Origin of the sequence: Sphingobium sp. DN12, assembly GCF_051058005.1 — a bacterium.
Lineage (GTDB): Bacteria > Pseudomonadota > Alphaproteobacteria > Sphingomonadales > Sphingomonadaceae > Sphingobium > Sphingobium yanoikuyae.
The window spans coordinates 1,527,039-1,583,894 of sequence record NZ_CP173717.1 but is presented as its reverse complement, the minus strand read 5'-3'; the positions used below and the strand labels follow the sequence as shown (position 1 = coordinate 1,583,894).

Below are 56,856 nucleotides of genomic sequence, written 5' to 3'. Positions count from 1 at the left end.
GTCTGCTGATCGGCGACTATCTGCTGGTCGCCAAATGGCCCTATGGCTATTCGCGCTATTCGCTGCCCTTTTCGGTGCCGCTGATCCCCGGCCGCATCTTCGCCTCGACGCCGCAGCGCGGCGACGTGGTGGTGTTCAAGGCGCCGCCGAGCCAGAAGAACGACTATATCAAGCGGGTGATCGGCTTGCCGGGCGACATGATCTCGGTCCGCGGCGGCACCGTTTATCTGAACGGCCAGGCGATCCCGAAGCAGAAGGTCGCCGACCTCGTCATTCCGGTGACGCCCAACATGGAAGATGCCGCGCAGAAGGAAGGCAGTCCTTCCCCCTGCTATCGCCCCGAATTCGAGCAGGCCGCGCCGGGCGGTGGCAAGCAGTGCCGCTATCCCCAGTTCCGTGAGACGCTGCCGGGCGGCAAGAGCTATAATGTCCTCGACCTGGTGCCCGATGGCGCGGCCGACGACCGTGACACCGTGCTGGTGCCGCAAGGCCATCTCTTCATGATGGGCGACAACCGCGATCGCAGCGCCGACAGCCGCTTCCCGGCGGTCGAAGGCGGCGGCATCGGCCTCGTCCCCGAGGAAAATCTGGTCGGCAAGGCGCTCGTTTCGGTCTTCTCGACCGACGGCAGTGCCAACTGGCTGCTGCCCTGGACCTGGTTCACCGCCGCACGCTGGAGCCGGATCGGGGAAGGCTTTTGATGGCGGCTTCGCACAGGCCTGATACCGCAGCCTGGCTGATCGCGCTGATCGGCCGCGCGCCGATCAACCCCGCCGCCTTCGAACAGGCGCTGACCCATGGCAGCGCCAAGGCGGAAAATTACGAGCGGCTGGAATTTCTAGGCGACCGCATCCTGGGGCTGCTGATCGCCGAATGGCTCTATGCCCGCTTCCCGACCGAACCGGAAGGCAAGCTGTCGCGCCGTTTCAACGCGCTGGTCTCGGGCGAAACCTGCGCGCAGGTCGCGCGCGCCGCCGGCGTGCCCACCCATCTGGTGCTGGGCAAGCAGGCCCGCGACGATGGCGCCGCCGACAGCGACAATGTGCTGGGCGACGTGATGGAGGCGCTGATCGGCGCCCTCTATCTGGAGGCCGGGCTGGACGAGGCACGCACATTGGTCCGTCGCCTGTGGGGCGACCGGGTCGACACCCAGACCGCCGCGCCGCGTCACCCCAAGTCGGCGCTGCAGGAATGGGCCGCGTCGAACAAGCGCAAGCCGCCCGAATATGTGATGACGGACCGATCGGGGCCGCACCATGCGCTGCGCTTCACCGTCACCGTCTCGATCAAGGGCGCGGGCGAGGCGAGCGCCACCGGCGGCTCCAAGCAGGAAGCCGAAACCGCCGCCGCCAAAGCCCTGCTGGAGCAATTGGCGGGCTGAGCCTGTCCCCAACATTCATTTTGGTTTAGGAAGACGTCTCCGCGCATTGGCGTGGAGCGAACGGAGCATGTGATTGACCATCGAGTTTGAAAATCAGCGCTGTGGCGTCATCGCCATCGTCGGCGCCCCCAATGCCGGCAAGTCGACGCTGGTGAATGCGCTTGTCGGGCAGAAGGTGGCGATCACCAGCCCCAAGGCGCAGACCACGCGCACCCGTGTGATGGGCGTCGCGATCGAGGGTGACGCACAGATGGTGCTGGTCGATACGCCCGGCATTTTCGCGCCGCGACGCCGGCTCGACCGCGCGATGGTGCAGGCCGCCTGGGGCGGCGCGCAGGGCGCCGACCTGATCGTCCTGCTGGTCGATGGCAAGGTTGGCCTTGGCGCCAAGATGGAGCCGATCATCGCTGCGCTGAAAGCCCGGCCGGAACGCAAATGGCTGGTGCTCAACAAGGTCGACATCGCGGTCAAGGAAAAGCTGCTGGTCCATACCCAGCGCCTCTATGAAGAGCTGGAATTCGAGGAGACCTTCTTCGTTTCCGCCGCGACCGGCGACGGCCTGCCCGAACTCAAGGCCGCCTTTGCGAACGCCATGCCCGAAGGGCCGTGGCACTTCCCCGAGGATCAGGTGTCGGACGCGACCGACCGCATGCTCGCCGCCGAAATCACCCGCGAACAGCTTTATCACCAGCTCCACGCCGAACTCCCCTATGCCGCCGCGGTCGATACCGAGCAGTATAAGGAACGCGACGACGGTTCGGTCGAAATCCACCAGCAGATCCTGGTCGGCCGCTCCAGCCAGCGCGCGATCGTACTGGGCAAGGGTGGCCAGCGCCTCAAGGAAATCGGGTCCAAGGCGCGCGCCGAACTGGCCAACCTCCTGGGCGTCAAGGTCCATCTCTACCTCCACGTCAAGGTGAAGGAAGACTGGGAAGAAGACCGCTTCATCTATCGCGACATCGGCCTCGACTGGGTCGACTGATCCACTTCGCTGCACAAGCGAAACATAATCGCCGCCCCGGTCGTTGAGCCATCATGCTCAAGACCATCATGGTGGCCACGCGGGATCGCGCACGACTGGCCGAGATTACCAGCGTCGCGACCCGCTTCGGCCTGGACATGCTGCTCGCCCGGCTGGGGCTGGCGAAAGGCGATGACAGCGCCACCGCCGATCCGCCCGACCTGCCCCGCCGCACCCGGCAGGCAATGGAAGCGCTCGGCCCGACCTATGTGAAGCTGGGCCAGATCCTCGCCACCCGGCAGGATCTGCTGCCCGAGACGTGGATCACCGAATTCGGCAAGCTGCACAGCGACGCGCCCACCCTGCCCTTCGACCAGCTTCGCCCACGCCTCGAAGCGGTGCTTGGCGAACCGGTCGAGACCGCCTTCGCCCGCTTCGACACGGCCCCGCTCGCCGCCGCCTCCATGGCGCAGGTCCATCGCGCGACCCTGACCGACGGGCAGGAGGTGGTGGTCAAGATCCGTCGCCCCGGCATCCGCAAGGCGATGGAGGCGGACCTGCGCCTCATCACCCATCTGGCGGGCATCGTCGAAGCGAGCAGCCGCGAGGCGCGGCGTTTCCAGCCGCAGGCGCTGGTGCAGCAATTGCTCGACACCGTGCTGGAGGAACTGGATTTCACCCAGGAAGGTCGCAATGCCGACCGGCTGCGCGACGATCTGGCCGACAATCCGGCCGTGCTCATCCCGGCGATCCACTGGACCTATTGCGCGGAAACCGTGCTGGTGATGGATTATATCGACGGGGTGCCACCACGCGACGGCGACGCCTTGCGCGCCGCCGGCATCGATCCGGCCGCGATCGCCGACCTTGGCGCGGCGCTGGTGCTCGACATGGTGCTGGTCCATGGCCGTTTCCATGGCGATCCCCATCCCGGCAACCTTCTCTGCCTGCCCGGTGACCGGCTCGCCTTGCTTGACCTCGGCCTGATCGGCCATGTCAGTGCGCGGCGGCGGCAGGAATTTCTCTCCTTCATCCTCTCGCTGCGCTCCGGCGACGCCCGCACCCTGGCCGACACGCTGCTGGTCTGGTCAAAGGCCAGCGCGCCCGATCCCGGCCGGGTGCTGGACGCCGCCGAGCAACTGGTCGCCCGCCACGGCAGCGGCCCGCTGGTACTCACCCGCATGGTCGCCGACTTCTTCCCGCTGCTGCGCAAGGAGGGGCTGGTGCTACCGCCCGACCTTGCCCTCATCTTAAAGGCGCTGATCACGATGGACGGGGTGCTGGGCGCGATCCAGCCCGGCTTCGACCTGTCGCAGGCGCTGCAGAAGGCGCGCAGCCGGCTGGTGATGAACCAGGTCGCGGCGGCCCATGCCCCGGAAAAGACCGTCGCCCTGCTGCTCGAACTCTCGCGCATCGCGGACGACGCCCCGCGCCTGCTGCGCGCGCTGACCCGCCGGCTGGAGGCAGATGCAACACCTGCCACGCCACCGTCGCCCGACAACGGCGCGAAATGGATCGCCGCCGCCATCCTGGCCGCCAGCGCCCTGATCGCCGCCGCGCAATATTTCGGCTAGGCTGTCACCTGTTCCGGTCCGCGCAGCAACGAAGCAGGCGATAAACTGGTCAGCCGATCAGTTCGTCGGCGCTTCATTCTCGGCGATGATCGACAAGGCAAAGTCCCGCGACCGTTGCACCAGCGTGCGGACGGTGTCCGGCCCGTCATAGCCTTCATAGGCCGCGACCAGGATCGCCTTGCCCGCCGCCGTCGTCAGACAGCCGCCGACGCCGATCGCCACCTGCGCCTGCTGGGTCTGCATCGTCATCGATCCGCCGATGATCGCGCAGCTATCGTCCATTCCCATCGGCACCACCTTGCCGCTGGTCTGGGTCTTGGCGCCGAACAGAGTCTCCATCCCCTTGTCGATCGCCACATTGGTATCGTCCTTGTCCAGGAACGCCTTGAACGCGGGCGTGTCGAACTCCGCTTCCATGAGCTTCAGGAACTGGTCCCGCTTCAGCGTCGCCATCAGCGCCGCGACCGGCGCCTTGACAAGGATATAGCGATCCAGCTTCGTCAGCGTCGCGTCACAGGCATAGAGGGTCAGGACCGTGACATTCTGCGTGTCCATGGTCGCCATCATCTGCGCCAGCGACGCCAGATGCCCCTTGGGCGGGCAATAGCCCTCCGGCACGGTCCAGTGCAGTTCCTTGTCGCCGACCTGAAAGCGCACGACCTCCGGCTCGGCGGCCAGCGCGGAGCTGGCCGCCGACAGCAGCAGGGCGACGATGGCGCAGGCACGCGCCGCCATGGCGCCGATCATGCCTTGGCGGTCTCCGCCTTCTTCTTGGCCGGGGCCTTCTTGGCGGCGGGCTTCTTTTCGCCCGCTTCCTTCTTTGCCGCCGGCTTCTTGGCCGCCGCCTTCTTCGCCGGCGCCTTCTTGCCCTTCTTGGCCGGGGCCGCCGCTGCGCGCGCGTCGATCAGCTGGGCCGCTTCCTCCAGCGTCAGCGCGTCCTGCTCGATCGTCTTGGGCAGGGTCGCGTTGGTGGTGCCGTCGGTGACATAGGGGCCATAGCGGCCCGCCATCAGCTTGATCTCCGCCTCGGTGCGCGGATGCTTGCCCAGCACCTTCAAGGGCTCGCGCGACGAACCGCCACGGCCGCCCTTGTTCGCCGCATCGGCGAGCTTGGCGACCGCCATGTTCATGCCCACCTCGAAAATCTCGGCGGTCGAGGACAGGCGGCCATATTTGCCGTCATGCAGCAGATAGGGACCGAAGCGGCCGATATTGGCGACGATCGGCAATCCGGTTTCCGGGTGCAGGCCGACCTCGCGCGGCAGGCTCAGCAGCTTGATCGCCCAGTCGAGCGTCATCTCACCATCGGGCAGATCCTTGGGGATCGACCCGCGCTTGGCCTCCTTGCCCTCGCCCATCTCGATATAGGGGCCGAAACGGCCGGACTTCTTGACGATGTCCTGCCCGGTTTCGGGATGCTGGCCCAGTATCTCAGGGCCGGTATCAGCGCCATCGCTACCGCCGGGCTGGCCGAACTTGCGGGTATATTTGCACTCGGGATAGTTGGAGCAGGCGATGAACGCGCCAAAGCGGCCGCCACGCAGCGACAATTGGCCATCGGCGCAGAGCGGGCAGGCGCGCGGATTGCTGCCGTCCGCCTTGGGCGGGAACAGCATCGGCTCCAGGAACTTGTCCAGCTCGGCCGTGATGTCGGACGGCTTCTGCTCCATGATTTCGGCGGTCTTGGGCTTGAAGTCCTTCCAGAAGGCTTCGAGCACTTCCTGCCACTGGGCACGGCCGCCGGAAATCTCGTCCAGCTCGTCCTCGAGACCCGCGGTGAAATCATAGGAGACATAGCGTTCAAAGAAGCGCTCCAGGAAGGCCGTCACCAGCCGCCCGCTCTCCTCGGCGAAGAAGCGGTTCTTCTCGACGCGCACATAGTCGCGATCCTTCAGGACCTGCAGGGTCGAAGCATAGGTCGACGGGCGACCGATGCCCAGTTCTTCCAGCTTCTTGACCAGCGAGGCTTCGGAATAGCGCGGCGGCGGCTGGGTGAAATGCTGCTCGGCGCTCACCTTCTTCTTGGCCGGCGCGTCGCCTTCGCTCAGGCGCGGCAGCAGCTTGCTGTCGTCATCCTCGGCATCGTCGCGACCTTCTTCGTAAAGCGCCAGGAAGCCGGGGAAGATCACCACCTGGCCGGTGGCGCGCAGCGTATGGCTGCCGCTGCCGTCGACCATGTCGATGGTGGTGCGCTCCAGCCGGGCCGAGGCCATCTGGCTCGCCAGCGCGCGCTTGAAGATCAGGTCGTAGAGGCGCGCATGATCGCCGCCGCCCACCTTGTCGCGATGGAATTCGGTCGGACGAATGGCTTCGTGCGCTTCCTGCGCATTCTTGGCCTTGGTCTGATATTGGCGCGGCTTTTCGGGCAGGTAACCGCCGTCATAGCGCTCGGCGATCGCCTTGCGCGCGGCCGAGATGGCACTGCCGTCCATCTGCACGCCGTCGGTACGCATATAGGTGATCGCGCCATCCTCGTAGAGCTGCTGCGCGATCCGCATCGTGTGACTGGCCGAAAAGCCGAGCTTGCGCGCGGCTTCCTGCTGCAGGGTCGAGGTGGTGAAGGGCGGCGGAGGATTGCGGGTGAGCGGCTTGGTCTCGACCTTGTCGACGGTGAAGCGCCCGGCCTCCACGTCCGCCTTCGCGGTCATGGCATCGCCTTCCTTGCCGATGGTCAGGCGGTCGATCTTCTCGCCCTTCCAGCGGACGAGGCGCGCGGTGAAGCCCTGCCCGCCCTGCTCCATCTCGGCCGAGATCGACCAATATTCTTGGGGGCTGAAGCTTTCGATCTCGCGCTCGCGCTCCACCACCAGGCGCAGCGCGACCGACTGCACGCGGCCCGCCGACTTGGCACCGGGCAGCTTGCGCCACAGCACCGGCGACAAGGTGAAGCCCACCAGATAGTCGAGCGCGCGGCGCGCCCGGTAGGCGTCGATCAGATCCTCATCCAGCGCGCGGGGCTTCGCCATCGCGTCCAGCACCGCCGCCTTGGTGATGGCGTTGAACGTGACCCGGTCGACCGTCTGCGGCAGCGCCTTCTTGGCGCGCAGCACTTCCTGCACATGCCAGCTGATCGCTTCTCCTTCGCGATCAGGGTCAGTCGCGAGGATCAATCGCGTGGCCTTCTTCGCCTCGTCGGCGATGGCCTTGAGCTGCTTGCCCTTGTCGCCATAATTTTCCCACGACATGGCAAAACCATTGTCGGGGTCGACCGATCCGTCCTTGGGCGGCAGGTCGCGGATATGGCCGTAGCTGGCCAGGACATGGAAATCCCCGCCCAGATATTTCTCGATGGTCTTCGCCTTGGCCGGCGATTCGACAATGACAAGTTGCATGTGGGTCCAGTAGCTGCTTACGCGTGTGTGTGTAAGGTGGGGAGCAAACACGTAGCGCGTCAAGCCAATCTAACGACTGGCTCCGTCAACGAATCACCCCCATGACATTTTCGTTCCTAGCGGAGCCACAAATGATGAGGCGGAATTTTTTGGCAGCGCTCATTGCCGGAGCGGCTGCGATCCTGGGCGGAAAGGCACAGGAAGGGCACGCGACAACGGGCCAGGCTGACGGCGGGACACAGGATCGTTCGTCAACGAAACTGGCAGAGATGCGGCAGAAACTACGTGCCGCCCTTCCCTATGAATGCTTCACCGTTGCGGGGGTTGACGCGCTCTCCGAATGGAAACGCCTCCATGACCTGGGCCAAGGCTGGCCAGTCATTATCGGCGATGACGAAGCGCTGGATCGCATCGCGGAGCAATATAGCCTGGATGATCCAGCCATGCTCCCGCAATCAGCACACCCCTCTGCGTCATTGCCCAAAACAGCGGCCGAAATCATCGCTGCGGCGGACGGCGTCAATGTCCCGGGCGCGCTCAGGCAGTTCTGGCAAGATGAATATGGGGACGATGAGGAAGCGGATGCCATGCCTGCAGAAGGTTCATGGCCGAGTTCGACATCCAATGCGCAGCCTGGCTTCACCATCGCCAGCGATGTGCTGACTGGCAAGGCTTTCCCGCGCGTTCACATCCTCCTCATTCCCACCCCCCATTCCTATGAAGTCCCCGCCTATCTGCGATGGGGCAACTGGAATGCCTGCCCGTCTCCGGAAATCCATGTCGCAGCCCTGCGATACTGGCATCACCGCTATGACGCGGAGTTGATCGGGCTAAACGGCGACACCATCAATATGCGGGCATCCCGCCGACCCAGCACGAAGGCAGAGGCTCTCAGCCTTGCTCGCGATCAGTTCTACTATTGCGCAGATATCGTCTATCAGGGCACCGAAACGCTGGCACCATTGGCCGCTGGTCTAATGGATTCCGATTGGTGGTTCTTCTGGTGGGATTGATCACATCCGGGGAGTAATCGTTTACCGCAAGCTGACCCGGCCACCCGCCTGTCGCTCCAGCCCGCCCGCCAGTTCCAGTTCCAGCAGCACCGTCTGCACGATCGCGGGCGACAGGCCGGACAGGCGGATGATCTCGTCCACCGCCACCGCGACCGGCCCCAGCAAGGCGATCACCGCCGCGCGATCGGCATCGTCGACATCGCTCGACACCGGCTGGCCGATGAAGTCGAAACTGCCCTGCCGCACCATGCGGGGATCAAGCCCGCCGACCGCCTCCAAAATGTCGTCGGCATTCTGCACTAATGTCGCGCCCTCGCGGATCAGCAGGTTGCAGCCCTGGGCGCGGGGGTCGAGCGGCGATCCCGGCACCGCCATCACCTCGCGCCCCGCCTCGGTCGCCAGCCTTGCGGTAATCAGCGACCCGGACTTGGGCGCCGCCTCCACCACCACCGTGCCGAGCGCGAGGCCGGCGATGATCCGGTTGCGCGCCGGGAAATGCCGGGCGAGCGGCTGGGTGCCGGGCGGATGCTCGGTCACCAGCAGGCCACGCTGCGCCACATCTTCCTGCAAGGCGGCATTTTCGGGCGGGAAGCCGATGTCGATGCCGCTGGCGATCACGCCGATCGTGCCGCTGTCGATCGACCCGCGATGCGCTTCGGTATCGATGCCACGCGCCAGGCCGGACACGACCACAGCACCGCGATCGCCCAGTTGCTGCGCCAATATCCGGGCAAAGCGGCAGGCGGCGGCCGAGGCGTTGCGCGCGCCGACCATAGCGATGCAGGGCCGCGCGGCGATGACGGCATCGCCGCGCACGATCAGTGCCGGCGGCGCGCCCTCCATCTCTGCCAGCAAGGGCGGATAGTCGACATCGCCCATCAGCAGATAGCGGGCGCCGATCGCGCGGGTTTCGGCAATCTCCCGCTCGATCGCGGCAGCATCGGCCACCCGTGCCTCACCCCCGCCGCGCGCGGCGAGCATGGGAATGGCGCGCAGCGCTTCAGCCGCGCTGCCGAAGCGCGCGAGCAACTGGCGGTAGCTGACGGGGCCGATCCGCGGGGATCGGATCAGGCGGAGACGGTCGAACCGCTCCTGCCCGCTCACTCGGTGGCGGCTTTCTGCTTGGAACTGCCGACCTTGGGCTCCTCGCCCTTCAGCAGCCGGGCGATATTGGCGCGGTGCCGCCACAGCACGATCAGCGCCAGTGCCAGGCTGACCGGCACCAGATCGATCCGGCCAAAGGCAAACATGGCGATCGGCGCACTGACCGCGGCGGACATGCCGCCGACCGACGACCATTTGGTGCCGAACAGCGCCCCCAGCCACACGACCGCAAAGACGATGCCGGCCGGCCAGTACATGGCCGTCACCACGCCCATCATCGTCGCCACGCCCTTGCCACCGGCAAAGCGCAGCCAGACCGGGTAGCAATGGCCGATGAATGCCATGGCGCCCGCCATCGGCCCGCCACCATCCACCAGCGCCGCGCCGATCAGCACCGCCGCCGCACCCTTGAGCAGGTCGAGCAGCAATGTCGCCGCCGCCAGCCCCTTGCGCCCGGTGCGCAGCACATTGGTCGCACCGATATTGCCCGACCCGATCTGGCGCAGGTCGCCCGCGCCGGTGAAGCGCGTCAGCAGCAGGCCAAAAGGGATCGAGCCGAGCAGATAGCCCAGCACCAGGACAAAAGCGGGAAGCAGCCAGGGAGGTGTCATGAAATTCGCCAGTATGATTTGCGCGCGACCATAGCGTGACAGGCGCGGGGAGCAATGGGCAGTATCGGTTTACCGCACCCGCGCGGGATTGCCGACCACGGTTGCGCCGGCCGGCACGTCGCGCGTTACCACGCTGCCCGCACCAATCAGGGCATCGTCGCCGATCGTCACGCCGGGCAGGATGATCGCGCCGCCGCCGATCCACACATTGCGGCCGATGGTGATCGGCACGCCCCATTCGACGCCGGTGGCGCGCTCGGCCGGATCGCGCGGATGGTCGGCGGTCAATATCTGCACCCCGGTGCCGATCTGCGTGCCGTCGCCGATGGTCACCGGCACGACGTCCAGGATGACGCAGTTGAAGTTCAGGAACACCCCCGCGCCCAGAAAGATGTTGAAGCCATAGTCGCAGTGGAAGGGCGGCCGGATCGTCGATCCCACCCCCAGCGCGCCCAGCCGCTCGCGCAGCAGCGCCTCGCGCTCGGGCGGCAGGGTCGCGTTGAAACGCTGCATCCATGCTGCTGCGGCCAGCTGGTCCGCGATGATTTCCGGGTCGCTCGCATGATAGGGCTCACCCGCGATCATCTTCTGCTTCATGCTGGGCGGCGTCATCCTGTTCTCCTTCGATCGGCCCGCGAGGTGGCAGCGACCGGCCCGCTTTGCAAGCACCGGGCGTTGACACTCCCGCCCCATGCCGCGACACAGGCGCGCATGACGGTCGCACCAGACGCTCCCATCCTTTTCTTCGATTCCGGCGTGGGGGGCCTGTCCATCCTCGCCCCGGCCCGCGCCGCCTTGCCGAACGCGCCGGTCGTCTATGCCGCCGACAGCGCCGGCTTCCCCTATGGCACCAAGAGCGAGGCGGAGATCGCCGCGCGCGTGCCTGCCCTGCTCGGTCGACTGGTGGAGCGCTATCGCCCGCGGCTCGCGGTCATCGCCTGCAACACCGCCTCGACCATCGCCCTGCCGCATGTGCGCGCCGCGCTCGACATTCCAGTGGTCGGCACCGTCCCGGCGATCAAGCCGGCGGCGCTATTGTCCAAAAGCCGGGTGTTCGGCGTGCTGGGCACCAATGCCACCGTGCGCCAGCCCTATGTCGACCGGCTTGCCGCCGAACATGGCGCCGACTGCACCGTGCTGCGCCATGGCAGCGCCGCGCTGGTGCAACTGGCGGAAGCGAAGCTGCGCGGCGAAACGCTCGATCCCGCCATCGCCCGCGACGCGCTGGCGGGGCTTCTCGACCAGCCGGGTGGCGATCGGATGGACATGGTCGCCCTCGCCTGCACCCATTTTCCGCTGGTGGAACAAGAGCTTGCCGCCGCCGCGCCGCACCCGATGGGCTTCGTCCATGGCGGCGAAGGGATCGCCCGGCGCATCGCCTTCCTGACCGATGGCCAACCCTGGCCGGACACGCCCTCGCCCGGCATCGCGCTGTTTACGAGCATGGACGCCCATATAGAAGCGCTTACACCAGCACTTGCATCCTTCGGGCTGACTCGGATCGAGTTTCTGCAACAATCTCGACGCCGATAGCGCCGCCGCCAAGTTCAACGAAGCGCCGCAGGAAGGCATTGAGGAACAGTGCCACGCCGGCCATTTCCCCGGCTTCCTCCAGCAAGCTCAACAGTCCGCGTGACAGGCCGCTATCCCTGCCCGCGCCACGAAACAGCCATTCCACCTCGACAAGGTCGATGCCCCCCGCTGATCCGACGAACACAGCTGCCGCCCCAGCGATGAGCGCGCGGACCGGCACACTCTGCCCCAACCACCATGTTAAGAAGAATGGCACGGCCGCCACGGCAGCAAGGATGTAGATGACGATCCCATAGACACGGAAGCGGCTGTCAGGACTCATTTCCCTGACGATCATGTTGATCTTCTCGTGAATAGAGGCCGCTTCATCGACACCCAGGAAGAGGAAGATCACTGCGGCGATCATCCATCTGCGTCGTTCATATTCATCGATAGCGGGCTTTTGCGCCACGGCAAATCCGCAGGCGCCGACCGCCAGCAACGCCAGAGATGAAAAATAGGCCGGAATGCTCTGTTCATTGTTCATCTTGAACAAGGCAGACAATCCCAGTAGCCTTTCATGGCCAACGGATTCAGAAACGATAACAATCAATTGCGCAAAAATTAGAACAGATATAGCCGAAAAATGCCACATGAGAACTGATCTTGGCGCGAATGACTTCATGTCGCCCCCCCCTCTTCCAGACAGGGGAGCGATTATTGTCATATGATTGTCACAATCAAGTCCTCACCTGAAAACAACGCTTCCAACGATCAGCAACGATAGGGAAATCATTTTGCCACCTATTGCGTACCGCCCCCTTGGACGGATGAACTTGCCTGGGGCATGCCAGGAGATGGGGTAGGCCATTTGTCCAATGGCAAAGCATTTCGATCACACTGATAGGGAATCTGCGTATCGTTGCGAGCGGTTATCGCTGGCAATGGCAGGCGCGCGCAGGTAAATGCACTCCTCAGGCAGAGGATGGCGCGACCATAGAAGAACCGGCGCGCGAGCAACGGGAAGAACGGCGTAGTGAATTACAAGCATATCTTTTCGCAGGCGATCGACCGGCTCCACAGCGAGGGCCGCTATCGCGTGTTCATCGACATCCTGCGTAACAAGGGCGCGTTCCCCAACGCCCGCTGCTTCCACGGCCATAACGGCCCGAAGCCGATCACCGTCTGGTGCTCGAACGATTATCTCGCCATGGGCCAGCATCCCAAGGTGGTCGCCGCCATGGAGGAAGCGCTCCATGATGTCGGCGCCGGATCGGGCGGCACCCGCAATATCGGCGGCAACACCCATTATCATGTCGATCTGGAGGCGGAACTCGCCGACCTGCATGGCAAGGAAGCGGCCCTGCTCTTCACCTCGGGCTATGTCTCGAACGAAGCGACGCTCTCGACCCTCGCCAAGATCCTGCCGGGCTGCATCATCTTTTCGGACGAGCTGAACCACGCCTCGATGATCGCGGGCATCCGCAATTCGGGCTGCGAAAAGCGCGTCTTCCGTCATAATGATCTCGATCATCTGCGCGAACTGCTCGCCGCCGAAGATCCCGAGGCGCCCAAGCTCATCGCCTTTGAAAGCGTCTACTCGATGGACGGCGACGTCGCGCCGATCGCGGAAATCTGCGACCTGGCAGACGAGTTCAACGCGCTCACCTATCTCGACGAAGTCCATGCCGTAGGCATGTATGGCGCACGTGGTGGCGGCATTTCGGAGCGCGACGATGTCGCCCATCGCCTGACCATCATCGAAGGCACGCTGGGCAAGGCGTTCGGCGTGATGGGCGGCTATATCGCCGCAGATCAGATGATCGTCGACGTGATCCGCAGCTATGCGCCCGGCTTCATCTTCACCACCTCGCTCTCGCCCGTGCTGGTCGCCGGCGTGCTGGCGAGCGTGCGGCACCTGAAGGGCTCCAGCGCCGAGCGCGAAGGCCAGCAGGCCTCCGCCGCCAAGCTCAAGCAGCTGATGCGCGACGCGGGCCTGCCGGTGATGAACTCGGTCACCCATATCGTGCCGCTGATGGTGGGCGATCCGGTCAAGGCCAAGCGGATCAGCGACATCCTTCTCGCCGAATATGGCGCCTATGTGCAGCCGATCAACTATCCCACCGTGCCGCGCGGCACCGAACGTCTGCGCTTCACCCCCGGCCCGGCCCATAATGAAGAGATGATGCGCGACCTGGTGTCGGCACTGGTCGAAATCTGGGACCGGCTGGAACTCGAACTGCTGGAACGCCAGGCAGCCTGACCGAACAGGCACAGGGCGGCCGATCGCAGCGCCGCCCTGTCCTATCCGCGCAAAAGCCGCTATGACGCGCCAAGTCGGGACCATCCGCCCCGCCCCCGTCCGCAACAAGATTTCCTACATTGGATATCAAATGTCACAATGTGCGGGAAATGTGCGAAGTTAAGCGCGCCCTTTCCTACAAATCCAACATCAGACCCGGATCAGCCCGCCCCTGACCGCATAGCCGCGATAGAGCGTCCGGACATGGGGAAAGCCGCCCATATCCTGTGCTAATCGGTTGATCGCGACGTTGAGTTCGTGCCGAGGCGAGACGTGGAATTGCTCCAGCCAGCCGAACAGCGCCCGTTTCCAGAGCGCAGGCAGTTCGTCCTGCTGGCCGAAATCCACGATCTCCAGCTTGCCGCCGGGCGCCACGCAGCGCGCCGCCTGGACCAGCGCCATTTCCCATTCGGGGATCATCGATAGCGCATAGCTGATGAACACCCGCTCGAAGCTTGCCCGACCGAACAGCGCCTGCGGATCGAAGCCGCAGGCATCGCCCTGCGCCAATGTCACCCGATCCGCCATGCCCGCCCTGGCGACCGAGGCGCGCGCCGTGTCCAGCATCGCATCGCTGATATCGACGCCATAGAGCCGCGCCCTGGGCCAGGCCTTGCCCACCGCGATCAGGTTGCGGCCAGTGCCGCAGCCAATCTCCAGGACCGCGCCGCCGGCCGGCGGATCAAGATCGGCGATCAGTCCGTCGCGGCCCAGCAGATAATATTTGCGGGTCAGGTCATAAATGTGCCGCTGGTAGCGATAGACCCCGTCCATCAGCTGCCCATGACCACTCATGCGTCGGTGCCCTTCAGCACATAGAGATGCACGCCGCCATAGATGGCCGACCGGTCGCGCGCGGTATAGTCGCGCGAGGCTTCGGCGCGATAGTCCCAATGGGCCAGCACATCGTCGGCGACCCGGCCGGGCAGGATGCTCGGTTCGCCGGCGGTGCGGAACAGCACACGGGCGCCGGGCCTGGCCGTCCGCGTGATCTGCGCCCAGAGCGCGTTCAACTGTTCGTCATCCATCCAGTCCTGCGCATCGAGCAGGATATAGCGGTCGCACGATGCGGCCGGCTGGCTGGCGAGGAAGTCGGTGAAGTTGATATGCCGGACAGCGACCCGCTCTGCCCTGTCGCGCACTGCGCGATGATTGGCTGCCTGCAGATAGGGCGGCAACGGCCCTTCGCCGCCTGCATAGCCGCGACCGAACGCCTGCACGGCGAAATAATTGTCCTTGAGGTCGAAGTCGCAGGCCAGTTTCTTCAGCCGCGCTTTCAGCACATTGTCCATCCGGTCGTCGCCGGCCAGCGCCTCGAACTGCGCGGGCGGGATGCCCAGGCCGAACAGTGAGGCGGGCTGGCTGGTCAGCCAGCGGACAAAGCCCTTGTCGAAGATCGGCGCCAGTTCGCGCTCGAAGATCGCCAGTTGCTCCTCGCGGCTCTGCGCATCCAGCATCCGCTTGGGGTTCACGCCATGCAGCCGGGCGAGCAGATGCGCCGCGCCGATGAAGCGGCCGAGCAGACCATGCCTGTAGATGCCCCGCGCAAAGCCACCGATGCGCCGCCGGCCGGTCATGTCGCGCCCCTCCCAATAGCGGCGCGTCGCCTCATCCAGGCGCGGCGCTACGATCTCGCGATAGGCCGCGATATTCGCCTTGTCGTCCGCCCGCGCGAAGAAGCGATGGAAGGCGGCATGATCGGGCAGCGTCTGCGCCGCCATCAGCTTCAGCCGGTTGAGCGCGATATGGGCGGTGTTGAGGTCGACCGCTGTGATCTTCGCGGGATCGGCGGTCAGGTAGGACAGGACATTGCAGCCGCCCGACGCGATCGTCACCACATGGCTGTCGGGCGTGATCGCCAGCGCTTCCATGTCGACCGCCGGGTCTTCCCAGATCTGGGCATAGACCAGGCCACGGAAGGCGAAGGTAAAGGCGCGTTCCAGCAGCCCCTGCTTCGACAGATGGCGGTGACGATGCACCGCGTTGGTGACTTTCTTGTGGGCCGATGCGGCCATGGGCGCACTCCTCGCTGCCGGGTCGTTCGGTCGGCCGATAGGGCAGGCGCGTGTCGTGCGCATGACCGCTGGGTTACGCCATGATGACGCCCCTTGCGGAACCGGGACCGCCTTTCCCATCTTCTGCATCTGATGGCGCACTGGATCGAACCCCACCCCACCGGCATCTATGTCCGCCCCGCCGATGCGTGGATCGACCCGTCGCAGCCGCAGGAACGCGCGCTTGTCACCCACGGCCATGCCGATCATGCGCGCGGCGGCCACGGCCATGTCTGGGCCACGCGCGAAACGCTGGCTATCATGGCGCTGCGCTATGGCACGGCCAACGGCACGGCGGTCGGTTATGGCGAGGAGATCAGGCTGGGCGGCGTCACCATCCGCTATGTCCCCGCCGGCCATGTGCTGGGATCGGCGCAGATCATCCTCGATCATGCCGGCGAGCGGGTGGTGGTGACCGGCGACTACAAGCGCCGCCCCGACCCCACCTGCCTGCCGTTCGAGCCGGTGCCTTGCGACATCTTCGTGACCGAGGCGACCTTCGGCCTGCCCGTCTTCCGCCACCCCGACACCGGCAGCGAAATGGACCGGCTGCTCCATGCCCTCCATGCCAATCCCGATCGCTGCGTACTGGTCGGCGCCTATGCGCTCGGCAAGGCGCAGCGGGTGATCTGCGAGTTGCGGGCGCGCGGCCATCATGACCCCATCTATATCCATGGCGCGCTCGAACGCATGTGTGCGCTCTACCAGGATTTCGGCGTCGACATGGGGAAGTTGCGCGGCGCGACTGGCGTGCCGGCCAAGGATATGCGCGGTGCCATCGTGCTGGCGCCGCCCTCCGCGCTCAACGATCGCTGGAGCCGCCGCCTGCCCGACCCGATTGCCGCCATGGCGTCAGGCTGGATGCGGGTGCGCCAGCGCGCCCGGCAGCGTAACGTCGAACTGCCTTTGGTCATTTCCGACCATGCCGACTGGGACGAACTGACCGACACGATCCGCGAGGTCGCGCCGAGCGAGACCTGGATCACCCATGGCCGCGAGGAAGCCCTGCTCCACTGGTGCATGACCCACCAATATCGCGCCCGCGCGCTGGCGCTGGTGGGCCGCGAGGATGAGGAGGAAGGGTGATGCTATCTAACCCGTTCGCCCTGAGCCTGTCGAAGGGCCTGGCTGAGCGAAGTCGAAGCCACTTCGCTTCGCTCTGTGCTGGGCTTCGACTTCGCTCAGCCCGAACGGTCATTGGGATTGATCCATGAGGCAATTTTCCCAACTGCTCGATGGCCTCGTCTACACCCGCTCGCGCAACGGCAAACTGGCGCTGATCGCCGCCTACATGCGCGAAGCCCCCGATCCCGACCGGGGCTGGGCGTTGGCGGCGCTGACCGGCAATCTCGACCTCAAGGCGGTGAAGGCATCGGCCATCGGCGAGATGATCCGCGCCCGGACCGATCCGGGCCTGTTCGAGATGAGCCGCGACTATGTCGGCGACCTGGCCGAGACCGTTGCCCTGCTCTGGCCCCGTCCCGGCAACGAGCCGGCCGAACTGGACGACGGCTCGCTCAGCCTGTCCGCGATCATCGACCGCCTCCACAATGTCAGCCGCGCCGCCGCGCCGGACGCGCTGGCGCAGATGATGGACCATCTCGACGCATCGGGCCGCTTCGCCCTGCTGAAACTCGCCACCGGCGGCCTGCGGGTGGGTATTTCCGCCCGCCTCGCCAAGACCGGCTTCGCCCAGGCTTTCGGGCTCGACGTCGATGATGTCGAACAGGTCTGGCACGCCCTCGCCCCGCCCTACACGGCCCTGTTCGACTGGGCGGAGGGCCGCAGCGCCCGTCCCGACCCGGAGGGCACGCCCTATTTCCGCCCCTTCATGCTCGCCCATCCGCTGGAAGCCGACAGCGTCGACCTCGCCGACTATGCCGCCGAATGGAAATGGGACGGCATCCGTATCCAGATCGTCGGCACTGGCCGCGAAACCAGGCTCTACAGCCGCGCGGGCGACGACATCACGGGCAGCTTCCCCGAAATCGCGCAGGCCTTCACCGGCCATGCCGTGCTGGACGGCGAATTGCTGGTGAAGGGGGAGTTTCAGGGCGCCAAAGAACATGGAGGCGCTGCAGCGAGCTTCAACGCCCTGCAACAACGGCTCGGCCGCAAGGCGGTGAGCGCCAGGATGATGGCCGATTACCCCGCCTTCGTCCGCCTCTATGATCTGCTGATCGAAGGCGACGACGATCTGCGCGCCCTGCCCTGGACCGACCGCCGCGCGCGCCTCGAAGCCTATATGGCGCAGCTATCGCCCGACCGCTTCGACCTGTCCGCCGTCATCGACGCGCCCGATTTCGCGGCGCTGGCCGACATCCGCGCCGGCGCCCGCGACGTCGCGATCGAGGGGGTGATGCTCAAGCGCCGCGACAGCCCCTATGTCGCCGGACGCAAGGCCGCGCTCTGGTACAAATGGAAACGCGATCCGCTGACCGCCGACTGCGTCATGATGTATGCCCAGCGCGGCCATGGCAAACGCTCCTCCTTCTATTCGGATTACACATTCGGCTGCTGGACGGAGGATGGCGAGCTTCTGCCGGTCGGCAAGGCCTATAGCGGGTTCACCGACGAGGAACTCAAATGGCTCGACCGCTTTGTCCGGGGGAATACAGTGAACCGCTTCGGCCCGGTCCGAGAGGTCGAAAAGACGCTGGTGCTCGAAGTCGCCTTCGACTCCATTCATGACAGCAAGCGCCACAAGTCCGGCCTCGCCATGCGCTTCCCCCGCATCGCCCGCATCCGCAAGGACAAGCCGGCAGCGGAAGCCGATACGGTCGAGGGATTGAAGCGTCTGGTCAGTTGAAGCATAAGGATCAAAAGGAGAACGAGGATGACCTATAGTGGAAGCTGTCATTGCGGCGCCGTCACCTTCACGGTCGATGCCGATCCGCCCAGCGAGGCGATGAGCTGCAACTGCTCCCATTGCGGCCGCAAGGGCTTCGTCCTGACCTTCGTTCCCGTCGATCAGTTCCGCCTCGACAGCGGCGCCGAGCAATTGACCGACTATCTCTTCTACAAGCACGCCATCACGCATCAATTCTGCAAGACCTGCGGGACGGAAGCCTTCGCACTCGGCAAGTCGCCCCAGGGTGAAATGCGCGCGATCAACCTGCGCTGCGTGCCTGCGATCGATATTGAAGCACTGACCATCCAGAAGGTTGACGGAGCGCGCTTCTAACTCTGACTTTGCTCTGTCACGCGACGCCCCTATATGGGCGCTTTCGCGCGTCCGGCGCGACCACAGTTATGGAGCAGTTGAATTGAGCAAGGTTCTGGTCATCGGCGCAGGCGGCGTCGGGTCTGTCGCGGTCCACAAGATGGCGATGAACCCTGATATTTTCAGCCACATCACGCTGGCCAGCCGCCGCATCGTCAGCTGCGAGAAGGTCGCCGAATCGGTCAAGAAGCTGGTCGGCGTGGATATCGACGTGGCCCAGGTCGACGCCGACAATGTCGAAGAGACTATCGCCCTGATCCAGAAGGTCCAGCCCAAGCTGGTCGTGAACCTGGCGCTGCCCTATCAGGATCTGGCGATCATGGACGCGTGCCTCGCGACCAAGACCGACTATCTCGACACCGCCAATTACGAACCGCGCGACACCGCCAAGTTCGAATATAGCTGGCAGTGGGCCTATCAGGAGCGCTTCAAGGAAGCCGGCATCATGGCGCTGCTGGGTTCGGGCTTCGATCCGGGCGTCACCAGCGTGTTCGCCAGCTACATCAAGAAGCATCTGCTCGACACGATCGACACGCTCGACATTCTCGACTGCAATGGCGGCGATCATGGCCAGCATTTCGCCACCAACTTCAATCCGGAAATCAACATCCGCGAAGTGACCGCTCCGTCGCGCCACTGGCTGAACGGCGAATGGGTCGAAGGCCCGGCATTGAGCCACAAGCAGGTGTTCGACTTCGATCAGGTCGGCGAAAAGAACATGTACCTCATGTATCATGAGGAACTGGAAAGCCTCGCCACCCACTATCCCGAAATCAAGCGCATCCGCTTCTGGATGACCTTCGGCGACGCCTATCTCAAGCATCTCGAAGTGCTGCAGAATGTCGGCATGACCCGGATCGATCCGGTCATCTATAATGGCCAGGAAATCATTCCGCTGCAGTTCCTGAAGGCCGTTCTGCCCGAACCGTCGAGCCTGGGTTCGACCACCAAGGGCAAGACCAATATCGGCGACGTCGCGACCGGCCAGAAGGATGGCCAGGAAAAGACCGTCTATATCTATCAGGTCTGCGACCATGAGGACGCCTATGCCGAAACCGGCAACCAGGCGGTCAGCTACACCACCGGCGTGCCCGCGATGATCGGCGCCGGCATGATGCTGACCGGCGCGTGGAAAGGCGAAGGCGTGTTCAACATCGAGCAGTTCGATCCCGATCCCTTCATGGACATGCTCAACAAGCATGGCCTGCCCTGGCAGGTGAAGGAACTGGACGCGCCGCTGGCCTTCTGACGGTCCCGCAAGGATCGAAGAACATCGTCATTCCCGCGAAAGCGGGAACCCATCTCCGGACTTGGCGTCTGGGGATGGGGTGGGAGATGGATCCCCGCCTGCGCGGGGATAACGGAGTGGGCTGGAATGCGAAACCCCATGTGGGCCGTTCTGGCCCTTTCTCTATTGGTTCCTGCGGCATCGGCACAGCAGCCCGCCGATCCCTATGCCCCGGCCAAGGCCATCGTCGCCGACGTCAACCGTATCGTGACGCCAAACGGCGTCCAGGAAAATCTGGTCGTGACCTTGGGTGGCGCGCGGCAGGCGATCAATGTGCGCGGCGCCGATCGCGCCAACCCAATTCTTATCTATGTCCATGGCGGCCCCGGCGCGGTGGAAATGCCCTTCGCCTGGTCGTTCCAACGGCCATGGGAGGATTTCTTCACCGTCATCCAGTGGGACCAGCGCGGTGCTGGCAAAAGCTATGCCCTGAATGATCCCAAGGCGATCGCGCCGACCATGACGCTGGATCGCTATCGCGACGACGCGATCGAACTGATCGACTATCTCAAGGCCCGCTATGGCAAGCGCAAGGTTTTCCTGCTCGGCCATAGCTGGGGCTCCGCCGTCGGCCTGTCGGTGGCGATCAAGCGGCCCGACCTGCTCTATGCCTATGTCGGCATGGGCCAGGCGATCGACTTCCGCGCCGGCGAACGCATGGGCATGGACTGGACCATCGCGCAGGCGAGGAAAGCCGGCAACGCCGAAACCGTCAAGGCGATCGAAGCGCTTGCCCCCTATCCTGACAGCGGCCCCTTCACGATCGACAAGGCCGATGGCTGGCGCCGCTATGCCATTCCTTACGGCTCGCTGATGGCCGACCGGCCCGACCCGACGCTCTATTTCCAGACGCCGCGCCTGTCGCCCGACTATACGCCCGAAGACCGCAAGGCCTGGGGCGCGGGCAGCGAATTTTCGACCACGACCCTGTGGCCCCGCGTTGCGGACGTCAGCTTCGCCAAGGTTCACGAGATGAAGCTGCCGGTGATCATGCTGCTCGGCCGCACCGACTATACCGTACCCTCGCCGCTCGCCGCGCAGTGGATGGACCGGTTGAAAGCCCCCGCCAAGAAGACCATCTGGTTCGAGCATTCGGCCCATATGCCGATGGTCGAGGAACCCGGCCTCGTCCTCAAGGCCCTGATCAACGATGTCCGCCCGCTGGCGGATCAGGAGTAATAATTTCATGGAAACCAAGGCTGGCGATCCCGCCGCTTTCGCCCATTTCGACCTGTATCGTGTCCCCTCGCCCGCCTTCGTCGTCGATGAAGCCGCCGTGCGGCGCAACCTGTCGGTGCTGCGCGACATCGGCGATCGCGCCGGCATCAAGGTGCTGGGCGCGCTCAAGGCCTTTTCCATGTGGTCGCTGGGCGGCGTGCTGGGCGAATATCTCGACGGCGTCTGCGCCTCGGGCATCTACGAGGCACGCCTCGGCCGCGAGGAATATAAGGGCGAGGTCGCGACCTATTGCGCTGCCTACAAGCCCGATGATCTCGCCGAAATCCTCAAGATTTCCGACCATGTGATCTTCAACAGCCCCGGCCAGATCGCCCGGATGAAGCCGGTGATCGACGCCGCCCGCGCGGAAGGTCGCATCTTCGACATCGGCCTGCGCATCAACCCCCTCCACCCGGAGGGCGAGGTGCCCAAATATGACCCGTCGCAGCCGCACAGCCGCCTTGGCTTCCCCATCGACCAGTTGCGCGCCGAGCATCTGGACGGCGTCGACGGCCTCCACGTCCATAATCTGTGCGAACAGGATTTCCTGCCGCTCCAGCGCACCTGGGCGGCGATCGAGCCGTTCGTCATGCCCCATGTCGCCGGCCTCAAATGGCTGAACTTCGGCGGTGGCCACCATGTCACCCGCGCCGACTACCAGATCGACGAGCTGATCGCCTTCCTTCAGGCGATCAAGGCGCAGACCGGGCTTGAACTCTATATCGAGCCGGGCGAGGCGATGGCGCTCGATGCGGGCATCCTGATCGGCGAAATCCTCGACGTGATCGACAATGGCATGCCCGTCGCGATCACCGACATCAGCGCCACCTGCCACATGCCCGACGTGATCGAGGCACCCTATCGCCCCGCCATGCTGCATGAGCAGGACGAAGGCCCGGTCACGCGCCTGGGCGGCCCATCCTGCCTGGCGGGCGATATCATCGGCGATTATCGGGTGCCTGGCGGCGCCGAACCAGGCGCGCGCATCGCCTTCCTGGACCAGGCCCATTATTCGATGGTGAAGACCAACACCTTCAACGGCGTGCCCCTGCCGGCCATCTGGCTATGGAATTCCCAGAGCGATGAACTCCAGGAAATCCGCAGCTTTTCCTACGCGGATTTCAAGGGCCGCCTGTCCTGATTCCATTCCTGTTTCTGCCCGGCCGGGCGTGTGAAATTCCGCGTTAATTTCGCGGAAACTATCTTTCGCCCGGCCGAAATATCCTGTCTTTTCAACAACCCATCCAGCATGACGCACGTTTCATAGCGGGCTGCGCAACAAAATTTTCATATGCGCTTTACAGGGGGGACCCCACCGCATATATCGGCCGCTCGCTGCCCCATGGGACTTCCACCGCAAGGCAGCTTTTTCGCCCTGAACTACACTGGAGGTCCCTTGAGTTGCACAAGCATCATAGCGCGCTGGGGGTAGCGACCGCCCTCACACCGGCAGCACCGGTAACGCTGATCCGTCCCGAAGCCGCAGCTCGGGCCGCCCGTTTCTTCACTGAGAAGTTTCCGGGTCGCTCGCTCTATGCAGTCAAGGCGAATCCGTCTCCTGATCTGATCCGCACGCTTTTCGATTCGGGCATCACGCATTTCGACGTGGCATCGATCGCCGAAGTGCGTCTCGTTGCCGAAACGCTCGAAGGCAAGGCCAAGCTCTGCTTCATGCACCCGGTCAAGGCCGAGGAAGCGATCGCGGAAGCGTACCATGTTCATGGCGTGCGCACCTTCTCGCTCGACACGATCGACGAGCTGGAAAAGATCATGCGCGCCACCGGTGATGCGACCGATCTGGAGCTATGCGTGCGCCTGCGCGTCTCGTCCGAACATTCGGAACTCAGCCTGGCGTCGAAGTTCGGCGCGGAGCTGGGCGAGACCCGCGAGCTGCTGATGGCAACCCGTCAGGCCGCCGATGCGCTGGGCATTTGCTTCCATGTCGGCAGCCAGGCGATGAGCCCGCAGGCCTATAGCGATGCGATCGAGCGCGTGCGCGCCGCGATCGTGGACGCAGCCGTTACGGTCGACATCATCGATGTCGGCGGCGGCTTCCCGTCCATCTATCCGGGCATGGAGCCGGTCGCGCTCGAAAATTATTTCGAAGCCATCCATCGCGGCTTTGAAAGCCTGCCGGTCAGCTACTCGTCGGAACTGTGGTGCGAGCCCGGCCGCGCGCTGTCGGCGGAATATAGCTCGATCATCGTGCGCGTCGAACGCCGCCGTGGCCAGGAACTCTACATCAACGACGGCGCCTATGGCGCGCTGTTCGATGCCGCGCATATCGGCTGGCGCTTCCCCGTCGCCCTGCTGCGCGAGGATGAGAGCGAGGAAGAGCTGGAAGGCTTCTCCTTCTATGGCCCGACCTGCGACGACATGGACCATATGGTCGGCCCGTTCATGCTCCCGGCGGACGTGAAGGTCGGCGACTATATCGAGATCGGCATGCTCGGCGCCTATGGCGCGGCGATGCGTACCGGCTTCAACGGCTTCACCTCGGAATCGACGATCGAAGTGTCGGACGAGCCGATGGCCAGCCTCTATGCCGAAACACTGCCGGCCCGTCGTCGCGCAACTGTCATCAAGCTCGGTTAAGACGGGCGCCGCTCCCCTTTAGGAGAGGATGCCCGTCCAACGGCCCGCATAGGCCGAGGATCGAACGAAAGACTATATCCCTCGCTGCCGCCCCCTCGCAGCGAGGGATTTTCTTTGGGGCATTTGCCCCCTCCACGACGGTGTGAACTTCGTAGGAAAACGCTCAGGGGCGCCGGAAAATCCCGACCAGCTCGACATGGGTGGACCAGCGAAACTGGCCGACCGGCATGACGCTGTCGAGCACATAGCCGCCCGTCACCAGATGCGCGGCGTCGCGGGCGAAGCTGCCCGGATTGCATGAGACATAGGCGATCAGCGGCACCGTCGACTGCGCCAGTTGCATCGCCTGTTCGCGCGCACCCGCACGGGGCGGATCGATCACCACGGCGGCAAAGCGGTTCAGTTCCTCAGGTGTCAGCGGCCGGCGGAACAGGTCGCGATGATCGGCCACCATGCGCCGCTGCGCGCGATGGCCGGCGAGCTTGAGCGACAGCACCAGATCGCGCGCACCCTCCGCCGCATAGACCGGCCGATTGGCGCCGATCGCCAGTGCAAAGGTGCCAAGGCCGCAGAACAGGTCGGCGACCGCGCCGGTCGCGGGCAGCGCGTCCTGCACTGCCTTCACCAGGGCAGCCTCGCCATCGGGTGTCGCCTGCAAGAAGGAATAGGGCGGAAAGCCGACTGCAACGCCACCAAAGCTGACGGTCACCGGCTCCGGCTCCCAGCGCGTCTCCGGACCGTCACCCTGATCGATGGTCAGCCGCGCCAAGGCGTGTCCGCGGGCGAAATCACCCAGCGCCTCGTCCGCCGCCAGCCCCTCGACCTTCACGCCTTCCAGCAACAGGTCGACGCCCTGATCGGTCAGCGACATGCGTACATGCGCGGCGCGCTTGTCGGGCAGGCAGGTCAGCAGCATCGTCCGCAGCGGCGCGATCAGCGCGAACAGGCGCGGATCGAGGATCTCGCACATCGTCAGGTCGACCAGAACATGGCTGCCCTGCTCGGCGAAGCCGATGGTGATCCGCTTGCCCTGCCGCGCGGCGCGCAGCGAGGCTCGGCGACGCGTGCGCGGCGGCGAGACATGGGCCGGCAGCACCATCTGCGGCACTACGCCCTGCCCGGCCAGCGCGCCGGTCACGCGGGCGCTGACGAAATCAGCCAGGCTCGGCTCGTCGATCTGCTGCAGCTCGCAGCCACCGCAGCCGGGAAAATGGATGCAGGGCGCGTCGACATGATGCGGGCCAGCGATGATGCTGCCGTCGGCAGCGATCCGGTCGCCCGGTGCTACCAGTGCGAAATGCCGCCCATCGGCGGTGACGCCATCGCCCTTGGCGGCGATGCGGAGGATGAGATCATTATCTTGGGTCACAGCCGCGAGCCGATAGCGGCTGAAAGCGCGGCAAGCAAATCATCCGCGACAAAAGCCGGGCCAGCCCGGCGCGCAGCCTCCCCATGCAGCCAGACCGCCTCGCACGCTGCGCGAAACGGATCGCCAGTCACGGCCAGTCGCCCGGCGGCTAGCCCCGCCAGCACATCGCCCGTGCCAGCGGTCGACAACCAGGTCGAAGCACTCCGCGCCACGGCTACCCGGCCATCCGGCGCGGCGATCACGCTGTCCGCGCCCTTGTAGACCACAACCGACCTCGTCATATGGGCGCCAGCCAGCGCCCGGTCGATCTTGCTGCCCGGCTGATCGCCGAAAAGCCGGACGAATTCGCCTTCATGCGGGGTCAGGATCGATCCGGCCGGGACATGGGTAGCCGCCCTTCCTGCCAGCAAGGTGAGCGCGTCGGCATCCAGCACCAGCGGCCGCCCGCATGCCAGCGCAGCATCAAGCCGCGCCCGTGCCCCATCCTCCCGACCCAATCCCGGACCGACCAGCACGGCCGCCAGCCGAGGGTCGGAAAGAGCATCGCTCAGGACAGTGACATCCTCAATCTGCTGATGAACGATGGCGTGCGGCCCAGACTCGCATGGCGAAGCGTCATAGCGCCTCACCATGCCGGCACCGGAATGGGCCGCCGCGGCTGCCGCCAGCGCCGCCGCGCCCGGCATAAGACCGCCGACAACGCCGACCAGACCTCGGCTATATTTATGCGCAGCGGCGACAGGCGCGCGAAGCTGCGGCGCTGCAAGCACATGCATGTCCTGCGGCATGGCGAGGCCGATGTCCGCCCGCACCAGCTTTCCCATAAGACTAGCCGCCGGCTGCAACAGATGCGCGGGCTTGAATGCGCCCAATGCGATCGTCACGTCGAACTTCGGCACCGCCGACAATAGCCGGCCATCATCCGTCCCCACCCCGCTGGGCAGATCAATCGCATAGCTGTGATTGGCATGCGCCACCAATTCGCCCAATCGGTCCGCCACCGCCACATCCAGGCCCCGCGTCAGCCCCGTGCCGAACAGCGCGTCGACCAGTTGTGCCGCCGGCGCGGCATCGGCCAGCAACTCTACCGGGCCGTCCCATAATGCCCTGGCTCGCTGGGCCGATGCGGTTCGGCTGCCCCCCAGGGAGGAGACCCGCACCGGTACGCCCAGTTCGCGCAATATACGCGCAATAACAAAGCCATCACCGCCATTATTGCCATGACCACAGAGGATCAGTGCATCCCGTCGATGCCCCGCACGCCAGATGATCTGTGCCGCCGCAGCCCCCGCCCGTTCCATCAATGCATATGGATCGACGCCAGCATCAAACGCCGCCTGCTCGGCCGCGCGCATGGCTGCTGCCGTCAATATCGGGTCGGGCACCATCAATTCGGCTTGGCCGCCACGGTAGCGGGCAGCCGATACCGGTCGGCACCGATCGCCACTTCGACCAGTCCCTTGCCGATAATGGTGAGCTTTGCCTCCTCGGCGCCATCGGCCGAAACCAGACCACGCCCGTCCTGCACGATCCTTAGCCGCCGGAACCCGCCGTCGGGATGGCGCAGGGTCAGCATGTCGCCGTCGCGTTCGACGCCGCACGCCCGCGACCAATCGCCCTTGCCGATCGCGCAGTCGATCAAGCTTTCGTCATCGGCGATCGCCCCACTCCCGCCGCCCTTGCCGTCACATCCCGCCAGGGCCAGCCCCGCCAGCATCAGTGCGCCAGACAATCGCAGCCCCATCAGAACATCCCCTTTCGACATCCTCTATGGCCCGGCGCGCCAGGCCCGACCATCAACTCAGCCGGTTACGGCATTCCAGAACGATCGGTCCGAGCAGATCGGCAAAGCGGCGCTGCCCCGCAGCATCGTCAACCAGATCCTGCCGCATCTCGATCCCCAGATAGGGGATGCCATTGGCTTCGGCATGGCGGTTCATGGTCGCGTTGAGCAATTGCCCCGAATAGGGCAGTTGGTCGCCGACATTCAGCCCCGCCGCCTCCAGCATCGGAATGGCGATCCGCGCCGCCCGATCATCCTGATTATAGAGAATGCCGATATCCCAAGGCCGCTGCTGCTCGGGATCGCTCGTCAGGCGCGGCGTGAAGCTATGTACGGACAGGATGAAGGGTGACGTCATGCCGTCGAGCATGGCCGCCACCTGCTGATGATAGGGGTGATGGAAGCGGCGCATCCGTTCGGCCAGATCAGCGCCCCGATTACCCGGAATGGCATGGCCGTCACTCATCACCGGCAGCAGGCCGGGCGCATCCTCTTCGCGGTTGAGATCGATGACCAGGCGGGAGATGCCGGCCAGGATCGCGGAGCAGTTCAGTTGCGCCGCGAGCAACTGGCTGACCTCCGCCACGCCGATGTCGATCGCGATATGTTCGCGAAGCAGCGCCGGATCGATGCCCAGGTCGATATCGTCGGGGACATGGGCCGAGGCATGATCGACGATGATCAGCAGGTCGAGATCGCCCTCGTGCACGGTGGTGAAGGCTTCGCTCATGATGTCCTGATCCTCGTTTCCATCACCCACCAATCCGGATGATCGCGGCGCAGTGCGTCCGCCGCCTGCCCCCTTCCCTGCTCGTCATCGAACAGCGCGAAACAGGTCGCGCCCGACCCGGACATCCGCGCCAGCCGGGGACTTTGCGCCTGCAACGCCTCCAGCACTTCACCGATCACCGGCGCCGACAGCCGGGCCGGCGCCTCCAAATCATTCCGGCCGGAACGCGCAAGCCCGACAATATCCAGCGCATCGAGCGCGCCGCGATCGATCCTGTCCCAGCCGGCAAAGACCGACGCCGTCGAGACGCCGACCCGCGGATTGACCAGCAGCATCGGCCGGCCCGACAGATCGTCCAGCGCCTGCGCCTCCAGCAGTTCGCCACGACCGCGCACCAGTTGCGTCGTGCTGGCCAAGCAGGCCGGCACGTCCGAGCCAAGCGACAGGGATAATTGCTGCAATACAGCGTCTTCCACGGTGATATTCCAGATACGCATCAACAGGCGCAGCGTCGCGGCCGCATCCGCCGAGCCACCACCGATGCCCGACGCAACCGGCAGCCGCTTGTCGAGCCGGACATCGGCACCGGCCGTTATATCAGTGGCCGCCTGAAGACTTCTCGCCGCCCGCATCACCAGATTGTCATCGTCACCGCTCAGGCCCGCGGCGCAAGGGCCCTCCACGGCGAGCGTAATAACACCATCGTCGCGCTGCCGGGCATGAAGAATATCCCCATCATCGGCAAAGACGAACAGGCTTTCCAGCGCATGATAGCCATCCGCGCGGCGCTCGCGCACATGCAAGGCCAGATTGACTTTTGCGTAAGCAATTTCAGTTAGTTGTCCGGATATATTCACAGGATTTCGATACAATATCAGGGCGCTGCATATTCGGGTTTCAAACCTTCGCGGGCCTTGGCGTCAAGCCGATTGGCGACATACCCCTCCGCGAAGACCGCCGCTGCGCGCCAGGCATAGCGCGCCTCGTAGCGACGACCAGCGGTCCACAATGCATCGCCCAGATGTTCGTTGATCGTGGCATCGCCGGGCGCCCCGGCCGCGGCGCGTTCCAGCACCGGGACTGCGCCCTTGACGTCCCCGGTCACGAACTTCGCCCAGCCGAGCGAGTCCGTGATCGACGCATCCTGCGGCTTGAGCGCGCTTGCCTTCTTCAGCAGGTCGAGCGCCACATCGACATTCTGCCGCCGTTCGATCTGGGCATAGCCGAGATAATTGAGGATGACCGGTTCATTCGGGGCCATGACAGCGGCCTTTTCGAGCACCGCACGGGCCTCGTCCCACCGCTTGCCCTGCTCCAGCGCGCTGCCTTCGAACAGCAGCAATGCCCAAGGCAGACTGTCAGCCGAATAGCCCGCCTGCGCACGATGGAAAGCCAACGCAGCGCCGTCGAAATCGCCGGAGTCCGCCAGCAATCGTCCAAGTCTTACAAGGCGTTCCGGCTCGGCATTAGGAGCCGATGCCAGGCTTTGCGCCAGTGCGATCGCGCCGTCGCGATCCCCCGAGGCCGCCAGTGCCTCGACCAGTTCCGCCTGGGCGAGCGTGCCATACCAGCCAGTCACCGGCACCTTGCGCGCTTCCGCCGCCGCATAATTGGCGAGATCGCCCGCCACCAGCAGTTTCGCCGCCACCAGATGCGGCTCGGCCGCGGCCGGATCGGCAAAGGTCGCGATCCGCGCCAGACGAATGCCCAGCGCCGTGCCCGTTTCGTCGGACGCGATGTCGACCGCCAGACGGGCCAGCAATTGGGCAAAGCCCTGCCTGGGCGTGAAGGGCGCGGCAATCGCTCCCGGCACCTTGCCACGGGCAACGTCCGCGCGGGCCTTGGCGAAACTCGCTTCATCGGCGGGCAGCAGGGCCAGGGCATCCGCCTTCGCCCGGCGCCCGGCCAGTTGCGCGGCGAAGGTCAGGCGCAGCGCTTCGTCGTCCGTCACGCGCAAGCCCAAGGCACGGCGCATCGCGCCAATCGCCTCTTCCTTGTCGCCCCGCGCCATGGCCTGCAACGCCAGATGTTCGTCAAGATAGCGGGCGCCCAGCGCCCCGAACTTGTCCTTGCTGTCGATGACGGGCGCCACATAGCGGCGCTGGCCCAGCGATATCCAGCTTTGCACGATCGGGGCGAGGAAGGAGAAATTGCCTTCTTCCACCAAGCGATCGGTGAAGGTCTGCGCCGCCGCCCAATCCTTGCGCCCCAACGCGTCGCAAATCCGCAGCAAGGTGCCGTCGCGCGGCAGCATGCCCCCCTCATCCAGCAACGCGGCCGATTGCAGCGCCAGCGGCATGTCGCCGCTTTCCAATGCCTGGACATAGGAACGGCGGGCAATGGCAAGGCTGGTCGGATCGCCGGCGAGGGCCACACGATAGCTGTCGACCGCAACGCCCAGCGCACCTTCGCCATCAGCAAGGCGCGCACGGGCATAGGCATGCAAGGCCATATCGGGATCAACCGATGCGCCGGCCGCAGCCGGCAGCATCAGCAACAGTCCTGGAATCAGGCCCCTACATGTTCGGATAATTCGGTCCTCCACCGCCCTCGGGCACGACCCAGTTGATATTCTGGGTCGGGTCCTTGATGTCGCATGTCTTGCAGTGGACGCAATTCTGCGCGTTGATCTGGAAGCGAGGCTCCCCTTCATCCAGACCGACCACTTCATAGACACCGGCAGGACAATAACGCTGAGCCGGCTCGTCATAAAGGGGCAGATTGTAGGAAATGGGGACCGACGGATCCTTCAACTGCAGATGGACCGGCTGGTCCTCCTCATGATTGGTGTTCGACAGGAATACAGAGGACAGACGATCGAAACTGATCACGCCATCGGGCTTGGGATAGGCGATTTTCTCGCACTGGTCCTTGCGCCACAATTTCTCGCAATCGGGCTTGTGCTTCATGGTGAAGGGCAGGCCGATCTTGAGCGTGCGCATCCACATGTCGATACCCGCCAGCAGCGTGCCGATGGTGTTGCCGAACTTGGCCAGCAGCGGCTCGGCATTCTTCACCAGCTTCAGTTCGTCCGCGATCCAGCTGGAACGCAGGCGATCCTCATAATCGTGCAGCACGTCGCGCGCGCGCTCGTCCTGGATCGCCTCGAACGCGGCCTCGGCGGCCAGCATGCCCGACTTCATCGCGGTATGGCTGCCCTTGATGCGCGGCACATTGACGAATCCGGCCGAGCAACCGATCAGAGCACCGCCGGGGAAGACCAGCTTGGGGATCGACTGCCAGCCGCCCTCGTTGATCGCGCGCGCGCCATAGGAAACGCGGCGACCGCCCTCCAGGAACTTGCGGATTTCCGGATGCTGCTTCCAGCGCTGGAATTCCTCGAACGGATAGAGATGCGGGTTGCGATAGCCCAGGCCCACGACGAAGCCGAGCGCAACCTGGCCATTGGCCTGATGGTATAGAAAACCGCCGCCATATGCGTCAGTTAGCGGCCATCCCTGCGTATGGATGACAAGGCCCGGCTGATGCTTGGCGGGATCGATGTCCCACAATTCCTTCATCCCCAGACCATAGACCTGCGGCTCGCAATCGGCCTCCAGGTCGAACTGGCGCTTGAGGATCTTGGTCAGGTGGCCGCGCGCGCCCTCCGCAAAGAAAGTATATTTGGCGTGCAGTTCCAGGCCCGGCTGATAGTCCGCCTTGCGCTCGCCATCACGGGCAATGCCCATGTCGCCGGTCGCGACGCCCTTCACGCTGCCATCCTCATTGTAGAGGATTTCGGCAGCGGCGAAGCCGGGGAAGATTTCGACGCCAAGACCTTCGGCCTGCTCGGCCAGCCAGCGGCACAGATTGCCCAGCGATCCGGTATAGGTGCCCTTATTGTGCATCCAGCCCGGCGTCATGATGTGCGGCATCGCCATCTTGCCCGCCTTGGACAAGACCCAATGCTGGTTGTCGGTGACCGGAACATCGGCCATCGGGCAGCCCTGTTCCTTCCAGTCGGGGATCAGCTCATCCAGCGCCCTGGGATCGACCACCGCGCCTGACAGGATATGGGCGCCGATTTCCGACCCCTTTTCCAGCACGCAGACGGCCAGTTCCTGCCCGGCGGCATTGGCCAGTTGCTTCAGCCGGATCGCTGCAGACAGGCCAGCCGGTCCCCCACCGACGATGACGATGTCATAGGGCATCGAATCCCGTTCGCTCATAATCCCTCCATAAAGGCGCCCGCCAGCACATGTCCGGCCATCCGGTCGCCTTATTACTCCAACGTTTTGACATTCCACGCGATGAAGATTCTTGACCCTCGCGTCAACCTCTGGCCCAAGGGCATCGTGATGCGGGGATTAGAGCGGGACTTTGGAGCCGCAGCGCCTGACGCCTATCTGGCGTGGTGGTCGCTGGCGGGGGTGGACGGCGCCGTAGCGGAAGCACCAGTCAACTGGTTGCGGCCCCAGCCGACACGAGCGCAACTGGCCGAGCAGGCTGCGAAGGCCTTTGCTCCACCGCCCCCCGAAAAACCCAAGACGCTGGACGCCTATCTCGAATGGCTTGCCAGTGATTCGGCCCAGCCCGAACGCAAATGGCCCGGCACCCCGATCCTGCCGACCGGCCCAACCGCAGCGCCGCTGATGGTCATCACCGACATGCCCGACCTGGCAGATGCCGGCGCGGGCCATTTATTCGCCGATCGCGCTGGCGCTTTGTTCGATGCCATGATGCGGGCCATCGGCCTGCGCCGTGACGATATCTGCCTGGCTTCGCTGTTCACCGTCCGCCCCGCCGGCGGCATGGTGGAGGCAAGCGATCTGGCCCATGTCGCCGATCGTATCAGGCTGCATGTCCATCTCGCCGCGCCGCGCCGCCTGCTCCTGCTCGGCGATCGGACGGTCCGTGCGCTGCTTCCGACCGATGGCGCCGACCGGTCCACCGGTTTACGCGCCTTTAACCATGATGGCGGCACTGTGCCCGCCATTGCCACATTCCATCCGCGCCTGCTGCTCAGCCAGCCCGCGGCCAAGGCGGAATGCTGGCGCGCCCTGCAAAGCCTGATTGAGGAAGATCGCCCGTGATTCGCGTTGCAACCCGCATTTCCAGCCTTGCCCTGCTCAGCATGAGCGCGGCGCTGGCGATCCCGGCCAGTGCCAAGGCGGCCGAAACCCTCCCTCTCTTGCCGACCAATTCCAACGCCGGCACCCCGCTCCAGCTGTCCGATGGCGACAAGGCGCGCTACAATGCGATCTTCGCCGCCCTGCGCGACCAGAAGTGGTCGGATGCCAAAGCGATGATCCTGGCACTCGACCCGCAGGATGCGGTTCGTCCGCTAGCCCTGTCGGAACTCTATCTTGCCAAGGGGTCGCCGCGCGTCGAGCTGTTCGACCTGCTCGACCTCGTCAACAAGGCAGCCTGGCTGCCCAAGGCCGACCAGCTTTCCCGCCTAGCGCAGAAGCGCGGCGCGACCATCCTGCCCGATCTGCCGCAGGTGCAGAAGCTGGTATGGCTGGGCTCCGCCCCGCGCCGCCAATATGTCAGCGGCAGCAAGACGGACGTGCTGGCCCAGAGCCTGTCGGCCCAGATCCTGACCTTCATCAAGAATGACGATCCGGCCGGCGCGGAAGGGCTGCTTGCCGCTGGCGAAGCGGGGCTGACGTCCGAAGGTCTGACCGAAGTGCGCCAGCGTGTTGCCTGGGCTTATTATATCGAAAGCGATGATCTCAACGCCCGCCGCATGGCTGCGCGCGCGCTTGAAACCCGTACCGGCGGGGACTGGACCGTGCAGGCCCACTGGACGACGGGCCTTGCCGCCTGGCGCCAGAATGATTGCCGCGCTGCGGCCCCGGCCTTCGCCAATGTCGCGGCGCTGGCGGGCGACGCCGACATGCGCGCGGCCGGCGCCTATTGGGCATCGCGCGCCTATATGGTCTGCGGCGAGGCCGAGAAGGTCGAGAATATGCTGAAGCTCGCGGCGCGATCCGACGAGACCTTCTATGGCCTGCTCGCCCGCGAGAGCCTGGGCATGCCGCTGGGCGGCGCGACCATGAACGCGCGTTTCAGCGACAATGACTGGCGCCAGCTCAAGGACAGCCCCAATGTCCGCAGCGCGATCGCGCTGGCCGATATTGGCGAGAATGGCCGCGCCGACGAGATTTTGCGCTATCAGGCGAAGCTGGGCGGCACCGCCCAATATGATGCGCTGCTGCGCCTGGCCAGCGCGCTCAACCTGCCCGCAACCCAGCTCTGGCTCGCCCATAATGGCCCGGCCGGCAAACAGCCCGACAGTTTCGCCCGCTTCCCGGCGCCGGCCTGGCGGCCGGACGGCGGCTGGCGTGTCGATCCGTCGCTGATCTACGCCCATACGCTGCAGGAATCCGGCTTCCGTTCGGACGTCGTCTCCAGCGCCGGCGCCCGCGGCCTGATGCAGGTGCGCCCCGGAACCGCCGGCGATGTCGGCCTGTCCAACGCATCGCAACTGTTCGTGCCGTCCACCAACATGGAATATGGCCAGCGCTATCTGGAATCGCTCCGCGACATGAGCGCGACCGGCGGCCTGCTGCCCAAGGTGATGGCCGCCTATAATGCCGGCCCGCTGCCGGTCGAACGCTGGAACAGCGAGGTGAAGGACAAGGGCGATCCGCTGCTCTTCATCGAATCCCTGCCCTATTATGAAACCCGCGCCTATGTGAACATCGTCATGCGCAACTACTGGATGTACCAGATCCAGGCGAAGGGCGAGGCGGATTGCCTGACCGGCATGGCGCAGGGCATGTGGCCAACCTTCCCCAATGCCAAGGGCGTCAAGCTGGTGCGTCTCAGCAAGGCCGATGGCCGGGCGATGATCGCCGGCGGATCGGACTGATGCCGATCGATGAGGGCCGGACCTTCCTGCCCGTCCGCATCGCCGTACTAACCGTTTCCGACACCCGCACCCTGGCCGATGACCGGTCCGGCGATACGCTGGTCGATCGCCTGACCGGCGCGGGCCATGTCCTGGCCGACCGGCTGATCGTCACTGATGATCGCAGTGCCATCGTCGCACGCCTTCACGCCTGGATCGACGATCCGCAGGTCGATGTGATCCTGACCACCGGCGGCACCGGCGTCACCGGCCGGGACGTCACGCCCGAGGCACTGACCCAGGTGCAGGACAAGGAAATTCCTGGTTTCGGCGAGCTGTTCCGGTGGCTCAGCTATCAGTCGATCGGCACATCGACCATCCAGTCGCGCGCCACCGCCTGCGTCGCGCGCGGCACCTATATCTTCGCCCTGCCCGGCTCGACCGGCGCGGTGCGGGATGCATGGGACGGCATTCTCGCCAGCCAACTCGACAGCCGGTTCCGCCCCTGCAATTTCGTCGAGCTGATGCCGCGCCTCACCGAGCGCTAAACGCCTGTTTGAAAAATCGCAAAAGGGCGATTTTTCGTTACGGCTCCAGCCCGCTCCCCTTCACTTCTTGAGCGTGGGCGCCGGGTTCTCCTTGAAGAATTTGCTGAGTTCGCCGAGCATCACTGACCACCAGTCGACCACGTCGGCAAAATTCTCCTGATTGAGACCGCCGATCGTGCTGACGTCATAGGACACGTCCAGCGTCTTGTCGTCGGCCAACGACATCTGGATGAAGCGCTTGGACTGGTTCCACTTGTTCGCCAGTTCGACCGTGTTGCCGCCATCATCCGCGAAATTGATACCGAACTGCAACGAGTTGCAGTCCTTCATTTCTTCGCAGCCGTAGAAATAGATGGTGAAATTATAGCCGCTGGCAGCGCTCTCGATCATCGGATTGCCGGTCGACTTGCTCTTGGTCAGCGCCGCCTTGTAACCTGCTGCCTGCAACGCATCGGCCACCGACTGGGGTCGGCTGGCGCAGACCATATTTGCGGCACAATCCGTCGTCGGTGTCGCGGCATCGGCCGCGCCTGCCATCATCATCAGAGCCGGAACAAGCCACCAGGCACGCATGATATTTCCCCCTGCTTTCAAGGGCGCAGCCATGACGCGTCGGAAGCGATCTTGTCAACAAGTTCATGATATGTTCTTATTTCAAGATGGCAAACATCCCCGGACGCGGCGCAACGCACAACCAGGCAAGCAGCCGGTTCAACCTGGCCGCGCGCGAGGCGGACGGCGACTGGCTCGACGCCGTGGAAGCGATCGACGGACCGGCCCAGAAACTGCGCACCAGCGTGTCGCTGATCACGCCGCGCACGATCATCTCGCGCAACGCGTCGCCCGACATCGCCTTTTCCCAGTCGATCAACGCCTATGCCGGCTGCGAGCATGGCTGCATCTATTGCTTTGCCCGGCCGACCCACGCCTATCATGACCTGTCGCCGGGACTGGATTTCGAGACGCGCCTGTTCGCCAAACCGGATGCAGCGACATTGCTGCGCAAGGAATTGTCGCACCGGAACTACAGCGTCTCACCGATCGCCATGGGCACGAATACCGACCCCTATCAGCCGATCGAGAAGGATTGGGAGATCACGCGCCAATTGCTGGAGGTGATGGTGGAATGCCGCCATCCGGTGTTCATCACCACCAAGTCCGACCGCATCCTGCGCGACATCGACCTGCTGGCCGATCTGGCGCGCGACAATCTGGTCGCGGTGATGATTTCGGTAACCTCGCTCGATCCCAAGGTCGCGCGCACGCTGGAGCCGCGCGCGCCCCATCCCGAACGACGGATCGCCGCGATTGCTCGCCTGGCCGAAGCCGGCGTGCCGGTATCGGCCAACATGTCCCCGATCATCCCGGCGATCAATGATCATGAGATCGAACAGGTCGTCGCGCGGCTCGCCATGGCCGGCGCACAGGACGTCAACTACATCCTGGTCCGCCTGCCGCATGAGGTCGCACCGTTGTTCCGCGCCTGGCTGGAAACCCATTATCCCGATCGCGCCGCCAAGGTGATGGCGATGATCCGGGACATTCGCGGCGGGCGGGACAATGATCCCGATTTCGGTAGCCGGATGCGCGGTCAGGGCGTCTGGGCCGACCTGACCCGCACCCGCTTCATCAAGGCCCGCCGCAAGGCCAATCTAGGGCAGGCGCGGATCAGCGTCCGCACCGACCTGTTCCGGCCGCCCGAGGGCGCGCAGATGCGGCTCTTCTAGAGGCCGGTCAAATCTCGACCTGGCTACCGAGTTCGACCACGCGATTGGTCGGCAGGCGGAAGAACTCCATCGCACTTTCCGCGTTGCGGAGCATCCAGGCGAAGATCTTCTCGCGCCACAGCGGCATCCCGGGATTGGCCGAAGGCAGCAGCGTCTGGCGTGCCAGGAAGAAGCTGGTGTCCATCATCTTGAACGCCTGGCCGCAGCCGGTCACATTCTTGAGTGCGGCCGGAACATCCGGCTCCTGCATGAAGCCATATTGCAGCACCAGGCGGAAGAAGCCACGGCCCAGATCCTCCAGCTTGCACCTGCCGTCATCCTCGACCACCGGCACATCCTTGATCTTGACGGTCAGCAGGATCACCCGCTCATGCAGCACCTTGTTGTGCTTGAGATTATGCAGCAGCGCATGCGGCACGCCATCAGGTGTCGAGGTCATGAAGACAGCGGTACCCGGCACGCGCACGGCGCTGTTGGCGGCCGAAGCCACGAACACCGGGATCGGCATCGCTGCCTCGCGCAGCCGTTCCTGCACCAGCCGGCGCCCACGCGACCAGGTGGTCAGCAAGGTGAAGACGACGAAGCCGATCAGCAACGGGAACCAGCCGCCGTCGGGCACCTTGGTCAGATTGGCGGCCAGATAGGCGCCATCGACCAGGTAGAAAACGGCAAGCAGCGGCGCGGCATAATACCATTTCCAGTGCCACAGCCGATAGAGCACCACGGTCAGCAGCACATTGTCGATGAACATCGCACCGGTGACGGCAATGCCATAGGCCGCAGTCAGGTTGGACGATGTCTTGAACACCAGCACCAGCAGGATGACCATGACCATCAACCCCCAGTTGATCAGGGGAATGTAGATCTGGCCGGCCGTCGAGGCGCTGGTATGCTCGATCCGCAGACGCGGCATGAAGCCGAGTTGGATCGCCTGCTGTGTGACCGAGAAAGCGCCGGATATCACCGCCTGTGACGCAATGATCGCCGCCAGCGTGGCAAGGCCGATCAGCGGCAACTGCATCCATTGCGGCGCGAGATTGTAGAAGGGGCTGTGCAGCGCCGCGGCGCCCTCCCGGAAGAGCAGCGCGCCCTGCCCCATATAGTTGAGCATCAATGCCGGCAGCACGAAGATCAGCCAGGACACGCGGATCGGGCTGCGGCCGAAATGGCCCATATCGGCATAGAGCGCTTCGGCGCCCGTCACCGCCAGCACCACCGAGCCCAGTGCCAGGAAGGCGGGCAGCGGATCGGTGGCAAAGAACATCACCGCCCAATAAGGATTGAAGGCGTAGAGAATGCCCGGCGTCTTGACGATGCTGAGCACGCCGAGCGACGCGATCGTCACGAAATAGATCAGCATGATCGGCCCGAAAAGGGTCGCGACCTTGTTGGTCCCCAGACCCTGGATCCAGAACAGGCCGAGCAGGATCAGCACCGCGACCGGCAGGATCGCTGGTGCCAGATTGGCATTATAGACCGCCAGGCCTTCCACCGCCGACAGCACGGAAACCGCCGGCGTGATCATCGAATCGCCGTAGAAGAGAGCCGTCGCGAACACGCCCAGCAGCACGATGCCGCGCGACCAGCGCTGCGTCTTGGTCTGGCCGTTGATCAACGCCAGCAGCGCCAGGCTGCCACCCTCGCCCTTGTTGTCGGCGCGCATGATGATGCTGACATATTTAAGCGTCACAACCAGCATCATCGACCAGAACATCAGGCTGATGACGCCCAATATATGGTCGGGATCGAGGTCGAGATGATGGTGCCCCGCGAAGGTCTCGCGGAAGGCGTAGAGCGGGCTGGTGCCGATATCGCCGAAGACGATACCGATCGCGCCGACGACCAGCTTGGCCGTGGCTTTCTGGCGGGCATGGCCATGCCCATCCTGCTCGCCGCCTTCGGGGACGGCGACCGCGCTGTCATCAGCCATGAAGGAAATGCTCGATCATCAATATCATGTCGCAACCCTTGCCAGGGCAATTCTCATTCCAAGGACGGAGCCCAGCAAACCGCCGGCCCCTACCATGGGCACAGGGTTCACGCAATGATCGCCCCGATGCGGATCATCGCGAAGCCGCATCCATCGCCAGCATGGCATCGATACGCGCGATATTGGCCTGCAGTTCCGCCTTGATCTTGCTGCCTTCGGGCGCCGATTGCGCCAGCGGCAACCATTGTTTGCGCGCCGCGTCCAACTGCCCGGCCTGGGCGAGGGCGAGGCCATAGAAATAGCGCGGCGCCGGCCCTTCCGGGTCCAGCCGCAGCGCCTGGCGATAGGCATAGTCGGCCGCCGGCGCGACCACGCCATCGGCATGCGCAACCAGCGCATTCCCCATGCCGAGCCACAAATTGGCGTCGTCCGGCGCCTGCTTGAGGCCGGAGAGCAGGATATTGGCCGCCTCCTTGGTCAGGCCGCGCCGCCCGTAGGAATCCGACATGATCAGCCATTGGCCGGCCGGGCCATAGCGCTCCGCCAGGCTGCGGCGTCGCTCCGCGAGCTTCTCGTCGAACTGCGCTTCCTTCTCGGCCGCGACCTGTCGCGGTGCGCCGGCAAGGCCGGGATGCCCCTGCCAGGCATAGCCCGCGAGGCCGACCAACAAAGTCGCCGCAACGATCTCCCGCGTCACGCGCGGGATACGCCCGATGAAGCAGAGCGCCGCCATGGCGAGGATGGCGATGCCGAAAGCGATGATCCAGCCCGTCATGCCCGCGGCCTCCGCTTGATCCGTCCGCGCATCAACAACAGCCCCAATGACAGCAACACGATCGGCGCGGCCCAGAGCGGCCAGAGGATAGGCGCGGCCGTCGGCTCATAGCTGACCCAGTCGCCATAGCGCTCGATCAGCCAGCGCCTGATATGTTCCGGCTCTTCCCCCGCCCTGATCCGCTCGCGTATCTCGGAGCGCATGTCGCCCGCCATGCTGGCGTTCGAATCGGCAATCGACTGGCTCTGGCAGGTAAGGCAGCGGATGGTTTCCATCAGCGCCTTCGCCTTGCGCTCCAGCGCCGGGTCATCAAGCTGCCGGTCGGCATAGGGCGCGGGCGGCAGGGCGGTCTGCGCCTGAACCGGCGCCGCCAGCATCAGCAGGAGAAGAGAAAGCAGCCCCCTCATCATTGTGCATCCTTCAGCCGTTGCAGCAGCATCGGCACGTCATCGGCGCGGATGTCACCAATATGCTGATAGGCAATCCTGCCCTTGCCATCGATCACGAAGGTTTCCGGCACGCCTGACGAGCCCAGCGCGATCTGCACGCCACTGCGCGCATCCAGGCCAATCCGGCTATAGGGATTGCCGTTGCGCGCCAGGAAGGCGTCGACATCGGGCCGGGCATCACGAATCGCAATCGCGTCAATCTCGACCCCAGCCTGCTTGAGCGCCATCAGTTGCGGCGCCTCCGCCGCGCAGGGAATACACCAGCTGGCAAAGATGTTGAGCAGGCGTGGCTTGCCATCGGCCAACTGCGTGCTGGCGAGCGCGGGACGATCGCTGGCGGCAGCCGGCAGGGTGAAGGCCGGCAAAGCCTGGCCAATCAGCTTGGAGGTGATGACACGGTCATCCGGCTTGAACAGGCCGCTGGCGAACAGGGCGAAGAAGCCGAGGAACAGCACCAGCGGTAGCCAGATCAGCAGCTTCCTCATGCCATTGCCCTCCGCGCCCGCCATTTCATCAGCCAGCCGCGCCGCTCTCGCCCGACCAGCGCCAGCAGGCCGCCCAGCGCGATCATGATGCCGCCCAGCCAGATCAGCGTCACGAACGGCTTCCACCAGATCCGCATCTGCCAGCGGCCGGCATCGGCTTCCTGCCCCAGCACGACATAGAGCTGGCCATTCCACCGGGTCAGCAGGGCCGCCTCAGTCGTGGTCGTCGGCGGCGAGGCGAAGAAGCGTGACTGCGGATGAATCACGACCGCGCGGCCGCTGCGCTCCGCAATGACGTCCGCCTGCAACGCCGTCCAATTGTCGCCAGCAAGCGGCAGGATGCGCCGGAAGCGCAGCGTCCAGCCGGCCGTCTCGATGCTGTCGCCCGGCCGGACTGCCACCAGCTTCTCGACCGTGAACGCCGAATCGCAGGCCATGCCGGCCAGGCTGACGGCACAGCCCAGATGCGCGATCACCATACCGTAGGTGAAGAGCGGCGTGCGGCGCAGGTTGCGCTTCCAGAGCGGCGCCAGCGATCCCACGCCGACGGCCAGCGCCACCACCAGCCCGCAATAAGGCAACAGCCCGATCCAGCCCCAGGCGAGCGCACCGACCAGCACCACGGCCGCCAGTGCGACCGCCGCCGGAACGAGCATGCGTCCGGCCACGGCGCGTGCCCGATCCCGGCGCCAGCGGGTGAGCGGCCCTGCCGCCATGACGATCAGCAGGATGAGCGCGATCGGCCCGGCAATGCGATCGAAATAGGGCGCGCCGACCGACACCTTGTGCCCGAATGCTTCGGTCATCAGCGGGTAAAGCGTGCCGATCAGCACAAGCCCGAGGATCACCGAAAGCAACAGGTTGTTGACCACCAGGAAGGTTTCGCGGCTTACCAGTTCGAACGGCGCGCCCTCGCGCACCGTGCCGATCCGCCAGCCGAACAGGGCTAAAGCGCCGCCGATATAGAGTGCCAGCAAGGCCAGGATGAAGCTGCCCCGCTCCGGATCGACGGCGAAGGCATGGACGCTGGTCAATATGCCGGAGCGGACCAGGAAAGTGCCGACCATCGACATGGAGAAGGCGACGACGGCCAGCATCACCGTCCAGGCGCGCAGCGCGTCGCGGGTCGCCAGCACGGTCACGCTGTGCAGCAGCGCGGTCGCCGCCAGCCAGGGCATCAGCGACGCATTTTCGACCGGATCCCAGAACCACCAGCCGCCCCAGCCCAGCTCATAATAGGCCCAATAGCTGCCCGCCGTGATGCCAAGCGTCAGCATCACCCAGGCGGCCAGCACCCAGGGGCGCATGGCGCGTGCGAACGCCGCATCCACCTGCCGCGTCAACAAGGCCCCGACCGCGAAGGAAAAGGCGACCGACAGACCGACATAGCCGAGATAGAGCGTCGGCGGATGGAAGGCGAGGCCGGGATCCTGCAGCAGCGGGTTGAGCCCCTGCCCGTCCGCCGGTGCCGGGGAAATGCGGGCGAAGGGATTGGAGGAGAAGAGCAGGAAGGCATAGAAACCGAGGCTGATCGCCGCCTGCGCACCCAATGTTGCCATATGCGCGTCACGCTTCAACGCCCGCTCGAACAGCGCCACGGCCGCGCCGGCGACGCCCATCACCGTGACCCACAGCAGCATCGACCCTTCATGATTGCCCCAGGTTCCGGCGAATTTGTAGAGCCAGGGCTTGGCCGAATGGCTGTTGGTCGCCACCAGCAGCACCGACATGTCGGACCGCAGGAACAGGCTGATCAGCGCGAAAAAGGCAGCTGCCGTCAGCACGCCCTGCAAAATAGCGACGGGTCGAACGGCGCCCAGCACGTCGCCCTTGCCGCCCGCCAGCCCCATGCCGACCAGAAACAGCTGGAGCAGCGCGAGGACCGCGGCAAACCACAGGGCGGCGAGACCGGCTTCGGCGATCATGGCGCGGCCTTCATCTCATGCGTGGTCCCATTATAGGTCATGCCGTCCAGTTCGCGCGGCATGTAGCGTTCGTCATGCTTGGCCAGCAAATTGGTCGCGACGAACCGCCCCTGCCGGTCGAAAGCGCCTTCCGCCACGACGCCACTGCCTTCCTTGAACAGGTCGGGCGCGATGCCGCTGAAAGTTGCCGGCACGGTCGCCTTGCCGTCGGTCACGTCGAAATTGATCGTCACGCCATCGGCCGCGCGCTTGAGGCTGTCCTTCACCACCATGCCGCCCAGACGGATCGCCTTGCCGGGCTCCACACCCTTGGTCTTCACGTCGTTGGGCGCGTAGAAATAGGCCGCTTCGTCCTTCAGCGCCGATACGGCGAGCAGCCCGGCGCCGATGATCGCCACCAGCGCTGCGAGCGCCAGGCTCAGCCGTTGATGCTTGGCCTTCATGTCCGGTCAGACAGTCGTTCGGCCTGACGTTCCGCAGCCCGCATCGCGCGCCAGCTGGCGATGGTGACGATCGCCGTACCCACCGCCGTCACGGCATAGGCGGCGATCACGAAAGCCCATTGGTTCATCTCTACCCTCTCGTCAGGCGCTGCATCCGCGCCTCGACCTTATTTTGTGCCAATATTGCCCGCATCCGCATCAGTACGATCGCCGCGAACAACAAGGTGAAACCCAATAATGTCAGGCCCAGCGGCCAGAGCATCGATCCATCGATGCTCGATCCGCGCATCGTGATGCTCGGCCCCTGGTGCAGGCTGTTCCACCAGACCACGGAACGGTTGATGATCGGGATGTTGATCGCGCCGACCAGACCGAAGATCGCGGTTACCGGGCTGACCCCGCCTTGCCCCTGCCGCGCCGATGCGTTGGCCAGGGCAATATAGCCGAGATAGAGGAAGAGCAGCACCAGCATGGACGTCATGCGCCCGTCCCATTCCCACCAGGTGCCCCAGGTCGGCCGGCCCCAGATCGAACCGGTCATCAGGCAGATGGCGGTGAACAACGCGCCCGGCGCCGCGATCGCGCGTCCGGCCACGGAAGCCAGCGGATGGCGCCACACCAGTTGCATCAGCCCGGACACAGCGATGCCGGTCCAGCCAGCCATGCCCAGCCACGCGGCCGGCACATGTATATAGAGTATGCGCACCGTATCGCCCTGCAGATAATCCGCCGGCGTCAGGAACAGGCCCGAAGCGCAGCCGGCTAGCAGCAGCACGAGGCCGGGCCAGAACAGCCAACCCGTCATCGGACGAGCGATCTTCAGGAAGCGGGCGGGATTGGCAAAACGGTGCATGAGTACAGGTTTCTTAGCGACACCCGAACGCCAACGCCAGTGGCCGTTTAGCCCATGGAAAGGCCGGCAAAACGCAGCGTTGCCACGATTGGCCACGCTTTTTTGTTACAGGCAGGCGACAAATCGACCGGGAAGGACTATATGCGCGCGAAAGGTCGCCCCAGAGGGGTGGTCAGGAACGGCAATGGACCCGCTCACACCCATGATTACGACGAATCCTTTCGACGACGACAAGTTGCGCGAAGAATGCGGCATTTTTGGCGTATCTGGCGCAGAAACCGCGTCCGCGATGGTAGCGCTCGGCCTTCACGCCCTGCAGCATCGCGGCCAGGAAGCGGCAGGCATCACCAGCTGGGACGGGCATGATTTCCATACCCATCGCGCCATGGGCCATGTCGCCGGCAATTTCGACCGCGACGAGGTGATTCGGGGCCTCCCCGGCGACACGGCCTGCGGCCATGTCCGTTACTCGACCACCGGCGAAACCTCGCTGCGCAATGTCCAGCCGCTCTATGCCGAACTCAATTCCGGCGGTTTCGCGGTTGCCCATAACGGCAATATCTCCAACGCGATGAAGGTCCGCCGCGAACTGATCCGGCGCGGCTCCATCTTCCAGTCCACCTCGGACACGGAAGTCATCATCCATCTGGTCGCGACGTCCAATTATCGCACCCTGCTCGACAAGTTCATCGACGCGCTCAAGCAGATCGAAGGCGCCTATTCGCTGATCGTGATGACCCCCGAGGGCATGATCGCCTGCCGCGATCCGCTGGGCATCCGCCCGCTGGTCATGGGCAAGCTAGGCGATTCGACCATCTTCGCTTCGGAAACCGTCGCACTCGACGTGGTCGGCGCCGACTATGTCCGCTCGATCGATCCGGGCGAACTGGTGATCGTCACCAAGGATGGCGAAATGCGCTCGATCCGCCCGTTCGGCGAAGTGCATCCGCGTCCGTGCATCTTCGAGCATGTCTATTTCAGCCGCCCCGATTCGATCATCGACAATTCCAGCGTCTATTCCGTCCGCAAGGCGATCGGCGCGCAGCTGGCGATCGAAAATCCGGTCGAGGCCGACTATGTCATCCCGGTACCCGACAGCGGTGTGCCGGCCGCCATCGGCTATGCCCAGGAATCGGGCATCCCGTTCGAATTGGGCATCATCCGTTCGCACTATATCGGTCGCACCTTCATCCAGCCGGGCGACAAGGTCCGCCACCTGGGCGTCAAGCTGAAGCATAATGCCAACCGCGCCCTGATCCAGGGCAAGCGCATCGTGCTGATCGACGACTCGATCGTGCGCGGCACCACCTCGCTGAAGATCGTCCAGATGATGCGCGAAGCGGGCGCCGCCGAAGTGCATATGCGCATTGCCTCGCCGCCGACCAAGCATAGCTGCTTCTATGGCGTCGATACGCCCGAGCGCACCAAGCTGCTGGCGCATAAGCTGGACATTGGCGGCATGCAGGACTTCATCCACGCCGACAGCCTGGCCTTCATCTCGATCGACGGCCTGTACAAGGCGCTGGGCGAGGCGAAGCGCGCCGACATCCGTCCGCAATATTGCGATGCCTGTTTCACCGGCGACTATCCGACCAAGCTCACCGACCAGGATGAAGCGGTGGTCGAAAACCAGTTCGAACTGCTGGCAGAACGGGTCTCCTGATCCACGGGCAAGGCCCGACCGGGCGGGGTCGCACGACCCCGCCCTTTCCTTTTCCCACGACGACACCCGGCATCGGTCGGGGCGAACGGAGAGCCGATGTCTGATACCTTGCCGCTGTTCGGAAAACTTGCGCTCGTCACCGGCGCCAGCCGCGGGATCGGCGCCGCGACGGCAGAGGCTCTGGCGGCAGCCGGCGCCCATGTGATCCTGACCGCGCGCACCAGCGGCGGGCTGGAAGAGGTGGAAGATCGCATTCACCAGGCCGGCGGCAGCGCCACCATCGCGCCGCTCGATCTTATCGACGGCGAAAGCATCGGCCGCCTGGCCCAGGCCATTTCTGGCCGCTGGAAGGCACTCGACATCCTCGTCCTCAACGCGGCGACGCTCGGGTCGCTGGCATCGGTTCCGGCGATCGATGCCAAGGAATTTGCCCGGCTGCTGATGCTCAACATCGCTGCGCCCCAGGCGCTGATCGCCGCTTTCGATCCGATGCTGCGGGCCAGCGCCGACGCGCGGGTAATTGCCCTGACATCCTCGGTCGGCGCCACCCCGCGCGCCTATTGGGGCGCCTATGGCGCGTCCAAGGCCGCACTCGAAACGCTGGTCGGCGCCTATGGCGAAGAGATGAAGAACATCTCCGCCATCCGCACCCATATCGTCGATCCCGGCGCCACCCGCACCGCGATGCGCGCCCGCGCCTTCCCCGGCGAAGACCCCGCAACGCTCAAGGGGCCGGAGACGGTCGCCAAGGCGATCCATGATCTGGTGCTGAGCGATGCCCCGAACGGCCACCGCCTGCGCGTCGAGGGTTAAGCGGCCGGCTTCACCAGCGTGACCTGGGCGACATCAATGGTGCCGCCCCGGAAACCGCCTTCGCAATACATCAGATAATAGCGCCACAAGCCAACGAAATGCTGGTCGAAACTGGCCGGCAATCGTCCTTCGTCGATCGCCCGATCGAACCGCTCGCGCCAGCGGCGCAGCGTTTCGGCATAATGGCCGCCGAAATGGCGCGCGTCGCGCCATTCCAGCCCGCGTTCCTGCGCCAACGTCCGAAAACGACTTTCGGATATCAGCATGCCGCCAGGGAAGATGTAGGTCTGGATGAAATCGGCGCCGCGCGCATAATGATCGAAGATCGCATCGTCGATCAAAATATATTGGATCGCGGCGCGCCCACCGGGCTTCAGTAGGCGTGCGACCGCATCCAGATAGTCGGGCCAATAATGCTGGCCGACCGCCTCCACCATTTCCACGCTGGCAATGGCGTCATATTGGCCCTGTGCGTCGCGATAGTCGGTCAGGTGGATCTGCGCGCCGGACCCCAGCCGATCGCGCGCATAATCAGCCTGCTCGACCGACAGGGTCAGCCCATCATATTGGATGGCACAGCGCTCCATCGCCTGTTCCGCGAGCCCGCCCCAGCCGCATCCGATTTCCAGCAGCGCCTGTCCGTCGCGCAGGTCCAGCCGTTCCAGCAGGGCGTCCACCTTGCGCTGCTGCGCCCGTTCCAGGCTTTCGATCCGGTCCTCAGGATTGAGGAACAAGGCACTGGAATAATGCATATTCTGGTCCAGCCACAAGCCGTAGAAGTCATTGCCCAGATCATAATGGAAGGCGATGTTCCTGCGCGAGCCGTTACGATTATTCCGCCGCGCCCAGTGCAGCAACCGTCCTGCCCAGCGTGCCGGTCCATGAGGCCGGGCAACGCGGCCCAGCGATACCGCATTGGCCATGAACAGCGCGAACAGCGGCACCGGATCGGCACTGCGCCACTCGCCCGCCGCCCAGGCGCGATACCAGCCCGCCGAGCCACCCATCGCCAGTCGCACCAAGGCGCGCCAGTCGACCAAGTCCACAACACAGTCGAACCCTGGCGCCCGCCCGCCCAGCAGCCGGCGCGTGCCGTCCGGCAAAGTGGCGTCCAGCGAGCCCTGCTCCAGTCCCTGGTCGATCCGATCGAGCATGCGATGGAAAAGCGGCGCGAACAGGCGCGCGCGCCATCCCGGCGTCCGGTCTGCCGGCGGTCGCCGGATCGACAATGCGGCCTTGCCGCGACGGGGGTCGACTGCATTCATCGGGCCTCTTTCTGCCCCATGCCGCGCGTCGCTGCAATCACCCCTTCATCTGGCGATAGGCCGCCAGCGCGCGCTCGCGACCCTCGCGATGGCCAATCCGCTTTTCGGGATAGGATGATGGCCTAACCCCATGAAAATCCGGGTCATGGATGACGCGATCGTCCAGATGCGCCAGTTCCGGCACCCATTGGCGGATATAGTCGGGGGCATCGAACTTGTCCGACTGGGTCAGCGGCGCCATGATCCGGGTGAAGAGATTGGCATCGACGCCGCTGCCCGCCACCCACTGCCAGTTGACGCTGTTATTGGCGTAATCCGCGTCGACCAGCGTGTCCCAGAACCAGCGCGCGCCATGGCGCCAGTCGATCAGCAGATGCTTGATGAGGAAACTGGCCGCGATCATCCGCACCCGATTGTGCATCCAGCCCGTCTGCCAGAGCTGGCGCATGCCGGCATCGACGATCGGATAGCCGGTTCGCCCCCGTTTCCACGCCGTCCAGTCACCTCGCGCCTCGCGCAGATCGCGCCAGCGCATGGCATCGAAGGCCGGCTGGGCGTTTCCCGATCCATAGGCCGGCAAGGCCCAGACCTGATTATGCGCGTAATCACGCCAGATCAGTTCCTTGAGATAGACGGTCGCGTCGCCCGGCGCCTTCGCCACCCGATGCCAGACCTTGGCCGGCGAAATCTCCCCGAAGTGAAGATGCGGGGACAGGCGGGACGTTCCTTCCTGCGACGGCAAATCTCGCGCGACCGCATAGTCGCCGACTTCGCCCAGAAAACTGTCGAGATAGCGCTTTGCTCCCTCTTCGCCCGGCGACCAGTCGGCAGGGAAGCCGCTCGCCCAGTCCGGATCGCGCGGCAGCAGCATCCAATCCTCCAGCCTGTCGCTGACCGGCCAGTGCGATGGCGCCTCGATCCGCTGCGGCGCTGGCTGTGGTGGCGCGGGTGGCATGTGCAGCATCACCGCGCGAGAAAAGGGCGTGTAGATGCGATAGGGCGTCCCGCCGCCCGTCCGCACCGCCTCCACCGGCAATAGCAGTCCGCCGTCATGAAGCCGCAAGTCGGTCTGCCTTGCGACCGCCTTTTCAGCGTTGCGCCACCAGGGCTCATGATGGCGGATGGCATGCACGACCTGCGCGCCACTTTCCTCGGCCACCTGCGCCAGAACATCGGCGCAGCGTCCGCGCCGCAGGATCAATCGCGAGCCCTTGGTCCCCAGTCGCTCGTCCAGGCTGGCAAGGCTGTGATGCAGCCACCAGCGCGACGCACCACCCATCGCCCATTGGCGCGGGCTTTCATCATCAAGGATATAGAGCGGAATGACCGGGCCGGCCTGCGCGGCGGCGACGAGCGCCGCCTGATCCGAGAGGCGCAGATCCTGGCGGAACCAGATTATGGTGGGGGATGGCATGATCGCCCAATGCCTGCCTAGTCCCCCGGTTCCAAATGAATTTTCCGCGCCCTTCCGGGAGATGACCTGCAAATCCGATGAATGTCGATTCGGCCAATGGACGCGCGCATCGCCGCCGCCTATTCTGGAGCCCAATACACTAGCCATGGGTCGCCAACCGGCCATGGCTGCAGCGATGCAGGGGAAGACATGGCGTCGATGCCAGATAATGCAGAACTGAATTACCGGCCGTGCGTCGGGATCATGCTGGTCAACATGGCGGGCAAGGTCTTCGTCGGCCAGCGCCTCGATAATGTCGTGGAGGCCTGGCAGATGCCGCAGGGCGGGATCGACGAGGGCGAAGACGCCAAGACGGCGGCGCTGCGTGAGCTGGGCGAAGAGACCGGCATCACGCCCGAACATGTCGAGATCATCGCCAAGAGCCGCGACGAGCATTTCTACGACCTGCCGCCCGAACTGATCGGCAAGCTGTGGGGCGGCAAATATCGCGGCCAGCGCCAGATCTGGTTCCTCGCCCGCTTCCTGGGCAAGGACAGCCATATCGACATCCAGACCAAGCATCCCGAATTCCGGGAATGGAAATGGGCTGCGCCCGAAACGCTGCCGGAGCTGATCGTGCCCTTCAAGCGCAAGCTCTACCGCGACATATTGCAGGAATTCCACGACTTGATCTGATGGGGGCTTAAAATCCCCGGTCGGTTCGCTATGACAGCGGCATGCGTCACTGTCTGGCTATCCTGCCCTTCCTCTTTGCCACCCAGGCGTGGGCCAATGCGCCTGCGCTGCTGCCGCCATCCGTCCGCGAGATGCTGGAGGCGGCGATTGCCAATGGCAATGAGACGGAAATCGCGACCGTCGCCAAGATCGCCAAGCAGACCAATCCGCAATCGGCCGACCAGATCCAGCAGATGGTCAACAGCTGGAAGGAACGGACCAAGGCGACCCATGACACGGTGATTCGCGAGGCGCGATTCACCGAATTATGGACCGGCAAGCTGGAGGCTGGCGGCTTCCGCTCGACCGGTTCGACCAGCGAAATCGGCATCAGCGCCGCGGCGCAGGTCAAGCGCGAAGGGCTGGAGTGGAGCCATAAGCTCAGCGCCACGGTCGATTATCGCCGTGCCAATGGCGTCACCTCGCGCGAACGCTACACCGCCAGCTATGAACCGCGCTATCAGTTCGACCCGCGCGGATTCGCCTATGGCCTGACCCAGTTCGAACGCGATCCCTCGATCGGCTATGACGAGCGCTACACAGCCTCGGCCGGTATCGGTTACAAGGTGATCGTCAGCAAGCCGATCGACCTGTCGCTCGATGTTGGCCCGTCCGTCCGCCATGCCAAATATGTGATCGGGCCGCGCGAAACCAAGCTCGGCGCGCGTGCATCGATGGACCTGGCCTGGCGCCTGGCGCCCAATGTCACCTTCAAGCAGACCGCTGCAGGTTACGCGGAAACTGACGTATTTTCAGTCAATTCCCTGACGCAGTTGCAGACCAAGGTGAGCACGCGCCTGTCCGCTGGCCTCTCCTATACGGTGCAGTATGAATCGGAGACCCTGCTGTCCGCGCGCGACTTCGACACGCTCAGCCGCCTGACCCTCAGCTACGATTTCTGATCGGGGTGGAGCAGGCGCCCACGCTCTGATAGACCTCCGGGATGAACGGCATCCACCCGCCCGTAACAGTCCCTGAAACCGCCCTGCTGGAACAGGCCGCCGCCGCGCCGATGCTGGCACAGGTCGAGGCATGGGCCAGCATCAACAGCGGATCGCGCAACCTGACCGGGCTCGCCGCCATGGCCACCACGCTCGCCGATGCCTTTTCGGTGCTGCCGGGCGCGATCGAACTGATCGACCCCGATCCGGTCGAGACCGTGGCGCCCGATGGCCGGATATCGGTGATCCGCCATGGTCAGCATCTTCGCCTGACCGTCCGCCCCGATGCGCCGGTCCAGTTGCTGCTGACGGGCCACATGGATACGGTCTTCCCGGCCGATCATGCGTTCCAGACGCTTCGCTGGCTGGAACCCGGCGTCCTCAACGGCCCCGGCGTCGCCGACATGAAGGGCGGCATCGCCGTCATGCTCGCCGCCCTCGCGGCAATCGAGCATAGCGAGGCGACCCGGACGCTTGGCTATCAAGTCGTGATCAACAGCGACGAGGAAGTCGGCAGCCCCTCCTCCGCCGCCCTGCTCCGCCAGGCCGCAGCCGGCAAGCGCGCCGCCTTCACCTATGAACCCGCCCTGCCCGATGGCACGCTGGCCGGCGCGCGGGCGGGCAGCGGCAATTTCTCGATCATCGTCACCGGCCTCAGTGCCCATGCCGGTCGCAATCCCGACGATGGCCGCAATGCCCTGCTCGCGGCCGCAGATCTCGCGCTGCGGCTAAAGGCTGGCAGCGGCAGCGGTTTTTCCTGCAACCCTGCCAAGATCGACGGCGGCAGTCCCAATAATGTCGTGCCCGACCATGCCGTGCTGCGGGTCAATTTCCGCCCGCGCACGCCGGACGATGAAATCGCGGCCCGTGCCCTGCTGGATCAGGCCATGGCCGATGTCGCCCGCGACCATGGCGTCAGCCTGCATCTCCATGGTGGCTTTGGTCGCCCGCCCAAGCCCATGGACGCCAAGGCCGAGCGCCTGTTCGGCCTGGTCAGGCGCTGCGGCGCGGACCTCGGCCTCGACATCGGCTGGCGCGACACCGGCGGGGTGTGCGACGGCAACAATATCGCGGCCTGCGGCGTCCCTGTGGTCGACACCATGGGCGTGCGCGGCGGCAGCATCCATAGCGACGCCGAATTTCTGATCAGCGACAGCCTCGCCGAGCGTGCGCAACTGTCCGCGCTGGCGCTGCTGCGGATCGCCCAAGGACAATATTGAGAGAGAGGACCGCCTTTTGAGTTTCTACATGCGCACCGCGCGAGCGGACGACCTGCAGACCCTGTATGAAATGGCGAAGCTGACCGGCGGTGGCTTCACCAACCTGCCACCCGATCGCGCCGCCCTGACCGCCAAGCTGGAACGCACCGAACAGGCGCTCAGCCGGCAGGATGGCGGGATCAAGGATGATCTGATCGTCCTGGTGCTGGTCAATGCGCAGACCGGCCAGGTGCGCGGCACCTGCCAGATCTTCAGCACGGTGGGGCAGAGCTGGCCCTTCTATTCCTATCGGCTGGGCGTCCTTACCCAGCATAGCCGGGAACTGGCCCGCACCTTCCGCGCGCAGATGCTCTCGCTCACGACCGATCTGGAAGGATCGACCGAGGTCGGCGGCCTCTTCCTCCATCCGCGCGAACGGGCCGAGGGGCTTGGCCTGCTGCTCGCGCGCAGCCGCTATCTCTATATCCGCAACCATCGCGATCGCTTCGGCGACCGGGTGATTGCCGAATTGCGCGGCGTGATCGACGAAGCGGGCGGCTCGCCCTTCTGGGATGGCCTTGCCGGTCGTTTCTTCGGCATGAATTTCCAGGAAGCCGACGAGTTCAACGCCGTCAACGGCAACCAGTTCATCGCCGACCTGATGCCCAAGACGCCGATCTACACCGCAATGCTGACCGACAGCGCCCGCGCGGTGATCGGCCTGCCCCATCCCAATGGCCGCGCGGCGATGCGGATGCTGGAGACCGAGGGTTTCACCAATGCCGGCTATGTCGACATCTTCGACGGCGGCCCGACCATGGTGGGCCAGATCGACCAGCTCCGCACCGTGGCCCAGGCACGCGACGTGACGCTGGCGGCCACCCATGACAAGGGCGGCGACAAGATGCTGGTGTCGACCGGCCTGCTGGCCGATTATCGCTGCACCTATGGCTATGTGCAGGAGGGCGAGGATGGCAGCATCTCGCTCGACGCGGCCAGTGCCGCGCTGCTGCAACTGGACATCGGACAGGCATTCACCATGGCGGGGCGGGCATGAGCGTGCGCGAGATCAACTTCGACGGGCTGGTCGGCCCGAGCCATAATTATGCCGGCCTCAGCCTTGGCAATCTGGCCTCGTCCCGCAATGCCGGCGCGGTGTCGCACCCCCGTGCCGCAGCCCTGCAGGGGATCGAGAAGATGCGCGGCAATCTGCGCCTCGGCCTTGCCCAGGGCATTCTCCTGCCGCAATGGCGTCCTGACGGCGCCTGGCTCGCGACCCTGGGCACCGACATCAGCAATGCCGATCCGCATATCCGCGCCGCCGCCATGTCGGCCTCGTCCATGTGGGCAGCCAATGCCGCGACCGTTTCGCCGGCCGCCGACACGGCCGATGGCCGCATCCACCTGACCGTCGCCAATCTCGTCACCATGGCGCATCGCAGCCATGAATGGCCCCAGACGCTGGCGCAACTGCGCCTCGCTTTTTCTGACACCCGCGCCTTTGCCGTGCATGGCCCGATCCCCGCCCCCTTTGGCGACGAAGGCGCGGCCAATCATATGCGCCTGAGCGACAGCCATGGCGCACCGGGCGTCGAGGTTTTCGTCTATGGCCAGTCGGGCGGCCCCTTCCCCGCCCGCCAGCATGTCGAGGCCAGCAAGGCCGTCGCCCGCATCCACGGCCTCGATCCGACCCGCACCCTGTTCGTGCAGCAGTCGCAGGAGGCGATTGCCGCCGGCGCCTTCCACAATGACGTCGTCGCCGTCGCCAATGAGCGCGTTCTCTTTACCCATGAACAGGCCTTTGCCGACAAGCAGGCCTTCTACGCCTCGCTGCGCACGCTGTTGCCGTCGGTCGAGATCGTCGAAGTGCCCGCCAGTGCCGTCAGCCTGGCCGACGCGATCAAGAGCTATTTGTTCAACGCGCAGCTCGTCACCCTGCCCGATGGCACCATGGCGTTGATCCTGCCGAGCGAGGCGCAGGCGGTCTCGGCCGTATGGACCTGGCTGGAACAGATGATCGCCGGAAATGGCCCGATCCGTCGCCTGATCCCGGTCGATGTGCGTCAGTCGATGGCCAATGGCGGCGGCCCCGCCTGCCTGCGCCTGCGCGTGGTCGCGGATCCAAAGGATATCGACCCGCGTTTCCTGGTCGATGAGGCGCGCCTGGATGAAATCGCCCGCATCGTTTCGGACTATTGGCCCGAAACCATTGCGCCCGACGACCTGTCCGACACGCGCCTTATTGCCCGGATCGAACAATCATGGTTAAGCCTTGTTGACCATTTGCAACTTTCGGGCGACTTAATGCCTTAGAAGATGGACGAAAGCCTCGGATGAGTCTGATGGAACGGATCAAACGCCTCTTCACGATCAAGACCAAGTTCGAGGCTTTCCTCGTCATCTATGCGCTCGCGCTGGGCGCCAGCGAGCGCGGCGTCGTCTATATGCATCAATATCCCGGCGTCGGCGGCCAGTTGCTTGCCCTCGCCTGCTCCGGTGCCGTCTTCATGGCGGGCGGAAAAATGCTCGATGCCCTGGAACTCCAGCGCAGTTACGGCTCTTGATACTGTTTGAACACCATTGCTCGCAAAGCAACACCAGTTCGCCGCACATAAGGGATATTACTTAGCCGTCATCCGTTGGTGGGGGTCTTTGTGCCTGCACCCAGATTTGGGAGAGGGTCAATTATGCCGGACGACATAAACGACAGGAGTGTCACCGCCGCGGAGCTGGTCCGCAACTTCGCCCATTGGCGCGAGATCGGCGCGCGACATCCCCTGCTGATCACCCACCATGGCCGCGAAACCCATGTCTTCATGGGGCTGGACCGGTTTAAGGCGCTCGCCAGCCAGGACGAGTTCGACCAGAATCCGGATCGATTGCGCGAACTGGCGGTGCGCATGGCACAGGGCCTGATCCTGTGCCGCGCCGATTTTCGCATCGACCTGATCAATCCGGTCGCACTGGCCATGGCACGGCGCTGGGACCGTCGGCTGGAAGGGCAGATGCTGTGGGATGCGCTGCCAGAACTGGTCGGCACGCTGACCGAGGCGCATGCCCGGCATAGCCAGGTGTCCGGCGAAATCAGCGCTGCAGATATTCCCTCCCCCTTCCGCGACGATAGCTGGCTCCACGTCGAAACCTTTCCCTTCGCCGACGGCATAGGTCTGCTTTTGCGTGACATCACGTCGGACGTGCAGCGCCATCGCCTGGCCGACGTCAAATCGGCCATTCTCAAGGCGATGGGCATCCATGGCGGCGTAGGTTATGCCCGCCTCTCCAACCGGGGTTTCATCGAATATGTCGATGCCACCATCTGCACCCTGGTCGGGCTGCCCGAAGCCCGCCTGATCAACGCCTATATGACCGACCTCATCGCCCTGCCACAGCGGCCGCATTTCCGTCAGGAGCTGGAAGCCGTGCTGCGCGGCGAGGGCGACCGCCGGGTCCAGGCCCATCTGCTCACCAATGGCGGCGCCTTGCTTCCCATGGAGGGCGCCCTCGTTCAACTGCGCGGCACCTACGGAACGGAGGGCGTCGTGCTGGTAATGACCCCGCCCTGCTTGAGCGAAAACGACCAAGCCGGAGCCCAATGATGTAAAATCCAACGGTCATAGCGGATTTGTCCGTGTAGACCGTTCAGCATCTCCCCGAAATGTCCGAAAAGCCCCGAAAACGCGGCTTCGGATTTACATAATTCGCACAAAATGTGCGCGAATTTCGCATACCGCTTTTTGAATGTTGCGCCTTTATTGGAGTGACATGCGGAACCCTCCTCTCCATGCGGTGCTTCGCCTCGCCCGACTGGGCCAGGCCATGTCCCGTCATGAGCGTGGCAGCGTGCTTGTCGAAGCCGCCTTCGCCCTCCCCCTGATGATCATCCTGTTGCTCGGCATCCTGCTCTATGGTGGCTGGTTGATGACCGCCCATAGCCTGCAGCAGGCGGCCAATGACGCGGCACGCGCGGCCGTGGCCGGCATGACCGCGAACGAGCGCCGGGCGCTGGTCGACGAAAGCGTCAATGCCAGCCGCCCGTCCTTTCCGCTGCCGGGGGCACAGACGATCGGCGTCGCGGCCAATTCCAATAGCGGCTATTATACGGTCACCCTGACCTATAATCTCAGCAACGCGCCCTTCTTTTCCGCCGCCATCTTTCCGATGCCCGCTGCCCAGATCCAGCGGAGCGCCGTCGTGCGGATCGCATCATGAGCCAGCCGCACAAGCGCATGCGCAACCTGCTCGTCGACAAGCGCGGCGGCATCAGCGTTCTGCTGGCGGGATCGCTATTCATGCTCGCCGGCGCCGCCACGGTGGCCGTCGACCTGGGATCGGTCTATCTCGCCAAGCGCCAGTTGCAGGGCGTGGCCGATGCCGCCGCGCTGGCGGCCAGCAGTGGCGGGCGATCGGCCGCCGAAGCCTTGCTGACCAAGAGCGGCGTGCCTGGCGTGTCCCTGGTGGCGGTCCAGACCGGTTATTATGACCAGAACAGTGCAGTCGCGGTCGGCAATCGCTTCGTGTCGGGCGACCCGCGCGCCAGTGCGATCCAGGTCCAGGTCCAGCGACGCACGCCGCTGTTCTTCGGCCGCCTGCTGGTCGGCAAGGATGGCGTCGATGTGCGCGCCCATGCCACTGCCGCGCGCTCCGACGCGGCAGCCTTCTCCATCGGCACCGGCCTTGCCTCGCTCAGCGGCGGCCTTCCCAACATGCTGCTGTCGGCCCTTGCCGGGACGGAACTCAATCTGTCGGTCATGGACTATCAGGGGCTGGCCAACCTGAACGTCGACCTGCTCCATTTCGCCGACGCGCTCAAGGTCCGCACCGGACGCAATGATGCCGCTTATGGCGAATTGTTCGGCGCCAATATTC

General features: G+C 64.7%; 55 protein-coding genes (2 of these 55 running past the window's edge). 29 read left to right on the top strand and 26 right to left on the bottom strand.

The window, feature by feature from the left end:
* The 4 genes from lepB to ACI6S0_RS07580 all read left to right on the top strand — a co-directional run.
* Positions 1-701, top strand: the 3' portion of a protein-coding gene (gene lepB / locus ACI6S0_RS07595; RefSeq protein ID WP_010337902.1) for a signal peptidase I. 124 nt of this gene lie to the left of the window's left edge; the window shows 701 of its 825 coding nt (coding positions 125-825); the start codon falls outside the window, past its left edge; the stop codon is at positions 699-701.
* Positions 701-1,381 carry a ribonuclease III gene (gene rnc / locus ACI6S0_RS07590; RefSeq protein WP_434405385.1) on the top strand — a complete coding sequence of 227 codons (681 nt, stop codon included), beginning with the start codon at positions 701-703 and terminating at the stop codon, positions 1,379-1,381. The genes lepB and rnc overlap by 1 nt, the downstream gene beginning before the upstream one ends.
* Before the next feature lie 73 nt (positions 1,382-1,454).
* Positions 1,455-2,363 (top strand): GTPase Era, encoded by a 909-nt coding sequence (era, locus tag ACI6S0_RS07585; protein WP_434405384.1) that lies wholly within the window; start codon positions 1,455-1,457, stop codon positions 2,361-2,363.
* A gap of 53 nt (positions 2,364-2,416) precedes the next feature.
* Positions 2,417-3,916: an ABC1 kinase family protein gene (locus ACI6S0_RS07580; protein WP_434405383.1), complete on the top strand. Its 1,500-nt coding sequence runs from the start codon at positions 2,417-2,419 to the stop codon at positions 3,914-3,916.
* Between the two features lie 57 nt (positions 3,917-3,973).
* Here the strand turns inward: ACI6S0_RS07580 and ACI6S0_RS07575 are convergent, their stop codons facing one another.
* Both ACI6S0_RS07575 and topA read right to left on the bottom strand, forming a co-directional pair.
* Entirely contained in the window at positions 3,974-4,663 is a 690-nt protein-coding gene (locus tag ACI6S0_RS07575; protein WP_434405382.1) for a hypothetical protein, read from the bottom strand.
* Positions 4,660-7,248, bottom strand: coding sequence for a type I DNA topoisomerase (gene topA, locus ACI6S0_RS07570; protein WP_434405381.1), 2,589 nt, complete (start codon positions 7,246-7,248; stop codon positions 4,660-4,662). The genes ACI6S0_RS07575 and topA overlap by 4 nt, the downstream gene beginning before the upstream one ends.
* Before the next feature lie 131 nt (positions 7,249-7,379).
* Here topA and ACI6S0_RS07565 point away from each other — a divergent pair, with 131 nt between their 5' ends.
* On the top strand, positions 7,380-8,261 hold the full coding sequence (locus tag ACI6S0_RS07565) for a DUF4253 domain-containing protein (protein WP_434405380.1): 882 nt from the start codon (positions 7,380-7,382) through the stop codon (positions 8,259-8,261).
* A 21-nt stretch (positions 8,262-8,282) separates the two neighbouring features.
* Here the strand turns inward: ACI6S0_RS07565 and dprA are convergent, their stop codons facing one another.
* The 3 genes from dprA to ACI6S0_RS07550 form a co-directional block, all read right to left on the bottom strand.
* Entirely contained in the window at positions 8,283-9,365 is a 1,083-nt protein-coding gene (dprA, locus tag ACI6S0_RS07560) for a DNA-processing protein DprA (protein WP_434405379.1), read from the bottom strand.
* Complete coding sequence (gene plsY / locus ACI6S0_RS07555) at positions 9,362-9,976, bottom strand: glycerol-3-phosphate 1-O-acyltransferase PlsY (RefSeq protein ID WP_004207251.1); 615 nt, start codon at positions 9,974-9,976, stop codon at positions 9,362-9,364. The genes dprA and plsY overlap by 4 nt, the downstream gene beginning before the upstream one ends.
* A 69-nt stretch (positions 9,977-10,045) precedes the next feature.
* A complete protein-coding gene (locus ACI6S0_RS07550) occupies positions 10,046-10,588 on the bottom strand; it encodes a sugar O-acetyltransferase (protein WP_434405378.1) in 543 nt (180 codons plus the stop codon).
* A gap of 99 nt (positions 10,589-10,687) precedes the next feature.
* On the opposite strand from ACI6S0_RS07550, the gene murI reads away from it, so the two are divergent.
* Entirely contained in the window at positions 10,688-11,509 is an 822-nt protein-coding gene (gene murI, locus ACI6S0_RS07545; protein WP_434405913.1) for a glutamate racemase, read from the top strand.
* On the opposite strand, the gene ACI6S0_RS07540 is transcribed toward murI, so the two are convergent.
* On the bottom strand, positions 11,442-12,173 hold the full coding sequence (locus ACI6S0_RS07540) for a hypothetical protein (RefSeq protein ID WP_434405377.1): 732 nt from the start codon (positions 12,171-12,173) through the stop codon (positions 11,442-11,444). The two genes, murI and ACI6S0_RS07540, sit on opposite strands and share 68 nt — an antisense overlap.
* A 351-nt stretch (positions 12,174-12,524) precedes the next feature.
* Here ACI6S0_RS07540 and hemA point away from each other — a divergent pair, with 351 nt between their 5' ends.
* Positions 12,525-13,751: a 5-aminolevulinate synthase gene (hemA, locus tag ACI6S0_RS07535; protein ID WP_010337893.1), complete on the top strand. Its 1,227-nt coding sequence runs from the start codon at positions 12,525-12,527 to the stop codon at positions 13,749-13,751.
* A 189-nt stretch (positions 13,752-13,940) separates the two neighbouring features.
* Here the strand turns inward: hemA and ACI6S0_RS07530 are convergent, their stop codons facing one another.
* Complete coding sequence (locus tag ACI6S0_RS07530) at positions 13,941-14,585, bottom strand: class I SAM-dependent methyltransferase (protein ID WP_434405375.1); 645 nt, start codon at positions 14,583-14,585, stop codon at positions 13,941-13,943.
* Positions 14,582-15,805: a DUF3419 family protein gene (locus tag ACI6S0_RS07525; protein WP_434405374.1), complete on the bottom strand. Its 1,224-nt coding sequence runs from the start codon at positions 15,803-15,805 to the stop codon at positions 14,582-14,584. The genes ACI6S0_RS07530 and ACI6S0_RS07525 overlap by 4 nt, the downstream gene beginning before the upstream one ends.
* Positions 15,806-15,937: 132 nt before the next feature.
* Here ACI6S0_RS07525 and ACI6S0_RS07520 point away from each other — a divergent pair, with 132 nt between their 5' ends.
* From ACI6S0_RS07520 to ACI6S0_RS07490, 7 genes are all read left to right on the top strand, one after another.
* A complete protein-coding gene (locus tag ACI6S0_RS07520; RefSeq protein ID WP_434405912.1) occupies positions 15,938-16,930 on the top strand; it encodes a ligase-associated DNA damage response exonuclease in 993 nt (330 codons plus the stop codon).
* 124 nt (positions 16,931-17,054) lie between these two features.
* Positions 17,055-18,653, top strand: coding sequence for a cisplatin damage response ATP-dependent DNA ligase (locus tag ACI6S0_RS07515; RefSeq protein WP_434405373.1), 1,599 nt, complete (start codon positions 17,055-17,057; stop codon positions 18,651-18,653).
* Between the two features lie 27 nt (positions 18,654-18,680).
* A complete protein-coding gene (locus tag ACI6S0_RS07510; protein WP_125985967.1) occupies positions 18,681-19,028 on the top strand; it encodes a GFA family protein in 348 nt (115 codons plus the stop codon).
* 82 nt (positions 19,029-19,110) lie between these two features.
* Positions 19,111-20,316, top strand: a complete 1,206-nt coding sequence (locus ACI6S0_RS07505; RefSeq protein WP_434405372.1) for a saccharopine dehydrogenase family protein — start codon at positions 19,111-19,113, stop codon at positions 20,314-20,316.
* A gap of 138 nt (positions 20,317-20,454) precedes the next feature.
* A complete protein-coding gene (locus ACI6S0_RS07500; protein WP_434405371.1) occupies positions 20,455-21,534 on the top strand; it encodes an alpha/beta fold hydrolase in 1,080 nt (359 codons plus the stop codon).
* Positions 21,535-21,541: 7 nt separating this feature from the next.
* On the top strand, positions 21,542-22,714 hold the full coding sequence (locus ACI6S0_RS07495) for a carboxynorspermidine decarboxylase (RefSeq protein ID WP_434405370.1): 1,173 nt from the start codon (positions 21,542-21,544) through the stop codon (positions 22,712-22,714).
* A 260-nt stretch (positions 22,715-22,974) separates the two neighbouring features.
* Positions 22,975-24,168, top strand: coding sequence for a type III PLP-dependent enzyme (locus ACI6S0_RS07490; protein WP_004207266.1), 1,194 nt, complete (start codon positions 22,975-22,977; stop codon positions 24,166-24,168).
* 163 nt (positions 24,169-24,331) lie between these two features.
* On the opposite strand, the gene ACI6S0_RS07485 is transcribed toward ACI6S0_RS07490, so the two are convergent.
* From ACI6S0_RS07485 to ACI6S0_RS07455, 7 genes are read right to left on the bottom strand one after another with little or no spacing between them, the layout of a single operon-like run.
* Positions 24,332-25,537 (bottom strand): class I SAM-dependent RNA methyltransferase, encoded by a 1,206-nt coding sequence (locus ACI6S0_RS07485; RefSeq protein WP_434405369.1) that lies wholly within the window; start codon positions 25,535-25,537, stop codon positions 24,332-24,334.
* Positions 25,534-26,925 carry an NAD(P)H-hydrate dehydratase gene (locus tag ACI6S0_RS07480; protein WP_434405368.1) on the bottom strand — a complete coding sequence of 464 codons (1,392 nt, stop codon included), beginning with the start codon at positions 26,923-26,925 and terminating at the stop codon, positions 25,534-25,536. The genes ACI6S0_RS07485 and ACI6S0_RS07480 overlap by 4 nt, the downstream gene beginning before the upstream one ends.
* Positions 26,925-27,281, bottom strand: coding sequence for a hypothetical protein (locus ACI6S0_RS07475; protein ID WP_434405367.1), 357 nt, complete (start codon positions 27,279-27,281; stop codon positions 26,925-26,927). The genes ACI6S0_RS07480 and ACI6S0_RS07475 overlap by 1 nt, the downstream gene beginning before the upstream one ends.
* A 52-nt stretch (positions 27,282-27,333) precedes the next feature.
* Positions 27,334-28,050: an N-formylglutamate amidohydrolase gene (locus tag ACI6S0_RS07470; RefSeq protein WP_434405366.1), complete on the bottom strand. Its 717-nt coding sequence runs from the start codon at positions 28,048-28,050 to the stop codon at positions 27,334-27,336.
* On the bottom strand, positions 28,047-28,925 hold the full coding sequence (locus ACI6S0_RS07465) for a 4-(cytidine 5'-diphospho)-2-C-methyl-D-erythritol kinase (protein ID WP_434405911.1): 879 nt from the start codon (positions 28,923-28,925) through the stop codon (positions 28,047-28,049). Before ACI6S0_RS07465 ends, ACI6S0_RS07470 begins: the two co-directional genes overlap by 4 nt.
* On the bottom strand, positions 28,925-30,541 hold the full coding sequence (locus ACI6S0_RS07460; protein WP_434405365.1) for a tetratricopeptide repeat protein: 1,617 nt from the start codon (positions 30,539-30,541) through the stop codon (positions 28,925-28,927). Before ACI6S0_RS07460 ends, ACI6S0_RS07465 begins: the two co-directional genes overlap by 1 nt.
* Positions 30,542-30,566: 25 nt before the next feature.
* The gene (locus ACI6S0_RS07455; protein ID WP_099232070.1) at positions 30,567-32,219 is read right to left on the bottom strand and encodes an electron transfer flavoprotein-ubiquinone oxidoreductase; all 1,653 of its coding nucleotides are present in this window, start codon (positions 32,217-32,219) and stop codon (positions 30,567-30,569) included.
* 81 nt (positions 32,220-32,300) lie between these two features.
* Between ACI6S0_RS07455 and ACI6S0_RS07450 the strand changes: the two genes are divergently transcribed.
* From ACI6S0_RS07450 to moaB, 3 genes are read left to right on the top strand one after another with little or no spacing between them, the layout of a single operon-like run.
* Entirely contained in the window at positions 32,301-33,083 is a 783-nt protein-coding gene (locus ACI6S0_RS07450) for a uracil-DNA glycosylase family protein (protein WP_434405364.1), read from the top strand.
* Entirely contained in the window at positions 33,080-34,867 is a 1,788-nt protein-coding gene (locus tag ACI6S0_RS07445; RefSeq protein WP_434405363.1) for a lytic transglycosylase domain-containing protein, read from the top strand. Before ACI6S0_RS07450 ends, ACI6S0_RS07445 begins: the two co-directional genes overlap by 4 nt.
* The gene (moaB, locus tag ACI6S0_RS07440) at positions 34,867-35,394 is read left to right on the top strand and encodes a molybdenum cofactor biosynthesis protein B (protein ID WP_125985955.1); all 528 of its coding nucleotides are present in this window, start codon (positions 34,867-34,869) and stop codon (positions 35,392-35,394) included. The genes ACI6S0_RS07445 and moaB overlap by 1 nt, the downstream gene beginning before the upstream one ends.
* Before the next feature lie 60 nt (positions 35,395-35,454).
* Here the strand turns inward: moaB and ACI6S0_RS07435 are convergent, their stop codons facing one another.
* Positions 35,455-35,967, bottom strand: coding sequence for a YbjN domain-containing protein (locus ACI6S0_RS07435; RefSeq protein ID WP_010337870.1), 513 nt, complete (start codon positions 35,965-35,967; stop codon positions 35,455-35,457).
* Positions 35,968-36,053: 86 nt separating this feature from the next.
* Between ACI6S0_RS07435 and ACI6S0_RS07430 the strand changes: the two genes are divergently transcribed.
* Positions 36,054-37,121 (top strand): PA0069 family radical SAM protein, encoded by a 1,068-nt coding sequence (locus ACI6S0_RS07430; RefSeq protein ID WP_434405362.1) that lies wholly within the window; start codon positions 36,054-36,056, stop codon positions 37,119-37,121.
* 7 nt (positions 37,122-37,128) lie between these two features.
* Here the strand turns inward: ACI6S0_RS07430 and ACI6S0_RS07425 are convergent, their stop codons facing one another.
* The 8 genes from ACI6S0_RS07425 to ccmC form a co-directional block, all read right to left on the bottom strand.
* Complete coding sequence (locus ACI6S0_RS07425) at positions 37,129-39,051, bottom strand: potassium transporter Kup (protein ID WP_434405361.1); 1,923 nt, start codon at positions 39,049-39,051, stop codon at positions 37,129-37,131.
* Between the two features lie 133 nt (positions 39,052-39,184).
* Positions 39,185-39,826 carry a tetratricopeptide repeat protein gene (locus tag ACI6S0_RS07420; protein WP_434405360.1) on the bottom strand — a complete coding sequence of 214 codons (642 nt, stop codon included), beginning with the start codon at positions 39,824-39,826 and terminating at the stop codon, positions 39,185-39,187.
* Complete coding sequence (locus tag ACI6S0_RS07415; protein WP_270093663.1) at positions 39,823-40,233, bottom strand: cytochrome c-type biogenesis protein; 411 nt, start codon at positions 40,231-40,233, stop codon at positions 39,823-39,825. The genes ACI6S0_RS07420 and ACI6S0_RS07415 overlap by 4 nt, the downstream gene beginning before the upstream one ends.
* Positions 40,233-40,760, bottom strand: coding sequence for a redoxin family protein (locus ACI6S0_RS07410; RefSeq protein ID WP_026108840.1), 528 nt, complete (start codon positions 40,758-40,760; stop codon positions 40,233-40,235). The genes ACI6S0_RS07415 and ACI6S0_RS07410 overlap by 1 nt, the downstream gene beginning before the upstream one ends.
* A complete protein-coding gene (locus ACI6S0_RS07405) occupies positions 40,757-42,685 on the bottom strand; it encodes a heme lyase CcmF/NrfE family subunit (RefSeq protein WP_434405359.1) in 1,929 nt (642 codons plus the stop codon). The genes ACI6S0_RS07410 and ACI6S0_RS07405 overlap by 4 nt, the downstream gene beginning before the upstream one ends.
* A complete protein-coding gene (gene ccmE, locus ACI6S0_RS07400) occupies positions 42,682-43,128 on the bottom strand; it encodes a cytochrome c maturation protein CcmE (protein WP_434405358.1) in 447 nt (148 codons plus the stop codon). The genes ACI6S0_RS07405 and ccmE overlap by 4 nt, the downstream gene beginning before the upstream one ends.
* The gene (ccmD, locus tag ACI6S0_RS07395) at positions 43,125-43,256 is read right to left on the bottom strand and encodes a heme exporter protein CcmD (protein WP_010337862.1); all 132 of its coding nucleotides are present in this window, start codon (positions 43,254-43,256) and stop codon (positions 43,125-43,127) included. Before ccmD ends, ccmE begins: the two co-directional genes overlap by 4 nt.
* 2 nt (positions 43,257-43,258) lie before the next feature.
* The gene (ccmC, locus tag ACI6S0_RS07390) at positions 43,259-43,981 is read right to left on the bottom strand and encodes a heme ABC transporter permease CcmC (RefSeq protein WP_333884093.1); all 723 of its coding nucleotides are present in this window, start codon (positions 43,979-43,981) and stop codon (positions 43,259-43,261) included.
* 202 nt (positions 43,982-44,183) lie between these two features.
* Here ccmC and purF point away from each other — a divergent pair, with 202 nt between their 5' ends.
* Entirely contained in the window at positions 44,184-45,644 is a 1,461-nt protein-coding gene (purF, locus tag ACI6S0_RS07385) for an amidophosphoribosyltransferase (protein ID WP_017499557.1), read from the top strand.
* Positions 45,645-45,740: 96 nt separating this feature from the next.
* Positions 45,741-46,457 (top strand): SDR family NAD(P)-dependent oxidoreductase, encoded by a 717-nt coding sequence (locus ACI6S0_RS07380; protein ID WP_278986733.1) that lies wholly within the window; start codon positions 45,741-45,743, stop codon positions 46,455-46,457.
* On the opposite strand, the gene ACI6S0_RS07375 is transcribed toward ACI6S0_RS07380, so the two are convergent.
* On the bottom strand, positions 46,454-47,722 hold the full coding sequence (locus ACI6S0_RS07375) for a class I SAM-dependent methyltransferase (protein ID WP_434405357.1): 1,269 nt from the start codon (positions 47,720-47,722) through the stop codon (positions 46,454-46,456). The two genes, ACI6S0_RS07380 and ACI6S0_RS07375, sit on opposite strands and share 4 nt — an antisense overlap.
* Before the next feature lie 37 nt (positions 47,723-47,759).
* Positions 47,760-49,136 carry a cryptochrome/photolyase family protein gene (locus ACI6S0_RS07370; protein ID WP_434405356.1) on the bottom strand — a complete coding sequence of 459 codons (1,377 nt, stop codon included), beginning with the start codon at positions 49,134-49,136 and terminating at the stop codon, positions 47,760-47,762.
* A gap of 189 nt (positions 49,137-49,325) precedes the next feature.
* Between ACI6S0_RS07370 and ACI6S0_RS07365 the strand changes: the two genes are divergently transcribed.
* The 9 genes from ACI6S0_RS07365 to ACI6S0_RS07325 all read left to right on the top strand — a co-directional run.
* Positions 49,326-49,811, top strand: a complete 486-nt coding sequence (locus ACI6S0_RS07365; protein ID WP_069337025.1) for an RNA pyrophosphohydrolase — start codon at positions 49,326-49,328, stop codon at positions 49,809-49,811.
* A 41-nt stretch (positions 49,812-49,852) separates the two neighbouring features.
* Entirely contained in the window at positions 49,853-50,752 is a 900-nt protein-coding gene (locus ACI6S0_RS07360; protein WP_004207293.1) for a DUF481 domain-containing protein, read from the top strand.
* A gap of 41 nt (positions 50,753-50,793) precedes the next feature.
* Entirely contained in the window at positions 50,794-52,011 is a 1,218-nt protein-coding gene (locus tag ACI6S0_RS07355) for a hydrolase (RefSeq protein ID WP_434405355.1), read from the top strand.
* 16 nt (positions 52,012-52,027) lie between these two features.
* The gene (locus ACI6S0_RS07350; RefSeq protein ID WP_210729757.1) at positions 52,028-53,047 is read left to right on the top strand and encodes an arginine N-succinyltransferase; all 1,020 of its coding nucleotides are present in this window, start codon (positions 52,028-52,030) and stop codon (positions 53,045-53,047) included.
* Positions 53,044-54,303 carry an N-succinylarginine dihydrolase gene (locus ACI6S0_RS07345; protein ID WP_434405354.1) on the top strand — a complete coding sequence of 420 codons (1,260 nt, stop codon included), beginning with the start codon at positions 53,044-53,046 and terminating at the stop codon, positions 54,301-54,303. Before ACI6S0_RS07350 ends, ACI6S0_RS07345 begins: the two co-directional genes overlap by 4 nt.
* Positions 54,304-54,332: 29 nt before the next feature.
* A complete protein-coding gene (locus tag ACI6S0_RS07340; RefSeq protein ID WP_029547748.1) occupies positions 54,333-54,554 on the top strand; it encodes a hypothetical protein in 222 nt (73 codons plus the stop codon).
* Positions 54,555-54,677: 123 nt separating this feature from the next.
* Complete coding sequence (locus tag ACI6S0_RS07335; RefSeq protein ID WP_434405353.1) at positions 54,678-55,586, top strand: histidine kinase; 909 nt, start codon at positions 54,678-54,680, stop codon at positions 55,584-55,586.
* 166 nt (positions 55,587-55,752) lie between these two features.
* A complete protein-coding gene (locus tag ACI6S0_RS07330) occupies positions 55,753-56,199 on the top strand; it encodes a TadE/TadG family type IV pilus assembly protein (protein ID WP_434405352.1) in 447 nt (148 codons plus the stop codon).
* Positions 56,196-56,856, top strand: the beginning of a protein-coding gene (locus ACI6S0_RS07325) for a TadG family pilus assembly protein (RefSeq protein WP_434405351.1). 983 nt of this gene lie beyond the right edge of the window; only the first 661 of its 1,644 coding nucleotides appear in the window; its start codon is at positions 56,196-56,198; its stop codon lies off the right edge, out of view. The genes ACI6S0_RS07330 and ACI6S0_RS07325 overlap by 4 nt, the downstream gene beginning before the upstream one ends.

Bases quoted from the DNA above. Each gene is read 5' to 3' on its own strand.
- ACI6S0_RS07580 (WP_434405383.1), top strand. From the start codon at position 2,417: ATGCTCAAGACCATCATGGTGGCCACGCGGGATCGCGCACGACTGGCC.
- ACI6S0_RS07345 (WP_434405354.1), top strand. From the start codon at position 53,044: ATGAGCGTGCGCGAGATCAACTTCGACGGGCTGGTCGGCCCGAGCCAT.
- ACI6S0_RS07540 (WP_434405377.1), bottom strand. From the start codon at position 12,173: ATGAAGTCATTCGCGCCAAGATCAGTTCTCATGTGGCATTTTTCGGCT.
- ACI6S0_RS07575 (WP_434405382.1), bottom strand. From the start codon at position 4,663: ATGATCGGCGCCATGGCGGCGCGTGCCTGCGCCATCGTCGCCCTGCTG.
- ACI6S0_RS07460 (WP_434405365.1), bottom strand. From the start codon at position 30,541: ATGCTGCCGGCTGCGGCCGGCGCATCGGTTGATCCCGATATGGCCTTG.
- ACI6S0_RS07495 (WP_434405370.1), top strand. From the start codon at position 21,542: ATGGAAACCAAGGCTGGCGATCCCGCCGCTTTCGCCCATTTCGACCTG.
- ACI6S0_RS07520 (WP_434405912.1), top strand. From the start codon at position 15,938: ATGGCGCACTGGATCGAACCCCACCCCACCGGCATCTATGTCCGCCCC.
- ACI6S0_RS07435 (WP_010337870.1), bottom strand. From the start codon at position 35,967: ATGCGTGCCTGGTGGCTTGTTCCGGCTCTGATGATGATGGCAGGCGCG.
- ACI6S0_RS07500 (WP_434405371.1), top strand. From the start codon at position 20,455: ATGTGGGCCGTTCTGGCCCTTTCTCTATTGGTTCCTGCGGCATCGGCA.
- topA (WP_434405381.1), bottom strand. From the start codon at position 7,248: ATGCAACTTGTCATTGTCGAATCGCCGGCCAAGGCGAAGACCATCGAG.
- ACI6S0_RS07550 (WP_434405378.1), bottom strand. From the start codon at position 10,588: ATGACGCCGCCCAGCATGAAGCAGAAGATGATCGCGGGTGAGCCCTAT.
- purF (WP_017499557.1), top strand. From the start codon at position 44,184: ATGATTACGACGAATCCTTTCGACGACGACAAGTTGCGCGAAGAATGC.
- ACI6S0_RS07530 (WP_434405375.1), bottom strand. From the start codon at position 14,585: ATGAGTGGTCATGGGCAGCTGATGGACGGGGTCTATCGCTACCAGCGG.
- ccmE (WP_434405358.1), bottom strand. From the start codon at position 43,128: ATGAAGGCCAAGCATCAACGGCTGAGCCTGGCGCTCGCAGCGCTGGTG.
- murI (WP_434405913.1), top strand. From the start codon at position 10,688: ATGACGGTCGCACCAGACGCTCCCATCCTTTTCTTCGATTCCGGCGTG.
- ACI6S0_RS07480 (WP_434405368.1), bottom strand. From the start codon at position 26,925: ATGGTGCCCGACCCGATATTGACGGCAGCAGCCATGCGCGCGGCCGAG.
- ACI6S0_RS07475 (WP_434405367.1), bottom strand. From the start codon at position 27,281: ATGGGGCTGCGATTGTCTGGCGCACTGATGCTGGCGGGGCTGGCCCTG.
- ACI6S0_RS07430 (WP_434405362.1), top strand. From the start codon at position 36,054: ATGGCAAACATCCCCGGACGCGGCGCAACGCACAACCAGGCAAGCAGC.
- ACI6S0_RS07450 (WP_434405364.1), top strand. From the start codon at position 32,301: ATGAAGATTCTTGACCCTCGCGTCAACCTCTGGCCCAAGGGCATCGTG.
- ACI6S0_RS07340 (WP_029547748.1), top strand. From the start codon at position 54,333: ATGGAACGGATCAAACGCCTCTTCACGATCAAGACCAAGTTCGAGGCT.
- ccmC (WP_333884093.1), bottom strand. From the start codon at position 43,981: ATGCACCGTTTTGCCAATCCCGCCCGCTTCCTGAAGATCGCTCGTCCG.
- ACI6S0_RS07425 (WP_434405361.1), bottom strand. From the start codon at position 39,051: ATGGCTGATGACAGCGCGGTCGCCGTCCCCGAAGGCGGCGAGCAGGAT.
- ACI6S0_RS07355 (WP_434405355.1), top strand. From the start codon at position 50,794: ATGAACGGCATCCACCCGCCCGTAACAGTCCCTGAAACCGCCCTGCTG.
- ACI6S0_RS07415 (WP_270093663.1), bottom strand. From the start codon at position 40,233: ATGAGGGGGCTGCTTTCTCTTCTCCTGCTGATGCTGGCGGCGCCGGTT.
- ACI6S0_RS07410 (WP_026108840.1), bottom strand. From the start codon at position 40,760: ATGAGGAAGCTGCTGATCTGGCTACCGCTGGTGCTGTTCCTCGGCTTC.
- ACI6S0_RS07405 (WP_434405359.1), bottom strand. From the start codon at position 42,685: ATGATCGCCGAAGCCGGTCTCGCCGCCCTGTGGTTTGCCGCGGTCCTC.
- ccmD (WP_010337862.1), bottom strand. From the start codon at position 43,256: ATGAACCAATGGGCTTTCGTGATCGCCGCCTATGCCGTGACGGCGGTG.
- ACI6S0_RS07375 (WP_434405357.1), bottom strand. From the start codon at position 47,722: ATGAATGCAGTCGACCCCCGTCGCGGCAAGGCCGCATTGTCGATCCGG.
- ACI6S0_RS07510 (WP_125985967.1), top strand. From the start codon at position 18,681: ATGACCTATAGTGGAAGCTGTCATTGCGGCGCCGTCACCTTCACGGTC.
- ACI6S0_RS07380 (WP_278986733.1), top strand. From the start codon at position 45,741: ATGTCTGATACCTTGCCGCTGTTCGGAAAACTTGCGCTCGTCACCGGC.
- moaB (WP_125985955.1), top strand. From the start codon at position 34,867: ATGCCGATCGATGAGGGCCGGACCTTCCTGCCCGTCCGCATCGCCGTA.
- ACI6S0_RS07335 (WP_434405353.1), top strand. From the start codon at position 54,678: ATGCCGGACGACATAAACGACAGGAGTGTCACCGCCGCGGAGCTGGTC.
- ACI6S0_RS07565 (WP_434405380.1), top strand. From the start codon at position 7,380: ATGATGAGGCGGAATTTTTTGGCAGCGCTCATTGCCGGAGCGGCTGCG.
- ACI6S0_RS07330 (WP_434405352.1), top strand. From the start codon at position 55,753: ATGCGGAACCCTCCTCTCCATGCGGTGCTTCGCCTCGCCCGACTGGGC.
- ACI6S0_RS07360 (WP_004207293.1), top strand. From the start codon at position 49,853: ATGCGTCACTGTCTGGCTATCCTGCCCTTCCTCTTTGCCACCCAGGCG.
- plsY (WP_004207251.1), bottom strand. From the start codon at position 9,976: ATGACACCTCCCTGGCTGCTTCCCGCTTTTGTCCTGGTGCTGGGCTAT.
- ACI6S0_RS07455 (WP_099232070.1), bottom strand. From the start codon at position 32,219: ATGAGCGAACGGGATTCGATGCCCTATGACATCGTCATCGTCGGTGGG.
- ACI6S0_RS07420 (WP_434405360.1), bottom strand. From the start codon at position 39,826: ATGACGGGCTGGATCATCGCTTTCGGCATCGCCATCCTCGCCATGGCG.
- rnc (WP_434405385.1), top strand. From the start codon at position 701: ATGGCGGCTTCGCACAGGCCTGATACCGCAGCCTGGCTGATCGCGCTG.
- ACI6S0_RS07365 (WP_069337025.1), top strand. From the start codon at position 49,326: ATGGCGTCGATGCCAGATAATGCAGAACTGAATTACCGGCCGTGCGTC.
- ACI6S0_RS07370 (WP_434405356.1), bottom strand. From the start codon at position 49,136: ATGCCATCCCCCACCATAATCTGGTTCCGCCAGGATCTGCGCCTCTCG.
- ACI6S0_RS07525 (WP_434405374.1), bottom strand. From the start codon at position 15,805: ATGGCCGCATCGGCCCACAAGAAAGTCACCAACGCGGTGCATCGTCAC.
- ACI6S0_RS07470 (WP_434405366.1), bottom strand. From the start codon at position 28,050: ATGAGCGAAGCCTTCACCACCGTGCACGAGGGCGATCTCGACCTGCTG.
- ACI6S0_RS07515 (WP_434405373.1), top strand. From the start codon at position 17,055: ATGAGGCAATTTTCCCAACTGCTCGATGGCCTCGTCTACACCCGCTCG.